Raw genomic sequence first — 57671 nt, 5'->3', positions numbered from 1 at the left:
ACTTTTTTCTGCAGGTGTATGAGTTGTCCCAAAAATATGTCTTCGATGATTCTCGCCCCAATCCTGTAATGAAATGACCACCTGATCCAATGTACTGGTATAATCTGTAGGGAAATATTCAATAATGATAGGATAGCTCTCCGTTACGATCCGTTCAATCAGTCCGTTCTGTTCCAGTTCCTTTAATTCCTTTGCCAGGACTTTTGGTGTCAGCTTTGGAATGCTTTTTCGTATTTCTGTAAAACGTCTGTTTCCTGCATTCACGGAAATGATAATCTGCAATTTCCACTTTCCGCTGATGATGTCCAGGGTGTCCCGAATGGGTCTAAGTGCCAGCAGGCATTCTTTATGATCATGATGTTCTTCCATGTTGCTTTCCTTTAGGTAACTGCTATACTTTGGAATGTGAATTTACAATAATTTTGTCCCTGTCAAAAACAAAAAATTTAGAAATGGCAAATATTTTAAATATCAAAACAAGCATCAGCGGTGAAGATTCGGTAAGCAGCAAACTTTCACAGGCTGTAATTGAACATTTATTGGCAAAAGATAATTTGAGCAAGGTTGTTGTTCGTGACCTGGCTAAGGATATCATTCCACACATGGAACTCGAGCACTTCAATGCCTTCAATATAAGAGACGAAGAAAAAAATGAACAGGAAAGAGAAGTTTCAAGGTTCTCAGATCTGGCGATAAAGGAAATCCAGGAAGCAGATATTATTGTGATTGGTGTTCCGTTTTACAATTTTGGGATTCCTTCAACATTGAAATCATGGATTGATCATATTTCTATTGCAGGGAAAACATTCTCTTACGCCGACGGCACACTCAAAGGTCTTCTTGAAAATAAAAAAGTATACCTGAATTTTGCGGTAGGAGGAGTCTATGATAATGGAATTGTAGAGAATATGGAAAAATATCTGAGGACATTTTTTGAATTTATAGGAATCACCGATGTGGAAGTTTTCAAAACAGAAGGTACAGTGATACCGGAACTTAGGGAAGCAAGCTTTCTGAAAGCTGTAGAAGACATTGAAACAGCCATCACTCAGGCCTGATAAATATGACAGCTACTTATCTGAAAATACAGATAGGTAGCTGTTTAGCTTGTTGTAAAGATGTATGCAGGATTAGCAATTATTTTTTTTCGTAATTAATACGGTTTTAGGATGATCGATAGAGATTAAGGTTCTATTTCCCGATACAGTATCTAAAGAAGTGTTTATAATGGTGGTTAAGACAATACAAGGTGTACAAAAGGGGTACACGGTTAAGATGCTGCAACATCTTTTTTTACATTTTTGCGAGAATATATTTATCTTAAATATTTGTTAGTCATTGTTTTATATTTTTTATAGATAAATTTAAAGACACATTTGCATTACTTTTGTAAACCTTTAATTTTATAGACAATTACAAATCAAATACTTAATAATTCTCGATGTAATTATGATAATTGATACATTTTGCTTGTATCCTCAATTTTTTTATCAAATTATGGATGAAAATAAGGTTTGAATTTAATAACGGATTGTCCAGATTTCTAAATTAAATTTTTTCAATAAATCTTTCTAACAAAGCTAAAATTTTGTTTGACTCAAATTTAAATCAACATTATTCAGTGAATTTTAAATAAATTTCCCTATTATTTTAAATCATCACTATTATAATCCATAGAATAATTAAGAGTTAGAATTACTAGCTTTTCTTCATTTTTTCTATTTGCTGAAATCTGTTCTAAAATATCTTTAATACTAGATAATCTAAGTTGAGGTCAATTTACAATGATGGAAATCATCATTTGTTTTCAACTTATCCATTAAGAAGTCCGAATAAAATATTCTTTAAGCTTATTCATCAGCATCATCTCATGAGTATAGTTGTTACTATTCATTATCTCATTAAATAAATCAAATAACTCTGACCGAGCAAGTGCTATTGATCCCATTCCATATTTATGAAGCTTTCTATTTAATTCACAAATATGCATTGTATAAGATCCCTTTGGTGAAAGATCTATGTAAATATCTCCAATTTTACGAATGTGTTCTTCATAATTGTCAAAATGTGGATGCACAACTAAGAATCTATCTGAAGATCTCGGATATAAAATTAATGTCCTTTTTCCCTTTACAACTTCCTCCAACGTTCCAGCCACTTCTTTGTTATTCTTAATCTCATTGCAGTCAGAACATATAACACATAAATTTTTAGGTTCAAACATAAAATTTAAATATTTGCTTTTAGGAATAATATGCTCGACATGACAATTTTTCACAGACCTTAATGAAATCTCGTTTCTACAATAAAAACATTTCTTTGTTAAGTTTCTGTAATAATTTCGAATAATTTTTCGAATATCTTGGATTTCATCTTCACCCCAATCTGAACTCTTAAGATCAGGCCTAGCTAGAAAATCCAAAACTCTCATTTTTATCTCATGAGTATAAACAATTGGATTATTAATATCAGCCATTTTTTTTAAGTTCTTTAATTAATTGAAATAGGTTTTTTATAGGATCATTATTCTGTAAATTTTTTATTTGAGATTTCAAAAGCTCAAAATTCCTTAAATCTTCATCGTCAAAATGGTTCGTTTTACCTACTTTTGAAATAATAGAAAATGATATCCTAGCTAAGTATTCGTTTTTAAACCCGGGTGCATTAAAAACATTTGCTAATTGAAAATCTACAGAATTATTGGCCATCTCATAACCATTTTTTAATTCCATCTCATCCATTTGTAATATAAAACAGTTCTGTTGTGACAGTCTTGCGATTATTTGTGGGGAATGGGTAGCTATAATAAAATGGCAATTCTTATAGTTTTGGAATGTTTCCATTAAAAGAGTAATATACCTTTCTTGCCACTCTGGATGTAATGAAATTTCTGGTTCGTCAATTACAATTAAGCTGTTATCTTCAATATGACAGGCAATACCTAGAAATGTCGTAAATATACATTGCTGACCTGAGCTCGCTTCATTAATTTTATGAATGCGCTCAGTTTCGAGTTTCATAATTTCCACATCCTTTAATCTTGCAATACCGCACTCAATTAAAAACAATAGATCGTGAATATGCATTTCTGAATGGATATATTCCACATTCATAGTTACGATAGGTAAACGTTTTTCCTTTCTAAAGTCGTATTCAAAAAAAATATTTTTTAACTTTTCAATTTTTTCTGTTTTAAATTGATCTTCGAAAAAATACCTATGAAGTTTACTAGGACCTTTAGATAGATTGCTCAAATCTTGATCTTCCAAAAATTTTTTGACCTGAGTAGAGGTAGTTCCTATTTCAAATGTGATGATGAGCTCTTCCGAATATCCTAAGTACTTTAATACATTTATTACTTCTAAATAATTCCCTTCTTTGCCTAATCGTATATAGAGTAATTCTTTAATAATTTTAGACATAAAACCCAGTGAAATATCAAATGATTTCACATCTCTAATTCCTATATAAGAATAAAAAGTATTAATAATTGGCTCGTAATATTGAGGTTGTATAAGTGGGAATTTATCATAAGGACTTGTTGAAACTGCAATTATTTTTTTTGGTGGTTCAGTACATATAACTTCTCCAGGCTTACTATTTCCGTGTTTTCTGATTAAATTATGAGGAATAAAATTTTCGATAACTCCGTTCAGTAGGCGACTCTTACCACTTCCGTTCTTTCCAACAATTATCGTATAAATATTTTCTGAATTTTTGTAAGTACGGTTATAAAATTTATAGGATTTATGTCCTTTATTATAGCTAATTATCATATTATAGTTTTCCTTTGCATGGTTTATGCTGTTAATATACAAGTATGTATTATCAGTTAAAAATATTCACTAGTTATGATTTCGAACTTGGTATGTATTAAAATGTTGCCTTTAAAATTTTTCCAGTTTTAAACTAGAATTCTAAATTTTAGAATTAAATGGCCATTTTTTACTTTGGTCGTTCCATGAATTAATATTATTAAGCATGCTGAGATAAGTTGGCGGTTGAGAAGCTTCCATCATTGTCTTCCAAGATGGTGAAAAGAGTTGAGTAGTATTTGGCCTTTGAACTGTGCCCAAAGATTCCCAAGTTTTAAAAAGATTGCTCTGAGATCCGTATATTCCACCACCTAATCTTTCATTTGTTTGCCACGAAGACTCCCTATCTCTAACACTTTGATGCTGCCATTCGTCATTATTTGAAATAATTTTTTGTTCTTCTTCGACCATCTCTTTGGTTACTTCAATATTAACTATTTCAAAAGCTTTTGTCAATTTATTAGTTAAAAATATGGAATTTTCTGAGTTAACTCTATCTCTGAACTCTTGTGCTAACCAGTCATTTAAATGTGGTTCTTGTTTAAAAATATATCCATAATCAGAATCTCTTGTTACAATAATAACAGATTTTCCAGAGGTTTTAGCACACTGTATTATCCACTCCCAATTAATAGCATCACCGATTGAGTTATCGCTATCTTTTCTTGGAGGATATCCTAAATCAAATCTTTTTCTAGCCACTTCAGCTATAACAGTGTTTGCTATATTATCGCGGTTAAGATTAAATTCTGATTTATGAGCAAATATCTCTTCAAGTTTTTTGTAAACTTGATCATGCTCCAAAGGATTGGTCAAAATTGATGCAAATTTGTCTTCAAGCTTTGACTGGTATTCGTTTAACTTTTTCTTTGTCTCATTAAAATCCTTAACTTCTTCTTCAACTGTTAAGATATGTGGCAAGCTCAATGAAAAGTTTCTAGTTTTAGTTAATTCAGTATAAGTTTGTCCAAAAACAATTTGTCTGTTTTTTTTAAACTCCATTTCGATTTGAGTTGTAATAATTACAGAGTCTTTGCGTTTAAGTATTTCATCTAATAATTTTATTGACACATCAGAATTTCTAATCCTATAAAAATCTAGAAAAACATTTGTATCTATAAATATAAGGGAGTTAGTAAAATCAGAAACTTTTTCCATTGCACTTTCATTCTGAGTTAAATTATCATCTATTTTTTTGGGTATATTCTCATTCCCAATATTATTATTATTATTATTATTATTATTATTATTATTATTATTCATTTAAATTATGATTTTTTTAAATCTTGATGAATTTTAGCCAAATTAGCTTTCATATCCGCTAATCTTTTCTCTTCTTCTTTTAGTTTGAATTCTTCTTCCAACATCATTACAATAGCATCTAATAAAACTTGAAAGTATGCTAAACACTCATTCTCTGAAAGCTCATGAATGCCTTTGCTTACAATACCGTAAATACTTCTGTGAGAAACTAAAATAGTTGGTAAATGATCTTTTAATATTAAAATTTTATCATCCATTCTGGCTGCTTGATATGCTGCTTCATCCCAACCTTGCAAAATTTTGCTCTTCTGATGTTTACTTTCTATTAAATTTTCAAAAACTCTTCGTAGATAGACATAAGATCCAATACCTACTCCATTAGCCGCTAAGCCGACCGCCTTTTTTATTTCGTGAAGAGAAGGTTTGTCAATAACTTTAGAAAATTTATTAAGTTTCGAAAATTCCAAATCAGCTAATGATGGATATTGTCCTATCTTTACTAGAGATGATTCGTAAATATCTTCTTCAATTTCAATTGATTGTAAAATGAAAAAATATTTGAAAAGTTCTTGTGTTCTCACACAAACTAATTCTATATTATGGAAACCGTTATATTTTTCATAATTTGAAGTGACAGTTCCAAAATGTCTATTTCTTCTAATAATAAAAGATGTATTTTCACCAATTGATGGATTGTAACCCTCTATCTGATATGTATAATGAAAAAAATCGCTTATTAATTCAGAATGTGTTTTGTCAAGCTTGATTTTTTGATATAGTGGTAACGAGAAGAATAAATCTTGAACAGTCATATGGTGTATAGTTATTTTATCAAATATAGCAATAATATTGTTCACCTATCCCAGAAGCTCTGATCCTAAAAATCTTTTCGCTTGTTTCTGTAAAGTTTCAGCTAAGGTTGAGGCAAATTAAATATTTAAAAGCATATGACATATTAGTTGAATATATTGGAACCTTTTATTACTTTATATAAATTAGTTTCTGTGGATGCACATTTAAACCTGTGGCTAACTCTTGAATAGTAGAAATTCTAAGATCCACTTCCTATTTTTCTAATATTGCTATGATCTACATCGCATTTTTGAGCTAACTCTTTATAACTCAAATCAAGCTTTTTCCTTAGCATCTCAACTCTCGTACCAAATGCTATTCTAAATTCTCTGTTTCGCAAAGTCTCCAGACTTTGAGTCAGTAATAAAGCTCCAAAGTTAGAAAGTTTCGAACAGGAACTTTAGTAAACAAAAAAAAAGCCTTAAAAAAGGCTGTTTTATATTTTGAATTCAAGACTCTTAAAAGATGATTGTATCTACTTCCCGATACAAAACTTAGAAAAAATATTCCCCAGCACCTCATCATTCGTCACTTCTCCGGAAATTTCTCCAAGATGTTCCAGGGCGTTTCTCAATTCATACGCCAGTAATTCCGTAGAGATCTGGAAAGAAATAGCTTCTTTTACTTTATGAGCGGCATCCAGAGACTTTTTTAAAGCTTCAAAGTGACGCTGGTTGGTAATAACAACATTATTTTCTTCAGACTTTAACTGCTCAACATACGATGAAAGTTCATTCTTCAGATCCTGAATGTTTTGATTTTCAACTGCTGAGATTTTAATAAAATCAAATTCGTGGGAAATGGCATTTCTGAAAATATCTTCTACCGTTTCGTATTTGGTAGGAGTCACTTCATCAATTTTTGTTGCACAGATAATCAACTTCAGATCTTCTCTCAATAGGGATTGGATCATTTCAATATCTTCCGAGAAATCTTCAGTAGCAGCATCGGCCAGATACACCAAAATATTGGCGTTTTCTACCTTTTCTTTTGCTTTTTTTACTCCGATAGCTTCAATTTCATCCACTGTTTCACGAAGTCCTGCGGTATCAATCAATCGGAAAGCATGTCCTTTAATATGAAGAATTTCCTCAATGGTATCTCTTGTTGTTCCTGCAATATTACTCACAATCGCTCTTTCTTCCTTTAAAAGAGAGTTCAGCAGAGTAGATTTTCCGGCATTGGGTTTTCCAATGATAGCTACGGCGGTTCCGTTTTTAATGGCATTTCCGTATTGGAAACTCTCAATTAGAGAATTTAATTTTAATTCAATTTTATCCAATAATCCACTCAATGCACTTCTGTCTGCAAACTCTACATCTTCTTCAGCAAAATCCAGTTCCAGCTCAATCAGGGAAACAAAATTCAGAAGATCAGTTCTTAATACAGATATTTCGTTGGTGATTCCTCCTTTCAGTTGATTGATGGCTACTTTTCTGGAAGCTTCATTTTCAGAGGCGATGACATCAGCAATAGCTTCCGCCTGGGAAAGGTCAATTCTTCCGTTGATAAAGGCACGAAGGGTAAATTCTCCCGCCTTAGCCATTCTTGATCCGTTTTTAATCAGGGTTTCAAGAATACGTTTTCCGATATGTGGAGACCCGTGAAAAGCAATTTCCACAGAATTTTCAGTGGTGAAACTTTTTGGAGCCAGGAAGATTGACAGCATTACCTCATCAATAGCTTCCTCCTCATCCATAAAATAACCGTAATGAATGGTGTGGGACTTCTGTTTTTCCAGATTTTTGGCCGGAAAACTTTTCTGAACTACAGATAAAGCCTCATTTCCTGAAACTCGGATGATGCCTAAAGCACCTATTCCATTGGCAGTAGCCAGCGCACATATCGTATCGTTATTCATGCTGCAAATTTACGGTTTTTAATGTGAATTTTCATGGAGGTCTGCTATTCAGATTATCTATTGTTGTATTCAGTTAAAAACAGCGGAATTATTTCTATTAAACATAGGATGAAAACACGATTTTAAATATAAAATTTTGAAAAATAATTCTATTGAATATAAACAGAATTGAAAAGGTATAGTTTGCTGTGGTGTAACATTTATAAGTGTTTTTTAATAACACTGGCTGTGATGGATGGTGGTTAAATGTCATATATGAAGTAAAAAATTAAACAGTTGTTTGGTATGTTAATTGTTGTTAGTCGGTCGATGATGTTGAAAACTTAAATATTTTTTATTTAAACAGTAATAATTTGTTAAAGTATTATAAATGTATATGAATAACCTATTTTTTTTAAAGATTAATAAAAAATTATCTTTTTTATTAATGCTTGTCTTCAGTACACTGGCCTATGCGCAGTGTATTCCTTATACCGGGCAGGCGATCACAAGTGGAAACACGTATTGTCTTAACGGAAATCTTAATGTAAGTACCAATATCAGTATCCCGAACGGAGCGACACTTATTATTCAGTCCGGGCAGCTGCATTCCAATAGTATTCAGGTTGATGGAGTATTGGAAATTGCTGACGGAGCAAGTGTTCAGTCTACAGGAACCGTGAAAGTAGGAACTTTCGGATCTCAGAAAAATTCAAAAATTAAACTGGGGACGAAATCTTTTCTATCGCTTGTAGGATCGGTCGTTCAGGAAGATCCCACCTTTGGTGGCTTTTATCCCGGAACAACTTCTGTTATTGAAATGGGAACAAGCAGTGTGGTAGAAATTTGTGGAACATTTACCCAGCAGTCAACAACCTATCCTTCTGTTGAATATGTAGGTATTCCTACCGGGAGAGCGTATTGTATTGCAAAAGCGGATGTAAGCGGTGGAGGAGGAGCTTCCATCATCAGTGATGATAGCCAGATCGTTGCTATTGTTATGGGATCTGTAACAGGATTAGGGATGGGAAATTCCAGTTTTTGTGGACCCAATGCAACCAAAGCAATGTGTCCTTCTCTTTGGCCTGAAGGATTGTCAGAAGATAAATCAAGTTGTGGAAATGCGCCTGTGATTATTGATGAGATCGACGGATTTTGTACAAAACCCGGAATTTCCGGTACACCAGATGGATTTACTAAATTCGGAATTACCATACAGCAGAAAAATAATGTATGGCCTGAGAATATTCCTAATGGATTTTTGGCTATGGAATCAAAAAACAAAGGTTTTGTCATTACCAGAGTTCAGCACGTAAGTCAGACACCACAGCCTGGTGATGCCATCGCAGAACCGAAAGAAGGAATGCTCCTGTATGATATTCAGGATAAATGTGTAAAGCTTTATAACGGCACCGAATGGAAATGTGTACAAAGAAGCTGTAATGATTAACCCGATAAATAGATCGTATGAAAAATATAAAAAATATAGGGATAGCAATAGCTTTGGTTATTTTTAACTCGTTTTTTGCTCAAGTAGCTATTGGTAAACAGGTGATAGACGGAAGCAGTACGGTGTTAGACTTTGATAACGTATCCGGAAATACAAAAGGCTTAATTCTTCCCGCTACCTCAGGATTTCCCACAGGATCTTTGGTAAACGGCACATTCATCTTTGATGTCACAGATAGCAAAGTAAAAGTCTATGAAAATGAGGTCTGGAAATTCTTATCAGATGCCGGAAATTCAAGTGCGGTTATTGTCAACAATTCTGCAGAGTCAGGGAAAGGAGTCATTATGGGAGAGGCAACAAGCTCTGCTGATGGAGTTTTGGTGCTGGAATCTCAAAATAAAGCAATGATTCTTCCTAAAATAACATCACCCCATCTTAATGTGAAAAATCCTTATCCGGGAATGATCTGTTATGATACAGCCAGTAAGACATTGGCAATATTTGATGGATCAGTCTGGAATTACTGGAAATAAGTACAGGCAGAGTAGTCTGTCTTAAAATAATAGAAAGCAGCTGTATTTTTATGCAGTTGCTTTTTTATTTCCCATATTAAACAATCTGGTTACTTTCCTTGATGCTGTTCATCACAAAAATACTTTTGGTCTGACCAATTCCTTCAATTTCTGACAGTTTATTGACAAAAAACTCATGGAACTCATCCATATTGGGAGCAAGAATCTTCAGCATAAAATCAAAATCTCCGCTGATATTGTAAAACTCTACAACTTCCTTCAGTTTGCTCACTTCCTCAATGAATTTTCCCGCTGTTTTTTTATTATGGACATTTAAGGCAATCATACAGATCACCATCATACCCTTATTGACTTTCTTGCGGTCTACAACGGCTGTATATTCTTTAATAATTCCTTGTTTTTCCATACGTTTAATACGTTCATGCGTAGGAGTAGGACTCAGGTTGATTCTTGCCGAAATATCTCGGACGCTCATCTTTGCATCTTTCTGAAGAAGTCTAAGAATGGATAAGTCTTTTTCATCAGGGATATAATTTTCAGTTGCCATTTTGTTCTGTTTTTATAGATTTTACTTGGTGTTTTAGGTATTTTGTTCTTTTTGGTATTTGTTATATTAATTATTGTTCCAAATTTAAGGTTAAATTTTTAAATACGTTCTGTTAATTTTAATTTTGCAGGAAATTTGAAACATGGATACAAGAAAGAATGTAATATTAATTTTAGCATCGGTAGGGACGTTTGTAGAGGCTTTGGATATTGCCATTATTAATTTAACAATTCCTTCTATTCAGCAGCAGTTTCATATTGGTGCAGAAACTGTTCAGTGGTTACAGACCCTTTATGTATTGTTTTTTGGCGGATTTCTGATCATTGGAGGAAAGCTTTCAGACCAGATCGGGAGAAAAAAAATGTTTTTACTGGGAGCTCTGATTTTTATGCTGACATCATTGGGCGCAGGATTGTCTCAAAACTTTGAGGTACTGGCTATCTTCCGTGCTTTACAGGGATTGGGAGCTGCGTTAGTAATGCCATCAGCGCTGTCTATTGTAACCAATACGTTCAGGGGAGAACAGGAGAGAAACCGGGCCATCGGAATTTTCAGTTCATTTGCTGCTATTGGTTCGGGAAGTGGTCTTTCCGTGGGAGGAATTATCAGTACATACCTGAGCTGGCATTGGGTTTTTCTGATCAATGTTCCCGTTCTTTTAATAACCCTTGTGCTGTCTTATTATTATCTGCCTGCAGATGAAAAAAATGAAACCGCTCAGAAAACAGATGTAGTTTCAGGAATATTAATGGTACTTGGATTGTTAAGCCTTACATACGGAACCCATGAATTGGTTCATATTAAAGAACAGCCTTTTCTGGTAGCAGGATCTTTGGTTCTGGCATTAGTACTGCTGGTGATGGTCTATTACCGATTAAAATCTGTGACTGAACCGTTAGTGGATTTGAAACTGTTTAAACATCGGTCTTTAGTCGTTTCCAATGCTGTGTTTTTCACTTTGGGTGCGTTTTTTATCGGATTTTTATTCCTTATTTCACTAATGCTTCAGAAAGATATGGGATATAGCGCTGCTTCTGCAGGATTAATGCTTGTTCCATTCAGTATCATATCCGCTTTAACAGCTAAATTTATTCTGCCTCATGTATCAAAACGCCTGAACTCTTCTCAAATGGGTGTTTTAGGATGGTTGTTTATGCTGGCAGGAGGATTGTCACTGTTGATTTCTGTGTATGCAGGGCACCCATTAACATTGGTTTTGCTGGGAGCTGCATGTATTTCAGGTGTGGGAATGACGTTTTGTTTTACTGCGCTTTCCGTGATGGGAATTCAGGATGTGGAGCCGGAAAATTATGGATTGGCATCAAGTTTGAGCTCTACAAGTTACTTTCTGGGAGCCGGAATCGGACTGTCATTCATGACTTTAATGAGCCAGATTTTTCCCTCAGAATTTTCAGTGGGAAGCCTGAATCTGATTATATTGATCGGTTACGCTTTGCTGGCGCTCGGAATGTTATTCTATTTTATATTGAAAAGCTTAAAATTGAAACAGGCAGAAGTTGCTGTTTCGTAATAATTGGTTTAAAAATACACAAACTATATGAGGAAAGAATCGATGCTTAGGTGTCGGTTCTTTTTTTGTTCTTTTGCCATTCTGTTTCCCTTCACTACCTTTGCGCTTTACTATAACATCATGAAAATACAGATCATCAGCGATCTTCATCAGGAATTTGGAAGTACGGAATTATGTTTTGATCATTCGGATATTGTTGTGCTGGCAGGTGATGTCAATTTAGGAACCAAAGGGATTGAATGGATTAAAAAAGCAATACCCAATAAACCAGTCATCTATGTTTTGGGCAATCATGAATACTATAAAGGTTCCTATCCGAAAACACTCAATAAAATCAGAGAAGCGGCTGTGAATTCCCATGTGCATGTGCTGGAAAATGCATTTGTAGACATTGACGGAATTCGTTTTCATGGGGCTACCTTATGGACTGATTTTTCAATCTTCGGGAATCCTGTTCAGTACGGAATGCTTTGTCAGTCTAAAATGAATGACTATAAAATGATCAGGAAAGATCCTTCCTATTCGAAAATGAGAACATTAGATACCTTTAAAATTCATCAGCTTTCACGACAATGGCTGCAGGAAAGTCTTGAAGATTCAAAAGGACTTAAAAATATAGTCGTTACCCATCATGCTCCCAGTCTCCAATCCGTGCCGGAGCATTATAAAGAAGATCCCGTTACCTCTGCTTATGCATCTGATCTGGAAGATATAATCAAAGAATATCAACCTTTGTACTGGATTCATGGGCATATTCATACACCATGCAGATATAAAATTGAAAAAACAGAAGTTATCTGTAATCCTCATGAGTATATCGATGAAAAATATAACGGTTATGATAAAGAACTGATTATTATTGTTTAGCAAAAAAGTAGTTTTGCCTATTGCCTATTGCCTATTGCCTATTGCCTATTGCCTATTTCATCCTTTCTCCTTAATCACTATCTTCGTATTCTAATACCTTTTCAATGCCTAAAAAATCCCAGCCAAAACCTGATTTTGTTTCGCAGCTCGCTTTTGATGAAGTTCTTCAGCAGGTGGAATTTGATCTTAGAATCAAGGAATTTGTCGTGATGGAAATTGATAAGGTGAACTATATCATACAACCGAATATTCCTTACCGTGCAGATTATTTCTGCATTTTTATGATACAAAAGGGAGACGTTACGTTCAGGTTGGATGATAAGAGTTATGAAGTCTCTAAAGGGGATATTGTTTTTTGCCCAATGCTGGAAACCTTTTGGGTGGATGAAATTTCGGAAGATTATAATGCTAAATATATTTTCTTCTCATTGAATTTTATTTCTGACGCAGGCTTTAATTATAAGTCAAATAATGTTCTGAAAAGCCTTTCATCAGATCCTACTCACATCATCAGAAATGAACCCGATGTGTACAGGAAACTGAATTTTCATCTCGATGAACTTCAGGTTTTAAATGATAAGGAAAAAGACAATTATTATTTCAATGAAATGATCTGGCATCACTTTTCACTGGTGATCTACGAAATTGATAATTATTTCAAAAAAACGGAAAAACTACACGTTGTAACCAATAGGGAAGACGAGTTGACCACCAGCTTCTTTAAGCTTGTTCAGGAGCATTTCAAAGAAGAACATAATGTTCAGTTTTATGCAGATAAACTTTTTATCAGCCGTAAATACCTTACAAAAGTGATTAATAAAACAGTGTTCAAATCTCCAAGAGATATTATTCATCAGGTTTTAGCAGTAGAAGCCAGGCTGTTATTGAGAAATCCCAACCTGAATGTCAATGAGGTAGCATCACAGCTAAGTTTTTCTGATCAGGCTTCTTTTAGCAAATTTTTCAAAAAACATACAGGAAGATCTCCTTTAGAATACAGAAAAGATGATTTGTATTGATAGTCAATGGGTTGTATTTTTAGATGTCTTTTTGCCAAAATTGAATACTATTTTGATTTAAAATATTAAATATTGTCATTTATACTGTCTATGAATGATATTTCTCATGTTTTTAAAAATAAGGAGTCTTTTTGACAAAACAAGGGGTTTTTCGAATAATCCTATTGAATTTTTTTCGTTCGATTTTTGTGCGGAAAATTTAAAAGGACTATTGTTATGCAAAGATTTTTTATTCAAAAATCGACTCTACTTTTCCTCTCGCTGATTGTATTGGCGGGTTGTAAGAAGAATAATCAAAACCAGGGCTATCAGCAGCAGGCACCGGAACTACCCGTGGCAAAAGTAACACAGGGAGACGCTTCTGTTTCCAGAGAATATGCAGCATCTATTGAAGGGGTTTCCAATGTGGAAATAAGACCTCAGGTAACAGGATATTTAAGCAAAATTTTTGTAGATGAAGGTGATTTTGTGAGAGCAGGACAGCCATTGTTCAAAATTGAAGATCAGGTTTTCCGTGAGCAGCTTAAAAGTGCTCAGGCATCTTTAATTACCGCTCAGGCTAATCTTTCAACCTCTAAAATTGATCTGGACAGAAAAAAAGAACTCTTTAGAAACAAAATGGTTTCAGATATTCAGGTGAAAGAAGCTGAAGCAGCTTATAATGCGGCACGTGGAGCAGTAAGCCAATCCACTTCTACCATTGAATCGGCTAAAATCAATTTAAACTTCTCCACCATTAAAGCTCCGGTAAGCGGATTTATCGGAAGATTCAACTATCGTCTGGGAAGTTTAATGACTCCGGGAAATCAGGAACCCATTACCTTATTATCAGATATTCACCAGGTATATACTTACTTCAGCCTGAGCGAAAATGATTTTAATAATTTCCAGAAGCAGTACACAGGAAGCAGTATTGATGAGGTCATTAAAAATACTCCGGCAGTATCATTATTGCTTTCGGGAGGTGAAAAATATGCTGAAACAGGAAAGATTGATGCTGTAGAAGGACAGTTCAATAAAACAACAGGATCCATTACTTTAAGAGCAAAATTCAACAATCCCAACAACCTTTTGAGAAGTGGGAATACAGGTAAAATTATACTGGATCAGTTCTACGGCAATGTTGTTTTACTTCCTATTGCCTCTACCAGAACCATTCAGGATAAAGTTTTTGTATTTACTATTCAGGGAGGAAAAGCCGCAATGCTTCCTATTGAAGTAAACGGAAAAGCAGGCGATAATTTTATTGTAGCGAAAGGGCTTAAAGCAGGCGATGAATATATCACCAGCGGTTTTGACCGATTGCAGCCGGGAACTCCTGTAGTGGCACAAAAGAAAAATGCTCAACAGAAAAAATCCTAAGAAGAAGTCATGTTAAAGAAAATTATAAAAAGACCCGTACTGGCAACGGTTATTTCCGTATTGCTTGTTATTCTGGGGATCGTCGGGATGGTAAGCCTTCCGATTACAAAATTTCCGGACATCGCACCTCCTACCGTTATGGTAACAGCTGCTTATCCGGGAGCTAATGCTGAAACAATTGCCAGGTCAGTAGCACCACCATTGGAAAATGCCATCAATGGAGTGGAAAATATGGACTATATTACTTCTACTGCGAGTAATGACGGGACATTGAGTATTACTGTTATTTTTAAATTAGGAACAGATCCGGATCAGGCCGCCATTAACGTTCAGAACAGAGTGGCACAGGTGACCAATCAGCTTCCTGCAGAGGTAATCCAGGCGGGAATCACCACCGTGAAAAGACAGAACAGTATGATTGCCATGGTTTCTCTGACCAGTAAAGATGGTACGATGAGTGATCTTTTCCTTGAAAACTATGCGAAAATCAACATTGTTCCGGAACTGAAAAGAGTAAAAGGAGTAGGGGATGCCATGGTATATGGAAATAAAGATTACTCCATGCGTATCTGGCTGGATCCGAATAAACTGACTTCCTACAATCTTACACCCTCCGATGTTTCCCGTGCTATTCAGACTCAAAACCTTGAAGCAGCACCCGGAAGATTAGGAGAGAGAAGTAAAGAAGTGATGGAATATGTTCTTCGCTACAAAGGAAAATTTACAGAACCTGAACAGTATGAAAACATTACCATTAAAGCATTGAATGATGGATCTGTCTTGAAGTTAAAAGACATTGCCAAAGTAGAATTTGGAGCCTACAGTTATACAGTATCTTCCAATTATAATAAAAAAGCATCCGTAACGATGGCGATCTTCCAGATGGCAGGATCTAACGCGAATGAAGTGCAGATCGCCCTTCAGGAAAGAATGAAAGAACTGGAAAAATCTTTCCCTGCAGGAATGGATTATGAAATTCCCTATGCTACAAAAGATGCACTGGATCAATCCATAGAGCAGGTTATTCATACATTGATAGAGGCATTTATTCTGGTATTCATAGTAGTGTATATCTTCCTTCAGGATTTCCGCTCCACGTTGATTCCGGCTATAGCAGTTCCGGTATCTATTGTAGGAACATTCTTCTTTATGAAGGTTTTCGGGTTCTCTATTAATATTCTTACGTTGTTTGCTTTGGTGCTCGCCATTGGTATTGTAGTGGATGATGCTATTGTAGTAGTGGAAGCGGTTCATGCTAAAATGGAACATAAAAAGCTCAATCCTAGGGCGGCTACCATGTCAGCAATGAGTGAAATTACAGGAGCCATTGTTTCTATTACATTAATCATGTCTGCTGTATTCGTTCCGGTAGCCTTTATGAGTGGTTCCACGGGATTGTTTTATCAGCAGTTTGCCTTGACATTGGCTATCGCGATTGTGATTTCAGCGATCAATGCCTTGACATTGAGCCCGGCATTATGTGCTTTATTCTTAAAGCAACACCATCCGGGAACGCATGAAAAAATGAATTTCAAAGATCGTTTTTTCGCAGGTTTCAATGCCAGCTTTAATAAACTGACATTCCGTTATGGGAAAGCTGTGCTGTTCCTTTTGAAAAGAAAATGGGTGGCACTTGTTATGATTGTAGCTTTTGGAGGTTTGTTTGCATGGATGTCTATGACAACGCCTAAAGGATTTATTCCGGATGAAGACCAGAGTTTTATCATTGTAACCGCGAACCTTGCTCCGGGAGCATCAAAAGACAGAACCTCGAAAGTAGTCTCCGACACAGAAGACCTTCTGATGAAAAATCCTGCTGTGGATAAAGTGATTTCAGTAGATGGATTGAACTTATTCAGTGGTTCCATGTCATCTTCAGCGGCTTCTATTTTCGTTAAATTAAAAAAAGGAGGTGAGAGAGGACCTGTCAATAATATCAATGATATCATAGGACAAACTCAGGGAATGCTTTCTCAGGATAAAAGAGCTAATTTCCTTGTGATCAACACGCCTACGGTAGACGGTTTCGGAAATACGAGTGGAATGGAGCTTGTGCTTCAGGACCGTACCAACGGAGAACTTCAGAATTTAGGAAATATTTCTTACGGAATGATGGGAGCTTTGATGCAGAGACCTGAAGTGGCGGTAGCATTTACCACTTTCGATGTTACGTATCCGCAGTTTGAAGTGCTTGTAGATGAAGTGAAATCTGCCCAACTGGGAGTCAATGTTTCTGATGTGTTAGGAGTAATGCAGGGATATTATGGAAGTATTCAGGCATCTGATTTCAATAGATTTGGAAAGTATTACAGAGTTCTGGTACAATCTACACCAGAGACAAGACAAGATAAAGAATCCCTGAACGGAATTTTTGTTAAAAATAATTTAGGTCAGATGGTTCCTATCAATACATTGGTAAGCCTGAAACAGGTAACGGGAGCTGAAGTAGTAGACCGTTTCAACCTGTTTAATTCATCCAATTTAACAGTAATGGCAGCTCCGGGATATAGTACCGGACAGGCTATGGCAGCCATTGAAGAAGTGAGCAAGCAGGTACTTCCTCCGGGATATACTTACGATTATAAAGGAATGAGCCGTGAAGAAGCGGGTTCAAGCTCACAATCTGTTATGATCTTCGGATTATGTATCGTGTTTGTATTCTTCCTTTTATCTGCTCAATATGAAAGTTATATCCTTCCATTAGCTGTATTAATTGCCATTCCGGTGGGGCTTTCCGGAGTATTTGTGGGAATTACATTCGCGGAATTATCCAATAATATTTATGTACAGATTGCTCTCGTAATGTTGATTGGGTTGTTAGCAAAAAATGGTATCCTGATCGTGGAATTTGCGATTCAGAGACGTAGAGCAGGGAAAAGTCTTATTGCCTCTGCGGTGGAAGGAGCAAAAGCCCGTTTACGTCCTATTTTGATGACCTCTCTGGCATTTATTACCGGATTGATCCCATTGATCTTTGTGGTTGGACCTTCTGCAATGGGGAACCATTCTATTGGATATGCCGCCATTTCAGGGATGCTTTTCGGAACGATCTTGGGAATTTTCGTAGTTCCTGTTCTTTTCGTAGTGTTTCAGGCCTTGCATGAAAGAATCAACGGAAAAGTAGTAACCGACGCGGATTGGGAATATTAATTCAAATGATTTTAACAATGAAAATTAAAAATATAGCATATATCGCATTCATTTCGGGAACCGCAATCTCCTGTAAAGTTCAGAAATATGAACAGCCTGAAGTAAAAATGCCTGAAGCTTTCCGAAGTGACAGCATTGTAGCGGATTCTCATGAAAATATTGCGAAGATCAGCTACAAAGACTTTTTTAAAGATCCTGTTCTTGTAGGATTGATAGATAAAGCGATCGTGCAAAATAACGATCTTCAGGTCGCCTTAAAACAGATAGAATTTGCATCATTAGCTTACAATCAGAGCAAATGGGCAAATATTCCGACTGTTAGTGCTTCTGCCAATGCCAATATCAACCGTCCTTCAGACAACAGCATGAACGGAATGATGGCCGGACAGTTTATGGGAAAAAGGTATATGGAAGACTATACAACTTCTTTGAGTTTCTCCTGGGAAGCCGATATCTGGGGAAAGATTAAAGGAAGAAAGGAACAGGCTTTAGCAGAATATCTTAAAACACAGGAAGCGGCAAAAGCAGTAAAAACCCAAGTTGTATCTGCTGTAGTACAAGGATATTATAACCTTTTGATGCTGGATACTCAGTTGGAAATTACAAAATCCAATCTTGCTTATGCGGATAATACGCTGAAATTTCTGACCAAACAGCAGGAGCTTGGGCTTACTACAGCATTGGCTGTACAGCAGCAGGAAATTGTGAAAGATCAGATTCTGAAATCAATTCCGGCTATTGAAAGTTCTGTAACAACCCAGGAAAATGCTTTGAGCCTGCTGACAGGGTCTATGCCGGGGAAAATTGAAAGAAGTGCAAGCCTGAATAATGTACAGTCTCCGGACCATATTGCTGCAGGAATTCCTTCAGAATTATTGAGCTACAGACCGGATATCAAAACAGCTGAACTTGAAGTAAGAAAAAATGCAGCAGCCATTCACGTGGCGAAAATGAGCATGTATCCTTCACTGAATATTACGGCGCAGGGAGGTGTGAATGCCTTTCAGATCAGCAAATGGTTCAGTGTTCCGGGATCGCTTTTCGGAATGGTGGCAGGCGCTGTAGCCCAGCCTATTCTGAATGGGAAACAGTTGAAAACACAATATGAACAATCTAAAGTAGTTGCTGATCAGGCTGAACTCAATTTTAAGCAGTCTGTTTTAAAAGCAGTAGGAGAAGTTTCTGATGCACTGATACAAATCCAAAAACTGGAAGAACAGCAGAAAATTGCAGAAGGACTGGCCGTGAAATCGGGTGAGGCAGTGAAGAAGGCTGATCTGTTATTTAAATACAATTCAGCAACTTATGTGGAAGTAATTATGGCACAAACGAATAAACTTCAGGCAGAACTGGAATTGGCTTCTCTGAAAACCCAGAGACTGAATGCTATTACAGCACTTTACCGTTCTGTAGGAGGCGGGTGGCAATAAAGTAAAATTGAATCTGCTTCGTCTGTAAGGATGAAGCAGGTTTTTAATCCATTATCATTATGAAGACAAATATACAAGAGGGGATCATTCTTATTCCGGATTTCAGCGGATTTACCGAATTTGTGTTCAATACAAAATTGTATACAGGCGAGTATATTGTAAGACAGTTATTGTCTACACTGATTGATGTGAACGATCAGTACTTTGAAATTTCCGAGATTGAGGGAGATGCCATTTTATTTTACCGTTATGATGAAAATCCGTCTTATCAGAGTATTTCAAAAATGCTGTGGAAGATGAGAAGTGCCTTCAACAGGAAAATAGAGGAGTTGAGTAAAAGTTTAAGCACTACCATTGATCTGGCTCTCAAGTTTATTGTGCATTATGGATCCTTTTCACAATACAATATTGGAAACTTCAGAAAGCTATATGGAAAAACGATTGTGGAAGCCCATCAGCTTTTGAAAAACGGAATGGCAGAAAAGCCTTCTTATGCACTTTTCAGTAATTCTTTTCTGGAAAGCAGTAAAAATAGAGAGTCTGATTTTAATAAAGAACCCCTTCGTCTGCCTGAAGTGGGGGTTATCCATTATTTTGAAAATGTAAACTAGCGTATATTTTTTAATAGTATTCCTTGTAAATTTGCTATTGCTAGCGGCCCGGGTGAGATCCGGGCTTTTTTTATTGGTGAGCCTTTGGAGAATCTGCGGGTAAAAAACTTATTTTTCTTATAGGGATAGTAAAATATTTATGTAATCTGCAGTGGTTTTACAACTTTTTTTAAGTGAAATTTAAATTACGTATAAAATATTTTTTTAAGATTATTTATTATGGAAGTGATTCGTATTTCGTTGCTTTATTGAAAAATGTGTATTGATTTTTAATTTATGTTTACATTAAATGCTGATATATTGCTGGGAACTAAGTCTTTATTTAATTTTTTTTATTTTTTGATGTAACAAACTTGTGAAGATAGTGGTCTTATAGAAAAACTATAATTTCACATGAAGAGAATATTATTTCCTATAGCAATAGTAACAGGCTCCTTAGTAATGGCCCAGCAGGCTCCAGCTCCGGCTGCCAACGATACTGTAAAAGGAAATGCAAAAGAAATAGAAGCGGTTACTCTGGTGGCCAGAAAACCAACCGTAGAATCTAAAGTAGACAGAACTGTATTTAATGTAGCAAATAGTGCAATTCTGGCAGGAAATACAACATGGGATGTTCTTAGAATGACTCCTTTGGTAAGTATTGATAACAATGATGAGGTAAAAGCCGAGGGACAATTGGTTACGGTATATATCAATGACAGGAAATCTGTTTTTACAGGGAAGGAACTAAAGGAATATCTTAAAACAATTCCTGCTGATAATCTTATGAAAATTGAAGTGATTACCAGCCCGTCTTCCCGTTATGAAACTTCCGGTTCTGTTATCAATATTGTCCTTAAAAAAAGAGATGATGAAGGGCTAAAAGGAAGTATCTCTCTTAACAACAGACAAAGTACCAAAAACTCACAATACACGAATTTCAATCTGAATTATCATAAGAAAAAGTTTACCCAAACCTTTATCGGTGGTTACAATAGCGGAAATTATGTACAAAAGACCCAGACGTGGGATAATCGCTACGAAAAGAATAAGTTGACCCAATTCAATCTGGAAAATTTAATGAGAAATGAAAGTCCTTCTCTTTCTTCTACTTCGGAGTTTGAAATTAATGACAAAAATAATTTCGGACTTGTATTGGAGTATTCTCAGAACAGGAATTTGCTTTCAGCAGAATCTAACGGGATGACCACAAAAGATGGAGATCCCGGTGAATCTTTTCTTCAAAGCCAAAACAACTGGGGATTCAGCCGTAATCTGGGGTCTAATGCTTTCTATAAATACTACGATAAAGAGAAAAATAGAATTTTAGATATTAATTTGGGAACCAATTATTCCAGTGATAATAATGATAATTTAATTGATAAACTCATTGATAAGCAGGGAGTAAAAACAACTCAACAGCTGGGTGTTATGAGTTCCAATCAGATGCGTAATTATTATCTGAAAGTGGATTATACTCAGCCTTTTGGTAAATCAGGCGGTACTATGGAAGTGGGAGGAAAAACGGAATTGAACAACCATATTATTTCCAACAGTCTTTATGGATTCAGCATGAATAATCCCACCCCGGAATTTGCTAATTTATCCAAAAATGACAGGTTCCATTATGAGGATAATCTGAGCTCCTTATATGCCAATTATAGCAAAACATTTTTCGAAAAACTGGAAACTAGAATCGGAATCCGATACGAATATATTGATTATAAAGTAAGACAGGATGTAGCAGGTACGGAAAGAAGAGATTCTTACGGTACTTTTCTTCCCAATTTATTGCTGAAATACAGCTTTTCAGAGAAATTTGATCTGAGCCTTACCTATAACAGAAGTATCTGGAGGCCATGGTATTCTGAGTTTAACCCTTTCCTGATGCCGGAAATTAACGGAACGTATTCCAGAGGAAACCTTTATCTGAATCCCAATCCTAATGACCGGCTTTATATGAAATTCGGAATTCTGAAAAAGTACTTTATTTCTGCAAGATATATGCATACGAATCAGGATTACTGGACGACCTATGTCACAGAAAACGGAAGAACGGTTTCATTACCAGGAAACTTTGACGGAAAGGTTGAGAAATATTATCTTTTTGCGAATACCAATCAGAACTTCCTGAAGAATAAACTGAATGTAAATGCCGGATTTGGATGGTATTATATTAATAATAAGGATTTTAACGAAAAAAACAAATTGGGAGCTAAAGACTATATCAGTTATTGGGGTGCTTCCGCCAATATATCTTATACTAATTTATTCAATAAAAATATTAATATAAGTGCATGGATGGAGCTTGCCAATCAGAATAACGGAAATTCATATGCGAATAATACCAATGTCTTCCATAATATTTCAGTGACTAAAATATTCCCGAAAACCCAGATGGAATTGAGCATGCAGCTGATGAATATTTTTAAAAGACCTTATGGTGATAACACGACTTACAGTCAGGATGGAACTTTCAGAGAGTATTCAAAATGGGACTGGTACGGTGTTTCTCTTACGTTTGTAAAGCGTTTCGGAAACCAGAAGGTAAAAGAAAATACAAAAACCGACGTAGAGAAAAACGGCGGCGGAGGAAAGTAATTCAAAATTTGTTAGATAAAAATAAAAGCAGGTTTCAATTTGGAATCTGCTTTTTATTTTTGGCTAGAAGCTAGAAGCTAGAAGCTAGAAGCTAGAAGCTAGAAGAGGGAAGTAGTGAAAGATAATCTTTATGTTTGTCTTAAAAATCTGCGAAATCTCCTAAATCTGCGAGAAAGAATCTATATGTGAATTTTTTGAACCATTAAGAAAATAGTAAGCTGTTAAGAGGATTAAGGGAATGTTTAAAGACATTTTTTATACAGGTTGCTTCATTCAAATTTATTTGAACCTTAATGTTCCTTAAAAACTTAAACCTCCTTAATGGTTTATAAAAAATCTGTGCAATCACTGTAATCTGTGGGAGAAAAATAATTAGATTTTAACACAAAGTTTTCATATGAAATTCTTACAATTCTAAGGGAGCAAAGATGGAATCAATGGTATTGATTCTTTCTAAGCGTGAGCGTTATTCCTTATGCTTCCTCCGCGACTTTGTCGCCTTTCTTTGCTTCCTCAGATAATAAGATCGAATTTAATAATCTTTGCGTTTAAAACTTTATCCAGCAAAATTTACAGATCAAAATATCGTAATTCGCGATATAAATAAAAAACAGATCCCAATCTGGAATCTGTTTGCATTCTATCAAATAATTATTAAATAGAGTTTAGTACTCTTAACTCTCAGTTTTATTTAAGGGTAAATTTCACTTTCGTCTTAATGGCATCGGAAGAATTTCCAATCAATGCCTCAAAGTCTCCCGGTTCAGCTACCCAATCGTGTTTTTGAGCATCAAAATAACTTAAAGCCGTTTTATCAATGGTAAAAGTAACTTTTTTTTGTTCACCCGGATTCAGATATACTTTTTCAAAACCTTTCAGTTCTTTTGCAGGGCGTGGAACGGATGATTTCAAATCACTGATATAAAGCTGGGCAACTTCAGCACCTGCTTTTTTACCTGTATTTTTAACCGTAACGGTGAAAGTAATGGTACCATCCTGTGATATTGTTGTCTGGTCAGCTTTTGCTTTTCCGAATTCAAAAGTGGTATAGCTCAACCCATGCCCGAAACTGAACAGAGGCTTTATATTCTTAGTATCATGCCAGCGGTAACCTACAAAAATACTCTCGTTGTAAGTAATGTTGATAGGGTTTTTCTGATCTTTACCTTTTCCTGCTGCAAACTCATCCTTTTGTCCAGGATATTCTCCAAGCTGATGGGCTGAATTGTCATCAAGTTTTATAGGGAATGTAAATGGAAGCTTTCCTGATGGGTTGGCATCTCCTGCTAAAACAGCGGCAATAGAGTTTCCTGCTTCAGAACCCAGATACCAAGACTGTAAAACTGTGGGAACTTCTTTAATCCATGGCATAGCTACGGCATTTCCGGAAACAAGAACCACAGTAAGATTTTTATTTGCTTTTGCAAGTGAAGAGATCACCTGATCCTGATTGTAAGGCAAGCCATAGCTTTTTCTGTCGTTTCCTTCACTGTCTTGAAAATCAGCTTTATTCAGTCCGCCAACGAAAATCACATAATCTGATTTTTTCGCCAATTCCACAGCTTCATTCAGTAATTCAGCGGCAGAACGGGTATCTTTTAAATCCTGTCCGGATTTTACGCCATTGTATTCTCCTCCGATGTCACCTACATAACCTCTTGCATATTGTACATCTGCCTGTTTTCCAAATCTGGATTTGATTCCGTCTAAAGGAAGGGTTTCATATTTTACTTTTAAAGATGAAGAACCTCCGCCTACCGTCATTATTTTGATGGCATTTTCTCCGATAACGGCAATCTTTTTAGCCTTATTAATATCAATAGGAAGAACATTTCCCTGATTTTTTAATAAAACAATTCCTTCTTCTCCAATTTCTTTGGCAACCGCTTTATGCTCTTCAGAAGCAATATTTCCGAAAGGCTTGTTGCGGTTCATTGTCGTTTTATAGGCAAGACGAAGAAGTCTTGTTACCTTATCATCAAGTTCCTGGGTACCTACTTTTCCTGCTTTAATCAAATCAAGATAAGGCTTTGCCAGATAATAATTATCATAGGCATTTTTAGTTCCTGCGGAAAGTCCGTTGGTCCACGATCCGAATTCAAGATCAAGTCCGTTATGAATAGCCTGTTCCGTATTGTTTACAGCGCCCCAGTCAGAGACTACAACCCCTTTATAATTCCATTCTTTCTTTAAAATATCATTTAACAGATACTGATTCTGGCTGGCATACTGACCTTTGTACATGTCATAAGCACCCATGATTGTCCAGGAATCACCTTCTGTTACGGCTGCTTTGAAAGGTGGTAGATAAATTTCATAAAGAGCTCTGTCGTCAACATTTACATTGCTTGTATGGCGGAACATTTCCTGGTTGTTCAGGGCGAAATGTTTCACAGAGGTTGCCACGCCGTTAGACTGTACTCCTTTAATGTAAGGTACTACCATCTTTGAAGTCAGATAAGGATCTTCACCCATATATTCAAAATTTCTTCCATTCAGCGGAGTTCTGTAAATATTAACTCCAGGTCCCAGAAGAATATCTTTTTTTCTGTAGCGGGCTTCTTCACCCAAAGCTTTACCATAATTCCATGACATTTTTTTATTCCATGTGGCGGATAAAGCAGTCAGGGCAGGGTAGGCGATAATAGAATCGTTCGTCCATCCGGCCTGATCCCATTCGTCCCACATTACCTCAGGACGTACTCCGTGAGGGCCATCTGTGGTCCAGAATTCAGGAATTCCCAATCTTGGTACACCTGGTGAACTGAATTTCGACTGTGCATGCAGCATGGCCACTTTTTCTTCCAGTGTCATTCTTGATAATGCATCCTGAATACGCTGTTCTACAGGTTTGGATTCATCTAAATAAACGGGGATGGTAGTATTGGTCTGAGCCATATAAGAAGCAGAAATAAAGGTGAGTAAACTTATAATGACGGTTTTCTTTAACATAATGCCTTTCTATTTGATTAAAAACAAAAATAAAGAAAATTTTTTATTATCTCAAATTGAGAAAATAAAATTTTAGCAAATAAAAAACTGCCTGCTTAATGGCGGACAGCTTTTTATTAAATATTGTATTGGTAAATGCGAAAAAACTGAAGAGAAGCATAAGAGTAAAAAGCAATACTCTTAAATCATCTCACTCATCAATCCCATCCTTTCACAGCTCCTCCTTTAAAAATTTCTTTGGCTTTCTTTTCTACTTCAGGAGACTGATAGGCTTTTACAAAGTTTTTTACTTTCTGGCTGTTTTTATTATCCTGTCTGGAAACTACCACATTCACATACGGTGAGTCTTTATCCTCAACAAGGATACCTTGTTTTTCCTGATCCAATCCAGCCTGAGCGGCGAAATTGTTATTGATTATTCCAACCACAACATCTCTGTCCTCCAAAACTCTTGGAATCTGTGCACCTTCAATCTCCATAATTTTCAGATTTTTAGGATTTTCTGTAATGTCAGTCACTTTAGGTAAAAGTCCAACACCTTCTTTTAGTTTCAGCAGACCACTTTTCTGCAGAAGCAGTAAAGAACGTCCTCCGTTGGTAGGATCGTTGGGAATTACAATGGTATTGCCTTCCTGTAGCTGACTGATATTATTAATCTTTTTTGAGTACGCTACAATAGGATAAACAAATGTATTACCTACAGGCACAAGGTTGTAACCTCTCTGTTTTGACTGTTCTGTTAAATAAGGAATATGCTGAAAGGCATTGGCATCAATATCTCCGTTAGTCAATGCTTCATTGGGAACTACATAATCGTTGAAAGGGATAAGCTCCACTTCCAGGTTATATTTATCTTTAGCTACTTTTTTGGCAACTTCGGCAATTTCCTGTTCCGGGCCGTAAGTAATTCCTACGCGGATAAAGTTCGGATCATCTTTTCTTCCCGAACAAGCGCTGAACAGTAATATTCCAGCAGTTAACAAACTAAAGATTTTTATTCTTTTCATTCTATTTTTTATTTTAAATGCTATTGAGGTAAAAGATAAAAGATAAAAGATGAATGAAGGAACTTTCATATACTCCAACCCTCAAACTTGCATCCCTACCCCGAATCCCAACTATCTGTGATCAAATCGCTTTGACAACCTGTCGCCCATAAACTGGATGATGAAAACCAAAAGTACAAGCAGAATCAATACCGTATTCATGATGACAATATCATATCCGATATATCCATACTGGTAGCCCACCTGTCCAAGTCCACCTGCACCTACGGCACCACCCATTGCTGAGTAACCTACAAGGGTAATTAAAGTGATGGTAGCATTATTGATTAATGAAGGAAGTGCTTCAGGCAACAGTACTTTTCTGATAATCTGTAATGGAGAAGCTCCCAAGGCTCTTGCTGTTTCTATAAGACCATGAGGAACTTCAATAAGGCTGTTTTCTACAAGTCTTGCAATAAAAGGAGCTGCACCCACACTTAGTGGAACCAAAGCAGCATTTACTCCAATGGAAGTTCCGGCCAAAATTCTGGTAAAAGGAATCATCCATACAATCAGAATAATGAAGGGAATGGCGCGGAAAATATTAACCAAAATAGAAAGTCCTCTATGATAAGCTACGTTTTCCAGCAGTTGGCCTTTTCTTGTTAAAAATAACAGAATCCCTACCGGAAGACCTAGTACAAATCCAAAAAATCCGGATAAAAATGTCATATAAACCGTTTCCCAGGTTCCTTTTGCCAAAAGGGCAATTACCGTATCACTAAGCATATCCTTTTACTGTATTTTGAATTTTATTTTGGTTGAAATAATAGATCGCCTGTTGGTTTTCTTCAGTTTCACCCTGAAGCTGCAGCAGAAGTTTACCGAAATTGGAATTTCCAAAATACTCTACATCTGCTTTTAACAATTTATAAGGGATTTTATATTGGTTGTACAGCGTTGAAAGAATTTGTTCAACACTGATGTTTTCGTTAAGTTCTATTTCGACCAGCGGAAATAAACCTTCTTTAGGTTCTTTCTGCAGTCTGCTAATGAATTCCTGTGGCAGGGTCATGATATCTGAATTTATAAATTGGCGAATGATCGGGTTTTCTTTATCCGAAATAATCTCGCTTAATGTACCTTTTGTTAATAATTTTCCTTTGTCGATCACGGCTACGTGGTTGCAGACCGCTTTGATCACTTCCATTTCGTGGGTAATTAAAAGGATGGTAATTCCCAGTCTCTGATTGATATCTCTTAAAAGCTGCAGAATAGACTGCGTGGTAGCAGGATCCAGTGCGCTGGTTGCTTCATCACAAAGCAGAAGGTGAGGATCATTGGCCAAAGCCCTAGCAATGGCAACTCTTTGTTTCTGTCCTCCGGAAAGGCTTTTAGGATAATCATTGGCTTTATCTTCAAGTCCTACAATCTTCAGTAATTCATTGACTTTTCTGTTGATTTCGTCCTTGCTGGTATGGTCCAGTTCAAGAGGAAGAGCTACATTATCAAAAACAGTTCTTGAAGAAAGAAGATTGAAATGCTGGAAGATCATTCCGATTTTTTTACGTTCCTCAGCCAGTTGCTTAGAATTGAGTTGGGTAAAATCTTTTCCATTAATAATAATCTGTCCTTCATCAGGTCTTTCCAGTAAATTTACTGTACGGATCAGGGTACTTTTTCCTGCTCCCGAAAAACCGATAATTCCTACAATATCTCCCTTCTCTATATTTAAACTCACCTTATCCAGTGCTTTAAAAGACTGTTTTTTCTGATGAAATGTTTTCGATATGTTTCTGATTTCTATCATTCTGATTTTGTATACTGTTTAAATAGGCTGATATGGTCTGCCTGCTCTGTTAAAAAATCTTCTTACTCTTCTGATTTTGACCTTTGACCGTTTTGAAAGTCTGAAATACTTGGTGACATTCGTTAGAAGTACTCCCAGCAATATAACGAATAAACCGTACAGCTGACCTCCATTGATGCTCTGGTTGGCAATAATCCAGCCTGCAATCACTGTTACAATAGGATTGATGTAGGTATGGGTGCTTACCAAGGCAGCGGGTTTTACGGACAGAAGCCAAATGTACGACAAATAAGCGACTATCGATCCAAAGAAGATCAAAAATAGAACCCCAAACCATGCTGATAACGGAACTGCAGAAACTGAAAAATCAGTCCATTCTTTTCTGAAAAAAGCAATGAGAAAGGAGGCTAATCCTGCTACGATAAGCTGTTGAGCAATATTCATAAATGTAGATTGAGAAGCCGGATTTTTCTTTGAATATAAAGAACCCAATACCCATGCGATGGAGCTTAATCCCAACACTACAAATGCTGTGATGCGTAGATTTCCGTTAGCCACTGCATGGGCTGCACTGGAATGCACACTTCCTTTTAAAAACATCACCAATCCTGCAAATCCAATAGCCAATCCTATAGGAATGAATTTATCCGAAAAATAATATTTCCAGTTTTTTTTGTCGATGGCAATAAACCAGAATGGCCCTGTTGCAATTGAAATAGCCGCCTCAGAAGCCGTTACATATTGTTCTCCCCAGGCTACAAGCCCAGTTCCTCCGGTAAGAATTAGGATACCGGTAATTGCGTTTTTCTTCCAGTTGATCAGAGAATTTGCTTTTTCTCCTTTAGAAAGAAGATATCCTATCATCAGAATTCCCGCAACCAGAAATCGTAATCCTGAAAGAATGAATGGCGGAAAACCTTTTAAGCCAAATGAAATAGCTAAAAACGTAATTCCCCATATCACATAGATGTTTGTAAAAGCCAATGGAATCAACCATTTGTTTTTAGAATTGTTCATTTTTATTTTTTTGATGTTGTTGTGTTCAATAAAAAAGGCTCTACCACGTGGTAAAGCCTTTTTGAAAATATATCTATATAAAAGTAAGGTCAACCACAGTATTCTTGATGTATAGGCATACAGATATCCTTCATCATATTTTCGATGGTATGTTTCTTAATTGTATTATTGTTTGATTTTGTCTTCATTTTGTTTTATTTCCTGAATACGCTTGCAAATATATAATTTAATTTTTATTAGTCTACTAAAAAAGTAGGTATTTTAAATATTAATTTATTGTTAATGATTTAAATTATTGTTTGTTAGTATTTTATGATTTAAATATTCGCTCATTTATTTTAATTTTAAAAATGTTTTTAATGCCTTTTATTTCAAAAAATAGAGGAAATATCATTTATTTTTAATTATTAAAAATGTAATATAAATTGAAATTTATAAGAATTAAATAATTTTTATATTGTCATGGATAAAATAGATAGAAATTTATTCTGGTGCATTTTTATTTTGTAGATTATTTATAAACCTTACTTTATGTATTGCTTGAATTTCCAACAAATCTGTGAATTTTAAATTATTATCAGATCAAATAGACAAGATCATTGGACCTTTCTGATTTATTAAACTAGTTAAATGCACAGGATTTCTGTTCACTGTAATTTAGCATCAAAATTAAAGACATGGACAATAGAATATTAGGTCTGCATCATATTACTGCTATTGCAGACAATGCCAAAAGAAATTTAGATTTTTATACAAAGGTTTTAGGAGTAAGACTTGTGAAAAAAACGGTGAATTTTGATGATCCGGGAACGTATCATTTCTATTTTGGGAATGAAAGCGGAACACCGGGAACCATTCTTACTTTCTTTCCGTGGGAAGGAATAGGAAAAGGAAATAATGGAAGTGGTATGGCTACTCATATTGGATATTCAGTACCCAAAGGAAGTCTTGAATTCTGGAAAGATCATTTACAAAGCTTACATGTAGCTACAGAAGAAGGTGAAATATTTGGAGAAAAGACGATTTCTTTTAAAGATCCGGACGGGCTTCAGTTACAGTTGATAGAACCGCTTAGTGAAGACAACAGAAAAGTATGGACAACAGATAATATCAAAGATGAAAACGCTTTGAAAGGTTTCCATAATGTTACTTTAACCTTAAAAAAAGCAGATCCTACCATCAAAGTTCTGACCGATGTTTTAGGATATGATTTGCAGAAACAGGAAGGAGAAAGATACAGATTGGCAACGGACGCAATTGATACAGCTAATCTTGTAGATATTATTGAAAATGATACCATTCCTGCCGGAAGAAATGCTGCCGGAACCAATCACCATATTGCATTCAGAGTGAAAGATGATACTGTTCTGATGGAATATCGTGAGAAAGCGTTATCAGCTGGTTTGAGTATTACACCGAAGATCAACAGGGATTACTTCTATTCATTATATTTCCGTGAGCCGGGTGGTGTATTGTTTGAAATAGCAACCGATAATCCGGGATTCACCGTAGACGAACCTTTGAATGAATTGGGCAAAAATCTGAAACTTCCCGTTCAATATGAAGGAATGCGTGACAAAATAGAAGGAGTATTGCCGAACTTATCATAGATCATCGGTCAGTACTGATAAAGATGCTAATTTTGAATTAAGATTTTAAACATTAACAATTAAAAGAAGGTAGGTTTATTTTAGGCAATCATAACAGTACGCTTCATCGGATCAATTTGTTGATTCCATTCTTAGCTCACTTAAAATATGCATTACTATTATTAAACCTTTGCGTTAAAATTTATTCACTATTGAATACAAAATAAAAATATAAAAAATGGAAAGAACAGAAATAGTTTTAGAAGGAAGAAAAGGCGAAATTCAACTTTTCTCAGACGATCATAAAGCAGGTAAAATGGATATTTCAGTCATTGGAAAAAAGCTGACTGTTTACCATACCGAAGTAAATCAGGAATATGAAGGAAAAGGTTTTGCAAAAATTTTACTGGAAAGGCTGGTTTCCTATGCAAGAGAAAATGATTTGAAAATTTTACCGTTGTGTCCGTATGTTCACACACAGTTCAAACGTCATCCGGAAGAATATAATGATGTCTGGTTGAAGGAAGAACTGTAGTAAGTTTGAGAGTCGCAGGGTAAGAAGGTTTGAGAGTCTTGAGCTAAAAAACAGAAGTGAAAGACAAACGATGCATAAAGCTATTCTCGAAGTTATCAACCCGAATCCCGTATTCCGAAATCTCGCCTTCCATCATCATAACCAATTAACAATTTCAACACAATGAAACTTATCACAGGACTGCACCATGTTACGGCAATTACCGGCAATGCACAGGAAAATATAGACTTTTACACAGGAGTTTTAGGACTTCGATTAGTCAAAAAAACGGTTAATTTCGATTACTCAGATGTTTATCATTTTTATTTCGGTGACGAATACGGAACACCGGGAACCATTATGACCACTTTTCCCTATGGCAAAGATTTGATTAATGGAAGACATGGTAAAGGAATGCTCAATACCACTGCTTTTTCAGTTTCTTTAGAAGCCCTGGAGTATTGGATGAACCGTCTCGAGCAGTTTAATATTCCTTTCAAACAACCGCAGCAAAGATTTTCTGATGAAGTTTTCATTTATCTTGAAGATTTTGACGGGCTAGGACTGGAGTTGGTTTTTAATGATAAAGATGAAAGAAAAGGATACTACAATGGGTATATTCCTAAAGGTTATGCCATCAAAGGAATTCATCACGTGGAAATCTGGCAGGATGGTTACGAAAGAACAGCTGCTCTTCTGACGACTCAGATGGATCATAAAGTAATTAGAGAAAGCTCTGACAGATTGAGATTGGGAACAGAAAATATGCCGGGAAAATATGTAGATCTGCTGTCTGCTCCTAACGCATTGAAAGGATTGGCAGGAAGAGGTACGGTTCATCATGTGGCTTTTGCTACTCCTGATGCAGCATCTCAGCTGGAAATGGTAAAAAGATTAAATGCATACGGACTGGAACATACAGAAGTGAAAGACAGAAAATACTTTACATCCGTATATTTTAAAGAGCCTGGAGGTGTTTTATTTGAAATTGCAACTTCCGGCCCCGGATTCGATGTAGATGAAGAAGCAGCGTTTTTAGGAGAAGATCTGCAGTTGCCACAACAATTTGAAAAAAGAAGAGAACGTCTGGCAGAAGTTCTTCCCGTAATTAATTATCCAACAGAAAAATTCAGATAGAAACAATGAGTCATATTTTAAATATAAAAACAGCAGGAATACCATTGAATCAGGCAGAAAAAGCTTTGATTATGATTCATGGGCGTGGAGGAAGTGCTCAGGATATTCTGAGTTTATCACAGCATTTAAATGTAAAAGATTATGCCCTGTTAGCGCCACAAGCTCTTAATCACACCTGGTATCCCTTCTCATTTATAGCACCGGTGGAACAAAATGAACCATGGTTATCATCAGCCCTTGAAATGGTTGATGAAACAGTAAAAGCCGCAGTAAAAGCCGGAATTCAACCTGAAAATATATACTTTTTCGGATTTTCTCAGGGAGCCTGCCTTACCCTTGAATTTTTAGCCCGTAATGCGCAGAAATTCGGTGGAGCAGCAGCTATTATCGGCGGGGTGATAGGAGATAAAATTAATAGGGAAAACTATAAAGGCGACTTTGCCGGAACCCCAATTTTTCTGGGAACCAGCAATCCGGATTTTCATGTACCTGTAGAAAGAGTATATGCTACAGCCAATATTTTAAGAGAAATGAATGCTGAGGTAACAGAAAAAGTATATGCTAACTTTGGACATTCTATTAATGAGGAAGAAATTGAAATCGCTAATTCAGTGATATTTAAATAATTTAACCACAAAAGTCACAAAAGATTTGATAAGTAAATATCGAACTCCTGAAAAGAACACTTAAGTTTTATAAAAATCTTTGATTTTTCTCTCATGTGATCTTTATATTGTATGTTATTAAACTTTATAAACATTTTAAAATAAAAACTTTGTGACTTTTGTGGTTAATCTTTATAATTGGGATTTTAAAACAATGACGATTCAATAGAGGTGGGCTTTAGCCCGCCTTACAATAAATAATCAATCCACTGGCTTTAGCCCAAACCTAAATAACCAGAATCTGAAATCTAACTTCTAAAAAACATGCACGAACAACTACTCTTAATATTAGGTCTTTTATTACTGGTCATGCTGCTGGTTATGCTGGCGCAGCGGATTAAAATTGCCTATCCTATCTTTCTGGTTCTTGCCGGATTAGGAATCAGTCTTATTCCGGGGGTACCTGTTTTAAAACTGGATCCAGATATTATATTTTTAATTTTTTTACCTCCTCTTTTATACGAAGCAGCCTGGTATACCTCATGGAATGATTTCTGGAAATGGAAACGTCCCATCAGCCTTTTGGCTTTTGGACTGGTATTTCTGACTTCTCTGGTCGTTGCTTATACTTCACAAATGCTGATTCCGGGTTTTACACTGGCATTAGGTTTTTTATTGGGAGGAATTGTTTCGCCTCCTGATGCAGTTGCCGCTACCACAGTTTTAAAGGGGTTAAAAGTTCCAAAACGTACAATTGCTATACTGGAAGGAGAAAGTTTGATTAATGATGCCTCTTCACTTATTGTTTTCAGATTTGCTCTGGCAGCAGTAATGACAGGTGCTTTTTCAATGCATGAAGCAACAGGACAGTTTTTTCTGGTAGCAGGAATGGGTGTAGTCATAGGAATTGCAGGAGCTCATATTTTCTATGCCATTCACCGTTTTTTACCTACAACACCAGCCATTGATGCGGCTCTTACCGTAATGACTCCTTATATTTTATTTCTCTCAGCGGAACATTTTCACTTTTCAGGAGTGATGGCAGTGGTAAGCGGAGGATTGTTTATGTCTTTCCGTGCTCATGAAATTTTTAAAACAGGAACCACAAGAATTAACATGACAGGAGTCTGGAACACCCTTATTTTTGTGATGAATGCTCTGGTTTTTGTATTAATAGGGCTCGAACTTCCGGATATCATCAATGGATTAGGGGAAGTTTCTTTGATGGAAGGAATCAAATATGGTTTAATTATCAGTTTGATTGTCATTGTCGTACGTTTGTTGTGGATTTATCCTGTGGCTCATCTTCCAAGATGGTTCAGTGAAAAAGCCCGTCGAGATCCAAGTCCGGGATGGAAAAATCCCTTGATTATAGGCTGGGCTGGAATGAGAGGAGTGGTTTCTCTGGCAACAGCCCTTTCAATTCCGGTTATGATGAATACTCAGGCAGAATTCCCGATGAGAAACCTGATCATTTTTATCACATTTGTAGTCATTTTTGTGACCCTGGTATTTCAGGGACTCACCTTGCCTTTAATTATTAAATTGACCAAAATAGGAGAGATTGATGCTATTCTTCCTTCCCACGAACAGCAGGCAGGAATTCAGATGAGGTTGGATAGGCTTGCCGTTCACAAACTTGACCAGGAGTATAATGATGCAGTGAACAACAATAACTTGCTTGAAAATCTTAAAAAAGCGCTGGAAAATGATATCAAACTTCATCAGAATCATTTAAGCTCTATTGAAATGTGTACAAACAGACAAAATGATATGGCAGAATATCACAAAGTAATGCTGGATATATTTGCCCTGCAGAGAAAAGAATTGTTTAAAATGAAACGAGAAAAACTCTTCAGTGATGATGAAATCAGAAAAGCAGAATCCCAACTGGATCTTAATGAACTGAAAATTACAGGGAATAAACATTTGTAGAAGGATTCCGGATGCGAGTTTGTTTGAGAGCCGGAGGATTTGAGAGTATCAGAGTAATTTCATCTATCCGTACACTTTGTCATTCCGTAGGAATCTCCACTTTATTCAAACACTATAAACCTTGAACTTTAAACCTTGAACAAGATGAAAATACTACATTTTTTAGTTATTGGAAAGAATCAGGAAATTCTGGATACTTTAAAAAGAATTATAGAAAATAATGAAGGCTGGACGGCTGAAATACAAAGTGATGAAAATTTCTGCTATGAATATATAAGAGAAAATACGGTGGATATTGTCCTTTTAAGCTCAGGTTTGGAGGATGATTTTGAGAAAAATATCAAAGCATTTTGCGCCGGATTAGATAAAGATGTTAAAGTGATCGACCATTATGGAGGCGGAAGTGGGCTTTTAAAGAATGAAGTTTACAGTCTTTTTCCTAATTTGCAGGGGTAAATGCTACATTATGTTCGAAAATATCATCAAAAATATTACAAGATTTATCTCCATTACTCCCGAAGAAGAAAAAATATTTACAGATCTGCTTGCCTGTCAGTCGTTTCCCAAGAAAACGGTTTTACTCAGAGAAGGAGAAATCTGTCAATTTGAAGGATATATTCACAAAGGATGTGTGAGAATGTACTGTTTGGATGATAACGGCTCCGAAGTTACGCTTCTGTTTGCCATTGAAGACTGGTGGATCAGTGATATTGCTTCATTTCAGGAGCAGAAACCCTCTAAAGTTTATATCGAGACTCTCGAAGATTCTGAAATCTATATGTTGAATCCTGCAACCAAAGAAAAATTACTTCAGGAGATCCCTAAATTTGAAAGAGTTTTCAGAATGCTGGTTCAAAGGAATCTTGCCACTTTACAAAGCAGACTGGTCAATACGATCTCTAAAACTGCTTCAGACAGATACCTTGAATTTATCAAAGTATATCCTTCAATTCCACAAAGAGTAGCACAATATTATATTGCGTCTTATCTCGGCGTTTCAAAAGAATTTGTAAGTACCATCAGAAAACGCCTTGCTTCAAAGGAGAAGTAAATCTTAGTTTTTATACTTGCAGATTGCAGAGATTTGCATGGATTTTATAGGTGTGAATATTCCTGTAAAATTATAGTCACCCATTTTATCGGAGATAAAATCCTTGCGCCTTAAAAATATTTAGCTTAAAAAACAACTTGCGTCTTTGCGTTTTCCAACTATTTTTTTGCTTATCATTCATACAGAGATTCCTGCGGAATGACAAACTGTATGGATAAACTAAGCGTTGTATTTGTCATTCCGTAGGAATCTAAACAAATTTATCCTTTAGGTCTTAAGAGTAAAAAGACTTCTGTATTTTCTCAAAAAACAATCCAATATACTCATACTGCCGGATACAAAAGTATTCGGCATTTTTTTTTGCTGCAAAGTCATTTATTAAACTAGTTAAATGTGCAGGGTTTTTCGGCGCTCTACATTTGTCATATCAAAAACGAACAAATAACAACTGAGATATGGACAGAAAAGATTTTTTAAAAAAAGGATTACTGGGAACAGGAATGTTTGTCGCATCAGCTTCTCTGGCAAGCGCTATGAAAAATGATATCGATGAGATTGAACCATTAGAACCGATCGGATACAATCACCTTCCTAATACAGAATCAAAAATAAAAGAAAATTCTGTAATCCACAGAGCAGACTCAAGAGGGAAAGCTGACCACGGATGGCTGTTGAGCCAGCACACTTTCAGTTTTGCCAACTATCATAATCCTGAAAGAATGCATTTCGGAGTATTGAGAGTCCTGAACGATGACAAAGTGGAAGCAGGCAGAGGTTTTGGAACACATCCTCACGACAATATGGAAATCATCAGTATTCCTTTAGAAGGTGATCTTGAACATAAAGACAGCATGGGAAATACGGCAGTGATCAGAAGTGGAGATATTCAGGTGATGAGCGCAGGAACGGGAATCATGCACAGTGAATTCAACAAAAACAGTGATAAGCTGGTAAAATTCCTTCAAATCTGGATTTATCCTAAAAAAAGAAATGTAACTCCAAGATATGATCAGATCACTTTAGACAAAACAAAAGGTCACAATACATTTCAACAGATTCTTTCTCCCAATGCAGACGATGAAGGAGTATGGATTCATCAGGATGCGTGGATTCATTTGGGAACTTTTGATCAGAACAAAGAAACGCTTTATCAGATCAGAAAAAATGGAAACGGCATTTATGTTTTTATTCTTAAAGGAAGCGCAGAAATAGGTGGAGAAATTTTAGAAGAACGTGATGGATTTGGAGTCTGGGATATTCAGGATATTAATATCAAAGCCATTAAAGAAGGTACGGAAATCCTTGTAATGGAGGTACCAATGACCATGTAAAAGAAAATTAAACAGAAATAGAAACCCTTAAATTTTAAATAATTATGAAAAAATTAATCCTATCATTTGCAGCTGGTTTATTATCATTCACAGCATCAGCTCAAAACCCTGGAAAATCATTATTAAACCCTACCAACCATGCCGTAGTATTGATTGATCATGAAGGCCAAATGGCTTTTGCAACAAAGAGCATCAGCATGGAAGAACTGAGAAATAATGTAGCACTGGTAGCCGGAGGATCAAAAATATTTAATGTTCCTACAGTGGTAACAACGGTGGCAGAAAAATCATTCAGCGGACCTGTTTTCCCTGAAATTTCAGAAGTATATCCTGAAGCAACAAGCGGCTATATAGACAGAACGACAATGAATACCTGGGAAGATACTAACGCTCACAAAGCCATCACAGGAAAAAATAAAAAGAAACTGGTTTTTGCAGGATTATGGACAAGTGTATGTATTGTAGGCCCTGTATTATCAGCTATTGATGAAGGGTATGATGTATATGTGGTAACAGATGCTTCAGGGGATATCTCCAAAGAAGCGCATGATCAGTCAATCACCCGTATGGTTCAGGCAGGAGCACACCCAATTACTTCTGTTCAGTATGTGTTGGAGCTGCAGAGAGACTGGGCAAGAAAAGAAACGTACAAACCAGTTAATGATCTGATGAAAAAACACGGAGGAGCTTACGGTATAGGAATTCAGTATGCTCAGGAAATGTTAAAACATTAATGATGTCTGTTTTCGGCAGGCTGAAAGCCTGCCGAAACCTTCAACCTTAAATATTGAAATAATGAAATTACTGAATACACTTATCTTTTCTGCGGTTTTAGGAACAGGAATACTCCATGCTCAGAAAGCAGACATGATCATTACCAATGGGAAAATTACCACAATGGATGATAAAAATCCTGAAGTACAGGCTGTAGCTATAAAAGATCATAAAATCTTACAAACCGGAACAAACGCCCAGATTTTAAAATTAAAAAGCAGCAATACAAAAGTCATTGATGCCAAAGGAAACAGAGTGATTCCAGGTTTGTTTGACAGCCATTTGCATGTGATCCGTGGAGGCAGATTTTACAATACAGAACTTCGCTGGGATGGTGTGAAATCTTTAAAAAGAGCGCTGGAAATGCTGAAAGAACAGGCGCAGAGAACCCCAAAAGGTCAATGGGTAAGAGTGATCGGAGGCTGGAATGAATATCAGTTTGAAGAAAAACGACTTCCCACACTGGCTGAAATTAATGAAGCCACAGGAGATGTTCCCACATTCATCATGTATCTTTATGGAAAAGCATGGTTAAACAAAGCAGGATTACAAGAACTGAACATCAACGGAGATACTCCAAATCCAGCACAGGGACTTATTGAAAAAGACAACAATGGAGATCCTACAGGATTATTGGTTGCAGAGCCTAACGCTTTCATCCTTTATTCAACATTGGCCAAATTACCGGAGTTGAAAGAAGAAGAAAAAATAAACTCAACCCTTCAATATATGACGGAACTGAACAGATTAGGGGTAACGGCTGTAATGGATGCAGGAGGAGGATTCCAAAATTTTCCTGACGATTATGGAACAACAGATCAGCTGAACAAAGAAGGAAAAATTACCGTTCGCTTACCTTACTATTTATTTGCTCAAAAAAAAGGGTCTGAACTTGCAGATTATACCAAATGGATAGGAATGGTAGAGATTGATGATCATGGCCACAATGATTTTAATGAAATAGATTACCATGTGAACGGAGGTGGTGAAAACCTGGTTTCTGATGGTGCCGATTTTGAAAACTTCCTTTTTCCAAGACCAGAACTTCCCGCTACCATGGAAAAAAATATGAAAGAGGTTGTAAGTCTTCTGGTAAAAAATAAATGGCCTTTCAGAATTCATGCTACCTATAATGAAAGCATCACAAGATTTTTAAATGTCATTGAGGAAGTCAACAAAGAAACTCCTTTGAACGGATTAGTCTGGTTTATTGATCACGCAGAAACCGTTACTGAAGACAATATGAAAAGAATCAAAGCTTTGGGCGGAGGGATTGCAGTACAGCACAGAATGGCGTATCAAGGGGAAAGTTTCATCCACAGATATGGTAAAAAGCCGGCTTTAGCTTCTCCTCCCGTGAAAAAAATGCTTGACATGGGAATTCCCGTAGGATTGGGAACAGACGGAACAAGAGTCGCAAGCTACAATCCATGGGTGGCTTTATACTGGATCACAACAGGAAAAACCATCGGAGGAACTCAGGTGATGGGAAAAGAAAATACGCTGGACAGAAAAACAGCCTTATCCCTTTCTACTTATGGCGGTTATGAATTAATAAAAGACTATCAGAAAGGAAAAATACAAAAGGGATATTTTGCAGACCTTACCATTTTGGATAAAGACTATTTTGAGGTTAAGGATGAAGAAATTAAAAATATTACTTCAAAACTAACCATCGTAGACGGAAAAGTAGTGTACGGAGATGAAACCTACAAAACAGCCGCACCAGCACCGCTTCCTGTCATTCCGGAATGGTCACCCGTAAAATATTACGGAGGCTATCAGACAAAATAATTTTTTAAATCACAAAGGTTTCTAATCAATTAATTATCAACCAATATTCCAACTGAAGGGATGAAAATTTCCCTCCTTTGGAGGGGTGGTGAAAATTCGAAGAATTTTTGACAGGGTGGTTTTACCCATAAAAGTCTTCAATAGTAAAACAGTTACAACAATCATGAAAAAAATAATCCATATCATCACAAACACCAATCCGGGAGGAAAACTGATCAATATTGCACTTTTAGTTTTCAGAGTCTTACTTTCTGTAGAATTAATCGTAGCCCACGGATTAAAAAAAATAGGAGTAGGTGTTTCAGAAGCCGAGCAGGTTCCGAACCCGTTGCATCTTCCTGAAGCATTCAACAACCTTTTTGCGGATGCTGCCAATCTCGTATTTCCGGTATTTGTAATCTTTGGATTTTTCACAAGAATTGCTGTGTTACCAATCTTGGCTGTAACCCTTACAGGATATTTTATTCTCCATTGGAATGATGCATTACTGGTAAAAGATACTCCGTTTATGTACAGTTTGTGTTACCTGTTTTTATTATGGATGGGTTCAGGAAAATATTCAGTGGATTATTATTTAACAAAGAAATCATCATGAAAAAACTGATTGCCATTGTACTGTTACTGCAGATTTTTATTCCACTTCAGCTTTCTGCTCAGTTTAAGTTGATGAGGTTTGATGAAGAATATGCGGCATACAAAGACTCTGCAAAAACTTTTTATAACTCCATAAAATACATCCCGATTGCAGAAAACAATAACCAATATCTGTCATTGGGAGGAGAAGCAAGACTGGAATTTGTAGATTTTAATAATGAAGATTGGGGAAGAATGGACATTGGAAGTAATCCTTTTCTGATTCAAAGATACAATGTACATGCAGATCTGCATCTGGGCTCACGGGTAAGAATTTTCGGGCAGGTGAGAAGTGCATGGGAAAATGGAAGGAAAAATGGACCAAGACCGATTGATGAGGACCATCTGAATATTCAGAACCTCTTCATTGATGTCGATATCCTGAAAAATGATAAAGAAAAACTGACCGTACGGGCAGGAAGACAGGAATTGGACTATGGAAGCGGAAGATTGATCTCCGTAAGAGAAGGTCCGAATTTAAGACTCTATTTTGATGGATTAAAATTCATGTACAAAAGAGGAAATTTCAGATCTGATGCCTTTATGATGGCTGCCAGTGAAATCAGTCCCGGAGCATTGGATAATACATCTTCAAAATCAGTCAACCTTTGGGGAAGTTACAACACATGGATTATTCCCAAAAGCGGAAATCTGGAGCTGTATTATCTGGGGATTCACAGAAAAGATGTACGCTTTGAAGACGGACTTTCAGACGAAAACAGACATACTTTTGGCGGAAGATTCTGGAAATATGGCGGTGGCTTTATCTACAACTTTGAAGCAGCCTATCAGTTTGGTAATTTTAATAAAGGAAATATCAGCGCATGGACGGCTTCCGCAGACATCGGATATATGTTTGAAAATGTAAAAGGAAAACCAACCATCAATCTTAGAAATGATTATATCTCAGGCGACAGCAATAAAGGAGACGGAACATTAGGAACATTCAATCCTCTGTATCCGAAAGGTGGATATTTTGGATTTAATCCTCAGATCGGACCTGTAAACTTAATTGATATTCACCCCTATGCAACTATAGATTTAGGTAAAAAAATAACGGTGCAGGCAGACGTAGTTTTCAACTGGAGATATTCTACCCAAGACGGAATTTACAGACCCAGCGGAACATTAAACCTACCATCTTCAAACTCAAAAAAGAAATACATCGGAACGGCTTTCTTGGGAAGTTTTAATTATAAAATCAATTCATTTTTAACCTTTAATACAGGAATACAGTATTTCAACACCGGGGCTTTCATCAACGATGTCATCGATAACCCCAAAGACGGACTCTTTATCAACTCCAGAATTGTATTTAAGTTTTAAAAAAATATAGGGAATTTGAAAATTTGAAAATGAGATAATTTGAAAATTAATTGAACAATTATCCCAGATCAATGCACCTCTGCATCACAGAAACTACCTTTGAAAAAACAAAAAATACCCGGAGCGAAGCGACTTGCGCCTAAAAAAATAAAACATCAGCAAAAACTTCGCGCCTTTGCGTTATCCAACAAAAACACACACAACCCGCAACAAAAATAACCAGCAACTAACAACAAAAAAATCTCATGAAAAATACAGTAAAACAATCACTGGTAATTGCAACATTAGCATTCTCAACATTAAATTTTGCACAAACAACCACTACAGCACCTGCAAAAACAACAGCCATCGGAACATCCAAAACCTGGGGAACTGTAGACGGCATCTCCATGGTAGGATTGGTACAGGGACCTTCTTCAGCAGATGCCCAGCTTCAGGTAGCCTGTGTTTTCGAATATACAGAAGGTGACATCTTCAATGCTCAGGCATTACCTGCTAAATTGAACGGACTGGTTCACCTGGATGAAGCTTTAAAAGGAGAACTAACCAATATCAGAAAGGCTGGACAGTTTCAGGGACATTCTTTGGAAACCCTTTTAATTACACCTCCTGCAGGATCGATGTCTGCAAAGAAATTATTGCTGATCGGTTTAGGTGACCGCAACAAGTTCACACCAGATTTAATGACTTCCGTAGGAGAAGTAGCTGCCCGCGAAGCTATGAGATTAGGTGTTACCAATTTTGCCTTTGCCAGCGATCTGAAAGATGCCGGAATAGACTCTCCAACCGCTTTGGTAGCCGGAAATGTAGTAAGAGGAATTGTGCACGCCAACCGTTCTGAAAATTACCTGAAAGAACACAAATTATCCACCACCAAAAAATTAGAAAAAGTATACCTTCTGGCTGGCCCTGCCTTTTTTGAAACCGCAGGTGGAGGAATTGCTGATGCCATTTCAGAAGCTCAAAAGAAATAATGAACCTAGTTTCATTACATTGTTGATTTAGCCTCCTTTTTTAAGGGGGCTTTTTAGTCTATTTATTAACTATCTTTGTCAAACTAATAACTATAAAATCTATTACAGTTTTAGATATACTTTTTTATAAATAAATATTTTAAGCTTGTATTTTTTCAAATTATGAACATAAATAATCTAATATTAATTTTTCTAATATTAATTTTAATCATCATTCTATTAATAATTTTAAATATTAAAGGTTTGGTTGAAAATGTAAATGAATCAATTAAGAAAAACTGGACCTTTATTGGAGTTTTGTTAGGAATCTCATTTATATTTATTTCTTTATTTTCTCCGTACTTCTTAACAAATATTTTAAGTGGAAAAGAATTAAATCCTAATGAGATAGGTGATACAATTGGTGGAACAATGGGACCTTTTGTTGGTATAGCTGGTGTAATTTTTACTTTTCTTGCTTTTTATATGCAAAAATTAGCAAATGATGAGATTAAAAATCAATTTATAATTCAAAAATTTGAAAGTCAGTTTTATGAGATGTTAAAACTACATAAGGAAAATGTTAATGAAGTAAAATATATTGAGGAAAATGATAAAACTTTTACGGGTAGAAGAGCATTTGAGGAATTGTATTCAGAATTAAAACACATATATAAACATATAGAGAGGTTATCTCGAGATAATTTAGATAATAATAGTATTTTAAAAAAATCTTATTTAATATTTTTCTTTGGTATTAGATCAAAACAAAATCAATTAAATTGTCAATATAAAAACGGTCTAGATATAGAAGGAACAATTACTGCAGATGATAATATTTATTTATTTTTTACTCAAAATAAGCCCATGAATATATCATACTGTTCTGGTCATTCAAATTATTTAGCTCATATTTATCGACACTTATATTTGACAGTGAAGTTTGTGGCTGATGAAGATGAAAAGATTATAAGTTATAAGGAGAAAAGAAAATATCTTAGAATTTTAAGAGCACAATTATCCAATTTTGAACAGGCACTATTATTTTATAATTGGAAAGCAGGGTTTGGTGAAAAATGGGAACAGAATGATAAAAGTAAAGTAAATAATTTTTTTACTGATTATAGAATGATTCATAATTTGAATAATGAAATGCTATTTGATAATACTATTCTAGAAGATGTTGAAGAATTTAAAAGAAGTTTAAAAAAAGAAAGTGGAAAAGAGAATGATCCATTATTTGAGTTTCAAGATTAATGTTTGTCTTATATTGAAAATACCTAATACTTATTTGAATAATCAATTGCCCCAAGATTTGAATGTAAAAATTATTAGATTAAATTTAGTTATTAGAAAAAACATATTATGTTGGAATTTGTATGGATTAGCTAAAGTCAAAAAAAATCCCGATTTTTGCACTCCTTCAATAAACCCGAGTTCATGAAATTATGTATTGCCGAGAAACCCAGTGTTGCCAGAGATATCGCCAAAGTATTGGGCGCTACCACGCCTAAACAAGGCTATATGGAAGGAAACGGCTATTGCGTGACATGGACGTTCGGACACCTTTGTACCTTGAAAGAACCTCATGACTACGGCCCACAGTTCAAATCATGGAACCTCTTTTCACTACCCATTATTCCCAATAGTTTTGGAATCAAGTTGATCCCGAATAAAGGCGTTGAAAATCAGTTTAAAGTGATTGAAAGATTGGTCGAAGAATGTGATGAGGTCATCAACTGCGGGGATGCCGGGCAGGAGGGAGAACTCATCCAGCGTTGGGTATTGCAGAAAGCGAAATGCAACAAACCTATCCAGCGTTTATGGATATCTTCATTGACGGAAGATGCTATTAAAGAAGGGTTTGCCAGCTTAAAACCTGCGGAAGATTATAAAAATCTGTATCTGGCCGGAAATGCCAGAGCTATCGGAGACTGGCTGTTGGGAATCAATGCTACCAGGCTTTTTACTAAGAAATTTGGAGGAAATAAAGCCGTTCTTTCTATTGGAAGGGTACAGACTCCTACATTGGCCATGCTGGTGCAGCGTCAGAAAGAAATTGATGCTTTTACCACAGAAGAGTATTGGGAACTGAAAACCAAATATCGTGACGTTCTTTTCAATGCAGCGATTGACCGTTTAAAAACGTTGGAACGTGCTGAGAAAGGACTGGAATATCTTAAAGTCAATCCATTTGAGATCGTTTCTTTCGAAATTAAAGAAGGGAAAGAAAAAAATCCACGACTTTTCGACCTGACCGGACTTCAGGTAGAAGCCAATAAAAAATACGGTTATTCAGCAGAAAATACCCTGAATTATATCCAAAGTCTTTATGAAAAGAAGCACGTAACCTATCCACGTGTTGATACCACCTATCTATCCGAGAGTTTATATCCGAAAATAACAGGGATTCTTCAGAAAATGTATCCTTATCAGGAGCTGATTGCTCCGTTACTGGAAGCTCCGATTCCAAAATCAAAGGCTGTTTTCGATGATACAAAAGTAACCGATCACCATGCGATCATTCCTACGGAAATTCCACCTTCTCAAAATCTGAGCAGGGAAGAAAAACTGATTTATGATCTGATTGCCAAACGTTTCATTGCCGTTTTCTATCCGGAATGTAAAATTTCAAATACATTGGTGGAAGGAAAAGTAGGAACGATTCCTTTTAAAACCAGTGGAAGACAGGTGCTTGAAGCAGGATGGAGAGCTGTTTATGCCAAAGAGCCTAAGGAAGAAACTGCTGATAAGGACAAAGAAGAAGAACAAACCATTCCTGAATTTATCGTAGGAGAAACCGGACCGCACGATCCTATGATTCACCAGGGAAAAACAACACCTCCAAAGCCTTATACCGAAGCAACCTTGCTGAGAGCCATGGAAACTGCCGGAAAACAGGTAGAAGATGAAGAGTTGCGTGAAATGCTGAAGAACAACGGAATCGGAAGACCATCCACCCGTGCCAACATCATTGAAACCCTTTTCAAAAGAAAATACATCGAGAAAAAAAGAAAAAACCTCATCGCTACCCAAACCGGAATTCAGTTGATTGACACCATCGAAGATGAGCTGTTAAAAAGTCCGGAACTGACTGGTGAATGGGAATCCAAACTTCGTAAAATTGAAAAAGGAGAGTATGAAGCCAACATGTTCAAAGAAGAACTGATTCAGATGGTTACCGAACTTACTGAAAAAGTGGTATATGGGAAAGGAAAAGTGATTACCCTTCAGGAAGAAGAAAAAGAAGAAGTAAAGGAAAAGAAAAAAAGAGAACCTGCACAGAAAAAAGAACTTCAGTCCTGGGAAGAAACGAAATGCCCGAAATGCAAAGAACACAACCTGATCAAAGGAAAAACAGCAGTAGGATGTTCTGATTTTAAAAACTGTGGATTCAAAATTACCTTTGAAATTTTTGGTAAAAAATTGTCTGATAAACAGCTTTTAGACCTTGTATTAAAAGGGAAAACTTCAAAATTGAAAGGCTTTACCACACATCCGGAAAATCTTGCAGAAGGTGTTTTAACTTTGAGTGATGATTTTCAGGTGCAACTTGGTTAATCAATAGTAAGTCTCACCTAAACATTATCCAACCATCTTAATTCACGATTTAGAAAAATCAGGTTAAATAGCATTGTTGAGTGGAGAATACGGGATTCGAAACCGCAACCTTTTGACTGCCAGTCAAACGCAATAGCTTTTGTATACACAACTCATATTGGAAAGAGAGAGCATTTTTCAAAGATAATGAAATGATGGCTAGGATTTTATACAAATAGATAATCCAGTTTTTGTCATTATCACATTTTATCGGAGATAAAATCTTTGCGCCTTAAAAACATACAATTTGGAAAACAACTTGCGCCTTTGCGTTTTCCAACAATCTTCCGGCTTTTCATTTATACAGAGATTCCTACGGAATGACAAACTGTACGGATAAACTAAGCGTTGTATTTGTCATTCCATAGGAATCCAGCCCTACCTTCTATGCTTTTACCATCTTTATCACAATACAAATATCTTACTGAAGACGTGAAATTTCACTATTTTCTTTTTTCTGCTTCATAAACTGAAAGATTGATCCAATCACAAAAAGCAGGAAAACAACAAGAAGCGTCTGGCCAATTACCGGATAAAGATAATATCATAATGGTTAGAACTTCATATAGATAAATAATCCAGTTTTTGACATTATCACATTTTATCGGAGATAAAATCTTTGCGCCTTAAAAACATACAATTTGGAAAACAACTTGCGCCTTTGCGTTTTCCAACAATCTTCCGGCTTTTCATTTATACAGAGATTCCTACGGAATGACAAACTGTACGGATAAACTAAGCGTTGTATTTGTCATTCCATAGGAATCCAGCCCTACCTTCTATGCTTTTACCATCTTTATCACAATACAAATGCCCTACTGAAGACGTGTAATCTCACCATTCTCTTTTTTCTGCTTCATAAACTGAAAGATTGATCCAACCACAAAAAGCAGGAAAACAACAAGAAGTGTCTGGCCAATTACCGGATCTTTGATATCTTTAGCCAAAGGATGCCCAATGGGAACCCTCGTAAAGGTCTCATTAATTGTGGGAACCAGTGATAAGAAAAAACTGAATGACAGCAAAAAATTCTCAAAATATCTTGCTTTCCCGACATGCTTTTTATTGGAGAAAAGGAAATACGCAATGGATATCAGCACAATGATAAATAAGGAAAATACATGCCCTGCATTGAAACCTCCTGCCTTAGAAATTCCCAGAGCTGAAAGTGATGTAATGACGGTTGCATACAAGTATATTTTTCCGGACCGCTGAGCGAGATTGATTTTACCATATTTAATAAACCCTGTGATGGCCCCTGCAAGGGCAGCTATACCGATAATGGTATGAAAAATTCCTAAACCTGATAGATTCATATTGATCGTATTTTAAATTGATACATTTTCAGTGGTAATGACAGGTATATTTCTGTTCCCTGTAACTGATGGTACAAATTTGCGATAGATAGGCAGAAATGATTTTGTGATTTAGTTCAAGAATTTGAGATTTTGGTCCAGAAAGAAACATTCCTTATGGAAATAAGAAATAGCGGTGGTATTACCTAAAAATCTCCTCAATTATTTCCCCTTTTGTTCCTGGCGGTAATTTGAAGGAGTGACACGATATTTATCACTGAAGTTTTTTGTAAAAGTAGCCAGATCATTGAATCCACATTCGAATGCAATATCAGTAATCCGTTCATCTGATACTAAAAGCAGTTCGGCCGCTTTTTCCAGCTTTTTGTTTCTTATATAGTTGGCGGGCGTATCATTATATAACTTGTTGAATTCTCTTTTGAAGGATGATAGGCTCAGATTGCTTTGCTCCGCAAGTTGTTCAATGGTGAGCTGTGAAAATAAATTAGCCTCAATGATCTGCTTGAAAGAATAAGTTGTGGGAGAAAACAGTTGTGACAGGATCAGCTGAATAGCTTTAGCATTCTGGGATTGAGCCAGCAACAACATAATTTCTTTTAATTTAAGAATTAATATATCTTCATTAACGAGGTAAGGATTTTCAAAATAGAAGAGCAGTCCTTCTACATATTTTTGAATCAGAAAATCATTATTTATTTTCTCATTGGATTGGTTCGAGACCATATTTGCAGGTTTTTGCAGCAATACAGGCAGCTCTCTGTCATAGATTCTTTTCAGAATATCCGGATAGAAAGTAACGATGACGATTTCACAATGCTCCTCCGATTCTGAGTTTTGAATATACTTTCCGGAGCTGATACAATTAAGAAACAGCGAATAATTAGCCGAAATAGTAAACTCCTGTTCTGCTGTTTTATATTGAAATTCTCCTTTAATAACATACAGAAAACAAGCCTGCTCAGAAACCGGGAAATCAGATCTGAATGGCGCTTTAAGATCAATCTTCTGTAATAAAGGTTTTCCAAACAGTTCGTGTTTTTTGTAATCATTCAGCATAATGAAGGAATTTCTTTTTTGAATTCAATACTATGAAAAGTTAAACAATTTGCTCTGTAAAAACGAGTCAACAACAAATATACACAGTCATTCTCTGAAAAGCTTAATTTACACAGGTTAGATTCCTACGGAATGACAAACTATGTGAATAAACTAAGCGGTATACTTGTCATTCCGTAGGAATCCAGCCTTATGTTTTCACAGTCTTTTATATAAATATTCCAAGAGAAGAAGTGAGAATTCATAGGTTACCGGAATAACCTCTCATACCAGCCTCCAACATCACTTTTAATCTCTTCATGATGCTTACATAAAATAACTGCCAGTTCCAGTTCTGATCTATCCGATTTATAAGGATTCAAAGTAAGAAACCCAAAGAAATTTCCGTCCTGATCCAGAATTGCCGGAGGATAAGAAGCATAGGAATTCCATGGAGAATAGGCGCTGTAGGTACTCCCATAATTTCCATATGGATTCCAGATGGATTTTGAACTGAAGACATTTCCGTAATCGCTGAACTTATTCCAGATCGAATTTTTATCAAAATTATCACAGTTTAGGCATCCCAGATACTGATCCTGATCTGCACCGCCATACAAATGTAATGTCTGTGCCTGAAACCAGAATCCTGCCAGTAAACCTAAAAGTTGTAAAAACCTTTTTAAACCCATCATAAAGCTTTCCTGCAAATCTAACCTTTTGAACTGAAAAATTTTGATTATTGCTGAACAAAACGACACACAACAAAACGTTACAGGTTTTCAATACCTATAAGGTTTAAATATTCATATAGAGATCAAAGAGCAGCATAAGTTTATATCAGTTCCCTCAAAGCTTCCTGCCACTGGAAATTTTTAATCTTTAAATTCTTTAATCTTTAAATCAATTTCTACCTTTACATTCAAATTCAAAAGTAATGACACCAGAGAAAAGAAAACTCATCACAGACAGCTTCAACCGTTCGGAAACCTTGAAATTCTACAAAGCAGAACTGCTGGGAGTAGAAACCGATTTTATATCCATGAAGATTCCTAAAATGGAAATGATGACCAGAAAAGCAGGAATGTTTAACGGAGCAATGATCGCTTCTTTGGTTGATGTTTCTTCAGGATATGCCGCTGTGAGCCATTATCCGGAAGATTGCTATGTAGTGACCGTTGAGTTGAAAGTGAATTATCTTCGTCCTGCGATGGGTGATGCTTTGGTTTCAAAATCTTACGTTATCAAAGGTGGAGGTAAAATTGTTGTTGTGAGAACGGAAATTTATGTTCAGACTGAAGGTTCGGACTCGGAAAGTCATGTAGCAACCTCATTAGTCACCATGATGAAAATAAAATAAGACATTACGGGAAATAAAAGACAAAATATTCCTTAAATAAAGGGTTTCAAAGAATTCTTTTTTCTGGAATGGAATGGCTTTTGCTCCTTACACTGCATAAACATTAAAAAATAACTCAATGAACTTAATTATCCGATTATTTGTAACAGCAATTGTAGCTTATCTTTTAACAAAAATTTTACCGGGAGTACATTTTGAAGGATTTTCTTCAGCGATCATCTTTGCGATTGTACTTGGGGTTCTTAACATATTTGTAAAGCCTATTTTAAGTCTGTTCGGCCTTCCGTTAACGATCCTTACCTTAGGGTTCTTTGCCCTTGTAATTAATGCAGGGATTATCCTGATTGCAGATTATTTCATAGACAGCATGGTGGTAGATGGTTTCTGGTGGGCATTTATATTCAGTATATTATTGTCAATCGTAACCTCTCTGGCGAACTCAATGTTCTCAGATGGAGAGTAATTAAAATCATAACAGATCAAAATAAAAATCCGCTCATTGAGCGGATTTTTCTATTTTTTAATAAACTTCAGCAATACCAGATCTCCCTTTAAATCTTTCAGTTTTAGAAAATAATTTCCTGCAATAAGTTGATGAATAGAAATTTTTTTTACAAACTGATTTTTTACAACCATTCTTCCATTTCCATCTATGATCTCATATTCCTGAAAGTTCCGGTCGGTATTTACTTTTAAAATATCTGAAACCGGATTTGGGTAAACTTTGATTAAAACATTGTTGCTTTTTGACTGCATTTCATGACTCGCTAAAAATAAGCATGATGGCGGAGTTGTTATTACTCCGTCTGTAAAATCATAATATAAAGTGCTTCCCATCGGAATTAAATTCGTAGTGATTGCTTGTGGAAAGTTTTCAAAGAGAAAACAATTATTAAAACTTACCTGAGCACTTTCAAAATTTCTGGTAATCTTGTACCAGGATTCACATCCTGCCGGCTGCATTGCTATTCCGGGCCACAAAGTATCAATAACTTGTCCGTCAATGGAATTTGGAGCTACCATATCGATCATTATACAGCTTCCGGCTGTCCATGCAGAAGGAGCTTTAAAATAAATAACAGCTTCAGGTATATTTCCTGTATAGTATTTTTTACTGATGATGGTAGAGGTATTTCCCTGTCCGTTAACAAGAAAAGCCTTGATTTCTTTATTCTGATCAATAAGAACCTGTACGTTGTTGGTTGCTGAGCTGGAAGTTAGTGTCGGTGTGCTTCCGTCCGTAGTATAATAAATAGTTCCGTTGCCTGAAAGAGTAGCCTGATATGGATTATAATAATGAGTGCCAACGGGACTTATCGTCAGCTGTGAAAAAAAGAAACAAGACACAAAAATTGAAGAAAAAAGGAGAAATTTTTTCATGTAAAATGGGTATTAGTTTAGTTTTTCTAAAATTAATAAAAATTCGTCTACCCATTAATTATTTATTTTCAATATTAGGAAACTTAAATGTTAATTTTTTCGTCCATTTTTATTTTAAATATTAACTTTGGCAATCTTTGAATTTAATAAAAGGATTTTATTAAATCTCTGCGATTTCATAGATCCGTTAAAAAATGAATATCAACATATGAAACTTAAGTACAGTCTGCTGGCTTTGGCAGCTCCGCTTTTAATGAATGCACAACAAGTAATGACGCCTGAAATTCTTTGGACTTTGAAAAAAGTTGGGGTACAGGCAGTTTCACCAGATCAGGGTTCCCTTATCTATAAAGTAGGGCAGGTAGATCTGAAAACAGAGAAAACGAAAAATGAGAACTATTTTCTGAATGTTCTTAATCATCAGTCTTCTAAAATTGATTTCGGTAAAAAAGCCCTTATTCAATGGGATAAAAACGGAATTTATGCTCAGGAAGGAGATAAAATCTATCTTTCTAAAGATGCCGGAAAAACCTGGACAGAATTTTATACGATTGGTGAGGCTGATAACGTTGTAATTTCTCCGGATGGGAAGAAAATTGCTTTCAGCAAGCAGGTATTGGTAGAAAAAGTGATGGGGAAAGATAAATTCAGTGATACTCCTAAAACTACTGCTCAGGTTTACACAGATCTGAACCACAGACACTGGGATTATTTCAATGAAGGAAAATATAACCATGTATTTGTAGTGAATACTGCTGATAAAGTAGAAGGAGCAAAAGATCTTTTGGAAGGAAAAACCTGGGATTCTCCTCAGAGACCTTTTGGAGGTGCTGAAGATTTTATCTGGAGCCCGGATTCTGCACAGCTTTTATATGTTACAAAGCCTAAAAGCGGAAAAGAGTACGCTACAAGTACCAATACAGATATCTTTGCTTACGATTTAGCTTCAGGTATCACCAAAAACCTTACAGAATCAAACAAAGGATATGATCTTAATCCAAAATTCAGCCCGGATGGAAAATCTTTGATCTGGCAGAGCATGGCCAGAGATGGATATGAAGCAGATAAAAATGATGTGAAAATTCTGGACTGGAAGTCTGGGAAGACCACGAATCTTACTTCTGGCTGGGACGAAAGTGTTTCCGGAGATGTACTTTGGGGAGCAGATTCAAAAACAATCTACTTTACGGCTGCATTCAGAGGAACAAAACAACTTTTCTCACTGGATTCCAAATCAGCAAAAGTACAGCAGATTACCAAAGGAGATTTTGACGTTAATGAAATCTTTACAGATAATAAATCTTCACTTTTAGTAGGAAGAACAGATGTAAACCATGCCACAGAATTGTTCTCTGTAAACGTTAAAAACGGAGAAATGAAGCAGGTGACTGAAGCTAATAAAGATACTTATGCTAAGCTAGCTCAAGGGAAATCTGAACTTAAAATGGTGAAAACCTCAGATGGAAAGGAAATGGGAGTTTGGTTCCACTATCCACCGAACTTTGATCCTAATAAAAAATATCCAACATTGGTGTATTGTCAGGGAGGACCACAATCTGCATTGACGCAATATTTCAGCGTAAGATGGAACTTTGCTTTAATGACAGCTAATGATTATATCGTGGTAGCACCAAACAGAAGAGGAATGCCAGGATGGGGAACAAAATGGAATGAAGATATTTCAAAAGATTGGGGTGGACAGCCGATGAGAGATTATCTGGCAGCAACAGATTTTGCGAAAACTTTACCTTATGTAGACGGTGACAGAGTAGCGGCTGTAGGAGCAAGCTACGGAGGATACAGTGTATTTATGCTGGCAGGAATCCATGAAAACAGATTCAAGACCTTCATCGCTCATGACGGATTATTTGATATGAAGTCATGGTATCTGACTACGGAAGAACTTTGGTTTGCAAACTGGGATCTTGGTTCTCCATGGGAGAAACCGCTTCCAAAAGCGTATACAGAATTCAACCCAAGCAATTTTGTAGAAAAATGGAATAAGCCTATCATGATCGTTCAGGGAGGAATTGATTTCCGTGTTCCTTATGAGCAGGGTCAGGAAGCTTTCCAGGCAGCAAAATTAAGAGGATTGAAATCTAAACTGGTTTACTTCCCGAATGAAAACCACTGGGTACTTCATCCACAAAACGGATTGGTATGGCAGAGAGAATTCTTTGATTGGCTGAAGGAAACTTTATAAGATCAATAAAAATAAATATCAATAGGAGCGGGCTTTAGCCCGCTTTTTTTATGAAAAATATCCAATGGCTTTAGCCAAAATCTAAATAACCTGAGTTGTTTAAGGGAATTAAATTCAGGTTGTTGGAAGCAGGAAGTGGCTGTTAATCTTAATATTTATAGAGGGTACCATACATTAATGATATCACTGTTTTAAAAGATGAAAATAGGGACAACCCGTTTTCATAACCTCAATAACTTTCTTGTTCAAACTCCCAGCTTCCAGCCAGATTAAAATAATTTAAATCTCTATATTTGAATATGCAAAACCGTATTTCTTCATTTCCACCCATCATTGATTCTCAGTCTGATATTATAATTTTAGGATCAATTCCCGGGGTGAAATCATTGGAAAAGCAGCAATATTATGCTCATCCTCAAAACAAATTCTGGAAAATCATTTTTGAATTGCTGAACGAAGAATTTACTCATGATTATACTCAAAGAATTGAAACGATAAAGAAACATCGTATTGCTCTTTGGGATGTCATTGATTCCTGTGAGAGAAAAGGAAGTCTTGATTCCGAAATCAAAAATGAAGAAGCGAATCAGATTGCTGAACTGTTGGAAGAACATCCGAATGTTAAAGCTATTTTTTGCAATGGAGGAAAATCCTACAAAAATTTACAGAAAGTGCTTGGAAAAAATTATAAACGACCCATCTTTCTATTGCCTTCTACAAGTCCACTCCACACTGTTTCCTTTGAAAAGAAACTGGAAGAATGGAAAAGAATTCTGGAGTTTTTGGGATGAATTTCGTGATTCGGGTTAGAGGGTTTGAGAGTGGGAGAGTTTGAGTTGTAAGAGCATAAATTCCTACGGAATGACAAACGGAACGCTTTATCTATCCGTACACTTTGTCACTCCGTAGGAGTCTCAGCATTGTACGTAATTTTTTTGGTGACGAATCTTGGATTTTAAGATAAGTTGCGGGATTCGGGGGTAATGAGTTTGAGAGTGGGAGAGTTTGAGTTGTAAGAGCATAGATTCCTACGGAATGACAAACGGAACGCTTTATCTATCCGTACACTTTGTCATTCCGTAGGAATCTGTTTTTACTTTATTATTCTCAAACCCTCCCACTCTCAAACTCCCAAATATTCTCTCAATCCTTTCAACAGCTCCAGTTGGTTTTTAGTCCGGTCTAAATTATGCTCAGGGTATTTCGTAGAATAATAAACACTTCCATTCAGATAATCGGTTAAAAAACGAAGCTCCTGAATATAAATAGCGACTTGTGCAGCATAATCAAGGTTGTCAGATTCTGTGGAAGTCAGTTTTTCCTTGAGATAGAATAAAAAACCTTTTTTTACAGCCTCATACATTTCAGGATTGAAATTGTTTTGGGCACTTCCGTCATCTTCATGTGTTGTATTGGTGTAGGACTGGATCATCGTTCCAAAATCATACAAAATAGTAGAAATCATCATGGTATCCAGATCGATTACAGCTAACGGACTGTGATTTTGATCAAAGAGAATGTTACTGATTTTTACATCTGCATGAATGATTCTTTTGGGGATCTGATTGTTTTTTTCCATCTCAATCCATTGATCAGGCAAGGACAGAAGCTGGTTGGTGATTTCTATTTCAGCCTTTGCTTTTTCTCTTAAATGAGGGGCTGCATTTTTTAGTGAACTTTTATAATCTGCAACTCTCTTCTCAAAATTGAGGAAGTTAGGAAGGGCATCTTCAAGAGCGGGTAATTGTTCAGTATTAACAACGGTAAGGAAATAACTGAAGGTTTTAGCTGCTTCAAAAGCCGTTGGCAAAGAAGGAGCGGTAAGAAAAGTAACACTATTTTCTATGAAACTTAGCATGCGCCATGGCTGGCCATTTGTATCCTCTAACAGAAGTTTCTGGGTAAGAGAAGGGATAGGCTCAATAATTTGAAACTGATAATTATTTGATCTGAGAATTTCATTAATCATTAAATGATTATTGACGATCACATCAGGCTGTTTGAACACATGATTGTTAATTTTTTGCAGGATAAACTTCTTTCCCTGATCCTTATCTTCCAGAAGGTAAGTTGTGTTGATCAATCCATCAGTAATAGGAGAGAGTTCATAATTATCCGTGCCGATAAATTCAATAACAATATCATTTAGCTCCATAAATCTTCCGGGTATCTGTTGTTGTTGATCTCTGAAGTCAGAAAATCTATAATTTCCTTTTTATCATCAGCATAGGTAACTCCCATCCATTGAGAAGGAGAGGCTTTTACCTTTACTTTTACTCTGTTTTCATCCATCATTCTCTGTACGGCAGAAGGAATATAAAACTCCTGACTCGGTAAGGGATCAGATTCGATGAAATCATAGAAATAAGCCTCCAGATAGCAGAAAATATGAGGATGGAAAATAAAAAAGTTCATGGATACTAAGGTGTCAGGAACCAATTTTATATTTTCTCCGTTTTCAATGTAAACGATGGAGTTGTTTATTCTTTGAATAGATGTTTGTTCCACTACTTTAATCAGATTATTTTCTGAATCCAGCGTACATATTCCTCTGGCTACAGCTCCGTTTCCACTCAATGTTGTACCTACAGGATAAGCAATCATTCCCAACTGGGTATCTGAAATATGATGATGGTTAATTTCATGAGCCGCCAGCTGATAGGCTTCTTTTCCATAAAAATCATCTGCATTGATCATCACGAAAGGCTCCTGTATCGAATATTTGGCACAAAGAACAGCATGAGCAGTTCCCCATGGTTTTTCTCGGTCAGGATAATCAAAACCTTCCAATGAAATAGGAATGCTGTCTATTTCCTGATATACCCAATGCAGTTCAAAATTTTTACTCTTTGAAATGGCATTGAGTCTTTCCATATAATTTTGAGGAATAAGCTTGTTGACGATAATGACTACTTTCTGGAAACCAGCCTCCAATGCGTCAAAGATAGAATACTCCAAAATCGGCGAACCGTTACCGAGTACTCCATCTATCTGTTTGAGACCTTTATATCTGCTGCCTAATCCGCCTGCTAATATGAGTAATGTTTTCTTAGAACTCATCGGTCATTCCAAATACAGGTTTACGGGTTTTCCATTTTCCATTGGTAAAATCAGGAATATCAACTACCTGACCACCTTTGGCAATAGACTCTTCACTCAATGGGGTAATTGAATACCATAACGCAAGATCATACACATCCATCGGGAATTCTATATTTCGTTTGATACATTCAATAAACGTATTCATGACAAAAAAGTCCATTCCGCCATGTCCTGCTCCGGCAGCAACATTTTCAAATTTCTTCCACATCGGATGATCATATTCTTTCATCCATTTTTCCGTATTGTCCCAACGATGGGTATGGTTCATTGTTTTTTCAAAATAGATATGTCCCTGGTTGAAATCTCCCCATCCGAAATCCTGCCACAATCCTTCAGTTCCCTGAACTCTGAAACCAAGATCATAAGGTCTCTGTAAACTTGTATCATGCGTAAGAAGGATGGTTTCTCCGTTGGCACA

49 protein-coding genes (2 of these 49 running past the window's edge) are annotated in these 57671 nt (G+C 36.1%); 30 read left to right on the top strand and 19 right to left on the bottom strand.

Translation table 11 applies throughout. The features are described 5' to 3' along the window. Positions 1–369: the 5' portion of a winged helix-turn-helix transcriptional regulator gene (locus CQ022_RS07820; RefSeq protein WP_105680878.1), read on the bottom strand. The gene continues 51 nt to the left of window position 1, outside the view; the window shows 369 of its 420 coding nt (coding positions 1–369); the start codon lies at positions 367–369; its stop codon lies off the left edge, out of view. An 83-nt stretch (positions 370–452) separates the two neighbouring features. On the opposite strand from CQ022_RS07820, the gene CQ022_RS07815 reads away from it, so the two are divergent. Then, the gene (locus CQ022_RS07815; protein WP_105680877.1) at positions 453–1058 is read left to right on the top strand and encodes an FMN-dependent NADH-azoreductase; all 606 of its coding nucleotides are present in this window, start codon (positions 453–455) and stop codon (positions 1056–1058) included. A 761-nt stretch (positions 1059–1819) separates the two neighbouring features. On the opposite strand, the gene CQ022_RS07810 is transcribed toward CQ022_RS07815, so the two are convergent. From CQ022_RS07810 to mnmE, 5 genes are all read right to left on the bottom strand, one after another. Beyond that, a complete protein-coding gene (locus CQ022_RS07810) occupies positions 1820–2476 on the bottom strand; it encodes an HNH endonuclease (RefSeq protein WP_105680876.1) in 657 nt (218 codons plus the stop codon). After that, positions 2469–3776: an AAA family ATPase gene (locus CQ022_RS07805; RefSeq protein WP_123864402.1), complete on the bottom strand. Its 1308-nt coding sequence runs from the start codon at positions 3774–3776 to the stop codon at positions 2469–2471. The genes CQ022_RS07810 and CQ022_RS07805 overlap by 8 nt, the downstream gene beginning before the upstream one ends. Positions 3777–3917: 141 nt before the next feature. Further along, a complete protein-coding gene (locus tag CQ022_RS07800) occupies positions 3918–5078 on the bottom strand; it encodes a PIN domain-containing protein (RefSeq protein ID WP_105680874.1) in 1161 nt (386 codons plus the stop codon). A gap of 5 nt (positions 5079–5083) precedes the next feature. Then, entirely contained in the window at positions 5084–5890 is an 807-nt protein-coding gene (locus CQ022_RS07795) for a hypothetical protein (protein WP_105680873.1), read from the bottom strand. Between the two features lie 515 nt (positions 5891–6405). Next, positions 6406–7791 (bottom strand): tRNA uridine-5-carboxymethylaminomethyl(34) synthesis GTPase MnmE, encoded by a 1386-nt coding sequence (gene mnmE / locus CQ022_RS07790; RefSeq protein ID WP_105680872.1) that lies wholly within the window; start codon positions 7789–7791, stop codon positions 6406–6408. A gap of 376 nt (positions 7792–8167) precedes the next feature. On the opposite strand from mnmE, the gene CQ022_RS07785 reads away from it, so the two are divergent. Together CQ022_RS07785 and CQ022_RS07780 are read left to right on the top strand one after the other, a co-directional pair. Beyond that, positions 8168–9220 (top strand): hypothetical protein, encoded by a 1053-nt coding sequence (locus CQ022_RS07785; protein WP_105680871.1) that lies wholly within the window; start codon positions 8168–8170, stop codon positions 9218–9220. A 17-nt stretch (positions 9221–9237) separates the two neighbouring features. Further along, complete coding sequence (locus tag CQ022_RS07780; protein WP_105680870.1) at positions 9238–9753, top strand: hypothetical protein; 516 nt, start codon at positions 9238–9240, stop codon at positions 9751–9753. 76 nt (positions 9754–9829) lie between these two features. Here CQ022_RS07780 and CQ022_RS07775 read toward each other — a convergent pair whose 3' ends face one another. After that, on the bottom strand, positions 9830–10300 hold the full coding sequence (locus tag CQ022_RS07775) for an Lrp/AsnC family transcriptional regulator (protein ID WP_105680869.1): 471 nt from the start codon (positions 10298–10300) through the stop codon (positions 9830–9832). Between the two features lie 142 nt (positions 10301–10442). Between CQ022_RS07775 and CQ022_RS07770 the strand changes: the two genes are divergently transcribed. The 8 genes from CQ022_RS07770 (at position 10443) to CQ022_RS07735 (ending at position 22850) form a co-directional block, all read left to right on the top strand. Beyond that, a complete protein-coding gene (locus tag CQ022_RS07770) occupies positions 10443–11831 on the top strand; it encodes an MFS transporter (RefSeq protein ID WP_105680868.1) in 1389 nt (462 codons plus the stop codon). A 120-nt stretch (positions 11832–11951) separates the two neighbouring features. Then, entirely contained in the window at positions 11952–12698 is a 747-nt protein-coding gene (locus CQ022_RS07765; RefSeq protein WP_105680867.1) for a metallophosphoesterase, read from the top strand. A gap of 104 nt (positions 12699–12802) precedes the next feature. Further along, complete coding sequence (locus tag CQ022_RS07760; RefSeq protein ID WP_105680866.1) at positions 12803–13717, top strand: helix-turn-helix domain-containing protein; 915 nt, start codon at positions 12803–12805, stop codon at positions 13715–13717. Positions 13718–13933: 216 nt separating this feature from the next. Continuing rightward, positions 13934–15079: an efflux RND transporter periplasmic adaptor subunit gene (locus CQ022_RS07755; RefSeq protein ID WP_105680865.1), complete on the top strand. Its 1146-nt coding sequence runs from the start codon at positions 13934–13936 to the stop codon at positions 15077–15079. A gap of 9 nt (positions 15080–15088) precedes the next feature. Then, the gene (locus CQ022_RS07750; RefSeq protein WP_105680864.1) at positions 15089–18229 is read left to right on the top strand and encodes an efflux RND transporter permease subunit; all 3141 of its coding nucleotides are present in this window, start codon (positions 15089–15091) and stop codon (positions 18227–18229) included. Positions 18230–18246: 17 nt separating this feature from the next. Beyond that, entirely contained in the window at positions 18247–19659 is a 1413-nt protein-coding gene (locus CQ022_RS07745) for an efflux transporter outer membrane subunit (RefSeq protein WP_228421488.1), read from the top strand. 59 nt (positions 19660–19718) lie between these two features. Further along, positions 19719–20270, top strand: a complete 552-nt coding sequence (locus CQ022_RS07740; RefSeq protein WP_105680862.1) for a DUF2652 domain-containing protein — start codon at positions 19719–19721, stop codon at positions 20268–20270. A 393-nt stretch (positions 20271–20663) separates the two neighbouring features. Beyond that, on the top strand, positions 20664–22850 hold the full coding sequence (locus CQ022_RS07735) for an outer membrane beta-barrel protein (protein WP_105680861.1): 2187 nt from the start codon (positions 20664–20666) through the stop codon (positions 22848–22850). Between the two features lie 687 nt (positions 22851–23537). Here the strand turns inward: CQ022_RS07735 and CQ022_RS07730 are convergent. The 5 genes from CQ022_RS07730 to CQ022_RS07710 all read right to left on the bottom strand — a co-directional run bounded on the left by CQ022_RS07730 (position 23538) and on the right by CQ022_RS07710 (position 29615). Next, the gene (locus tag CQ022_RS07730) at positions 23538–25748 is read right to left on the bottom strand and encodes a glycoside hydrolase family 3 C-terminal domain-containing protein (RefSeq protein ID WP_410492624.1); all 2211 of its coding nucleotides are present in this window, start codon (positions 25746–25748) and stop codon (positions 23538–23540) included. 251 nt (positions 25749–25999) lie between these two features. Beyond that, complete coding sequence (metQ, locus tag CQ022_RS07725) at positions 26000–26809, bottom strand: methionine ABC transporter substrate-binding lipoprotein MetQ (protein ID WP_105681789.1); 810 nt, start codon at positions 26807–26809, stop codon at positions 26000–26002. Positions 26810–26920: 111 nt separating this feature from the next. After that, positions 26921–27577: a methionine ABC transporter permease MetI gene (gene metI / locus CQ022_RS07720; RefSeq protein ID WP_105680859.1), complete on the bottom strand. Its 657-nt coding sequence runs from the start codon at positions 27575–27577 to the stop codon at positions 26921–26923. Continuing rightward, positions 27570–28598 carry a methionine ABC transporter ATP-binding protein gene (locus tag CQ022_RS07715; RefSeq protein ID WP_105680858.1) on the bottom strand — a complete coding sequence of 343 codons (1029 nt, stop codon included), beginning with the start codon at positions 28596–28598 and terminating at the stop codon, positions 27570–27572. Before CQ022_RS07715 ends, metI begins: the two co-directional genes overlap by 8 nt. Before the next feature lie 18 nt (positions 28599–28616). Next, on the bottom strand, positions 28617–29615 hold the full coding sequence (locus CQ022_RS07710) for an EamA family transporter (RefSeq protein WP_105680857.1): 999 nt from the start codon (positions 29613–29615) through the stop codon (positions 28617–28619). A 677-nt stretch (positions 29616–30292) separates the two neighbouring features. Here CQ022_RS07710 and CQ022_RS07705 point away from each other — a divergent pair. The 15 genes from CQ022_RS07705 (at position 30293) to CQ022_RS07635 (ending at position 46818) form a co-directional block, all read left to right on the top strand. Further along, a complete protein-coding gene (locus CQ022_RS07705) occupies positions 30293–31225 on the top strand; it encodes a ring-cleaving dioxygenase (protein ID WP_105680856.1) in 933 nt (310 codons plus the stop codon). A gap of 217 nt (positions 31226–31442) precedes the next feature. Continuing rightward, entirely contained in the window at positions 31443–31739 is a 297-nt protein-coding gene (locus CQ022_RS07700) for a GNAT family N-acetyltransferase (RefSeq protein ID WP_105680855.1), read from the top strand. 162 nt (positions 31740–31901) lie between these two features. Continuing rightward, the gene (locus tag CQ022_RS07695; protein ID WP_105680854.1) at positions 31902–32855 is read left to right on the top strand and encodes a VOC family protein; all 954 of its coding nucleotides are present in this window, start codon (positions 31902–31904) and stop codon (positions 32853–32855) included. A 5-nt stretch (positions 32856–32860) separates the two neighbouring features. Then, entirely contained in the window at positions 32861–33481 is a 621-nt protein-coding gene (locus tag CQ022_RS07690; protein ID WP_105680853.1) for an alpha/beta hydrolase, read from the top strand. Between the two features lie 303 nt (positions 33482–33784). After that, positions 33785–35395: a Na+/H+ antiporter gene (locus tag CQ022_RS07685; protein ID WP_105680852.1), complete on the top strand. Its 1611-nt coding sequence runs from the start codon at positions 33785–33787 to the stop codon at positions 35393–35395. Positions 35396–35539: 144 nt separating this feature from the next. Beyond that, positions 35540–35851, top strand: a complete 312-nt coding sequence (locus CQ022_RS07680) for a hypothetical protein (protein WP_105680851.1) — start codon at positions 35540–35542, stop codon at positions 35849–35851. A gap of 10 nt (positions 35852–35861) precedes the next feature. Beyond that, positions 35862–36446, top strand: a complete 585-nt coding sequence (locus CQ022_RS07675; protein WP_105680850.1) for a Crp/Fnr family transcriptional regulator — start codon at positions 35862–35864, stop codon at positions 36444–36446. Between the two features lie 455 nt (positions 36447–36901). After that, positions 36902–37777, top strand: coding sequence for a pirin family protein (locus CQ022_RS07670; protein WP_105680849.1), 876 nt, complete (start codon positions 36902–36904; stop codon positions 37775–37777). 44 nt (positions 37778–37821) lie between these two features. Next, the gene (locus CQ022_RS07665; protein WP_105680848.1) at positions 37822–38511 is read left to right on the top strand and encodes a hydrolase; all 690 of its coding nucleotides are present in this window, start codon (positions 37822–37824) and stop codon (positions 38509–38511) included. A gap of 61 nt (positions 38512–38572) precedes the next feature. Further along, complete coding sequence (locus CQ022_RS07660; protein WP_105680847.1) at positions 38573–40345, top strand: amidohydrolase; 1773 nt, start codon at positions 38573–38575, stop codon at positions 40343–40345. Positions 40346–40508: 163 nt separating this feature from the next. Then, complete coding sequence (locus CQ022_RS07655) at positions 40509–40940, top strand: DoxX family protein (RefSeq protein WP_105680846.1); 432 nt, start codon at positions 40509–40511, stop codon at positions 40938–40940. Continuing rightward, positions 40937–42304 carry an alginate export family protein gene (locus CQ022_RS07650; protein ID WP_105681788.1) on the top strand — a complete coding sequence of 456 codons (1368 nt, stop codon included), beginning with the start codon at positions 40937–40939 and terminating at the stop codon, positions 42302–42304. Before CQ022_RS07655 ends, CQ022_RS07650 begins: the two co-directional genes overlap by 4 nt. A 245-nt stretch (positions 42305–42549) precedes the next feature. Further along, a complete protein-coding gene (locus tag CQ022_RS07645) occupies positions 42550–43278 on the top strand; it encodes a M17 family peptidase N-terminal domain-containing protein (protein ID WP_105680845.1) in 729 nt (242 codons plus the stop codon). A 162-nt stretch (positions 43279–43440) separates the two neighbouring features. Beyond that, entirely contained in the window at positions 43441–44514 is a 1074-nt protein-coding gene (locus CQ022_RS07640; RefSeq protein WP_079242417.1) for a putative phage abortive infection protein, read from the top strand. Positions 44515–44697: 183 nt separating this feature from the next. Beyond that, a complete protein-coding gene (locus CQ022_RS07635; RefSeq protein WP_105680844.1) occupies positions 44698–46818 on the top strand; it encodes a type IA DNA topoisomerase in 2121 nt (706 codons plus the stop codon). 854 nt (positions 46819–47672) lie between these two features. Here the strand turns inward: CQ022_RS07635 and CQ022_RS07630 are convergent. From CQ022_RS07630 to CQ022_RS07620, 3 genes are all read right to left on the bottom strand, one after another. Beyond that, the gene (locus CQ022_RS07630) at positions 47673–48173 is read right to left on the bottom strand and encodes a hypothetical protein (RefSeq protein WP_105680843.1); all 501 of its coding nucleotides are present in this window, start codon (positions 48171–48173) and stop codon (positions 47673–47675) included. Between the two features lie 201 nt (positions 48174–48374). Beyond that, the gene (locus CQ022_RS07625) at positions 48375–49229 is read right to left on the bottom strand and encodes a helix-turn-helix domain-containing protein (protein ID WP_105680842.1); all 855 of its coding nucleotides are present in this window, start codon (positions 49227–49229) and stop codon (positions 48375–48377) included. Positions 49230–49477: 248 nt separating this feature from the next. Then, complete coding sequence (locus CQ022_RS07620; RefSeq protein ID WP_228421487.1) at positions 49478–49903, bottom strand: hypothetical protein; 426 nt, start codon at positions 49901–49903, stop codon at positions 49478–49480. A 242-nt stretch (positions 49904–50145) separates the two neighbouring features. Here CQ022_RS07620 and CQ022_RS07615 point away from each other — a divergent pair, with 242 nt between their 5' ends. Both CQ022_RS07615 and CQ022_RS07610 read left to right on the top strand, forming a co-directional pair. Further along, entirely contained in the window at positions 50146–50568 is a 423-nt protein-coding gene (locus CQ022_RS07615; protein ID WP_079242415.1) for a PaaI family thioesterase, read from the top strand. A 118-nt stretch (positions 50569–50686) separates the two neighbouring features. Continuing rightward, positions 50687–51031 (top strand): phage holin family protein, encoded by a 345-nt coding sequence (locus CQ022_RS07610; RefSeq protein WP_105680840.1) that lies wholly within the window; start codon positions 50687–50689, stop codon positions 51029–51031. 50 nt (positions 51032–51081) lie between these two features. Here the strand turns inward: CQ022_RS07610 and CQ022_RS07605 are convergent, their stop codons facing one another. Further along, positions 51082–51948 carry an FN3 associated domain-containing protein gene (locus CQ022_RS07605; protein WP_105680839.1) on the bottom strand — a complete coding sequence of 289 codons (867 nt, stop codon included), beginning with the start codon at positions 51946–51948 and terminating at the stop codon, positions 51082–51084. A 208-nt stretch (positions 51949–52156) separates the two neighbouring features. Between CQ022_RS07605 and CQ022_RS07600 the strand changes: the two genes are divergently transcribed. Continuing rightward, entirely contained in the window at positions 52157–54151 is a 1995-nt protein-coding gene (locus CQ022_RS07600; RefSeq protein WP_105681787.1) for a S9 family peptidase, read from the top strand. Between the two features lie 299 nt (positions 54152–54450). Further along, complete coding sequence (locus tag CQ022_RS07595; RefSeq protein ID WP_105680838.1) at positions 54451–54942, top strand: DNA-deoxyinosine glycosylase; 492 nt, start codon at positions 54451–54453, stop codon at positions 54940–54942. Positions 54943–55274: 332 nt separating this feature from the next. Here the strand turns inward: CQ022_RS07595 and CQ022_RS07590 are convergent, their stop codons facing one another. The 3 genes in view from CQ022_RS07590 to CQ022_RS07580 are tightly spaced (each overlapping or abutting the next) and all read right to left on the bottom strand, a layout consistent with a single transcriptional unit that may run on beyond the window. Further along, a complete protein-coding gene (locus CQ022_RS07590; RefSeq protein WP_105680837.1) occupies positions 55275–56306 on the bottom strand; it encodes a phosphotransferase enzyme family protein in 1032 nt (343 codons plus the stop codon). Then, positions 56297–57211 (bottom strand): sugar phosphate nucleotidyltransferase, encoded by a 915-nt coding sequence (locus tag CQ022_RS07585; protein WP_105680836.1) that lies wholly within the window; start codon positions 57209–57211, stop codon positions 56297–56299. The genes CQ022_RS07590 and CQ022_RS07585 overlap by 10 nt, the downstream gene beginning before the upstream one ends. Beyond that, positions 57201–57671: the end of a Gfo/Idh/MocA family protein gene (locus tag CQ022_RS07580; RefSeq protein ID WP_105680835.1), read on the bottom strand. It continues 927 nt past the right edge of the window; the window shows 471 of its 1398 coding nt (coding positions 928–1398); its start codon lies beyond the right edge, outside the window; its stop codon occupies positions 57201–57203. The genes CQ022_RS07585 and CQ022_RS07580 overlap by 11 nt, the downstream gene beginning before the upstream one ends.

The organism is Chryseobacterium culicis (assembly GCF_002979755.1).
GTDB lineage: Bacteria > Bacteroidota > Bacteroidia > Flavobacteriales > Weeksellaceae > Chryseobacterium > Chryseobacterium culicis_A.
Note: the sequence above shows the minus strand (reverse complement) of the source record. Positions and strands in the feature narration are given on the sequence as shown.

Excerpts from the sequence above, each read along its gene's own strand:
- CQ022_RS07815 (WP_105680877.1), top strand. The coding sequence starts at position 453 with ATGGCAAATATTTTAAATATCAAAACAAGCATCAGCGGTGAAGATTCG.
- CQ022_RS07810 (WP_105680876.1), bottom strand. The coding sequence starts at position 2,476 with ATGGCTGATATTAATAATCCAATTGTTTATACTCATGAGATAAAAATG.
- CQ022_RS07805 (WP_123864402.1), bottom strand. The coding sequence starts at position 3,776 with ATGATAATTAGCTATAATAAAGGACATAAATCCTATAAATTTTATAAC.
- CQ022_RS07800 (WP_105680874.1), bottom strand. The coding sequence starts at position 5,078 with ATGAATAATAATAATAATAATAATAATAATAATAATAATAATAATATT.
- CQ022_RS07795 (WP_105680873.1), bottom strand. The coding sequence starts at position 5,890 with ATGACTGTTCAAGATTTATTCTTCTCGTTACCACTATATCAAAAAATC.
- mnmE (WP_105680872.1), bottom strand. The coding sequence starts at position 7,791 with ATGAATAACGATACGATATGTGCGCTGGCTACTGCCAATGGAATAGGT.
- CQ022_RS07785 (WP_105680871.1), top strand. The coding sequence starts at position 8,168 with ATGAATAACCTATTTTTTTTAAAGATTAATAAAAAATTATCTTTTTTA.
- CQ022_RS07780 (WP_105680870.1), top strand. The coding sequence starts at position 9,238 with ATGAAAAATATAAAAAATATAGGGATAGCAATAGCTTTGGTTATTTTT.
- CQ022_RS07775 (WP_105680869.1), bottom strand. The coding sequence starts at position 10,300 with ATGGCAACTGAAAATTATATCCCTGATGAAAAAGACTTATCCATTCTT.
- CQ022_RS07770 (WP_105680868.1), top strand. The coding sequence starts at position 10,443 with ATGGATACAAGAAAGAATGTAATATTAATTTTAGCATCGGTAGGGACG.
- CQ022_RS07765 (WP_105680867.1), top strand. The coding sequence starts at position 11,952 with ATGAAAATACAGATCATCAGCGATCTTCATCAGGAATTTGGAAGTACG.
- CQ022_RS07760 (WP_105680866.1), top strand. The coding sequence starts at position 12,803 with ATGCCTAAAAAATCCCAGCCAAAACCTGATTTTGTTTCGCAGCTCGCT.
- CQ022_RS07755 (WP_105680865.1), top strand. The coding sequence starts at position 13,934 with ATGCAAAGATTTTTTATTCAAAAATCGACTCTACTTTTCCTCTCGCTG.
- CQ022_RS07750 (WP_105680864.1), top strand. The coding sequence starts at position 15,089 with ATGTTAAAGAAAATTATAAAAAGACCCGTACTGGCAACGGTTATTTCC.
- CQ022_RS07745 (WP_228421488.1), top strand. The coding sequence starts at position 18,247 with ATGAAAATTAAAAATATAGCATATATCGCATTCATTTCGGGAACCGCA.
- CQ022_RS07740 (WP_105680862.1), top strand. The coding sequence starts at position 19,719 with ATGAAGACAAATATACAAGAGGGGATCATTCTTATTCCGGATTTCAGC.
- CQ022_RS07735 (WP_105680861.1), top strand. The coding sequence starts at position 20,664 with ATGAAGAGAATATTATTTCCTATAGCAATAGTAACAGGCTCCTTAGTA.
- CQ022_RS07730 (WP_410492624.1), bottom strand. The coding sequence starts at position 25,748 with ATGGCTCAGACCAATACTACCATCCCCGTTTATTTAGATGAATCCAAA.
- metQ (WP_105681789.1), bottom strand. The coding sequence starts at position 26,809 with ATGAAAAGAATAAAAATCTTTAGTTTGTTAACTGCTGGAATATTACTG.
- metI (WP_105680859.1), bottom strand. The coding sequence starts at position 27,577 with ATGCTTAGTGATACGGTAATTGCCCTTTTGGCAAAAGGAACCTGGGAA.
- CQ022_RS07715 (WP_105680858.1), bottom strand. The coding sequence starts at position 28,598 with ATGATAGAAATCAGAAACATATCGAAAACATTTCATCAGAAAAAACAG.
- CQ022_RS07710 (WP_105680857.1), bottom strand. The coding sequence starts at position 29,615 with ATGAACAATTCTAAAAACAAATGGTTGATTCCATTGGCTTTTACAAAC.
- CQ022_RS07705 (WP_105680856.1), top strand. The coding sequence starts at position 30,293 with ATGGACAATAGAATATTAGGTCTGCATCATATTACTGCTATTGCAGAC.
- CQ022_RS07700 (WP_105680855.1), top strand. The coding sequence starts at position 31,443 with ATGGAAAGAACAGAAATAGTTTTAGAAGGAAGAAAAGGCGAAATTCAA.
- CQ022_RS07695 (WP_105680854.1), top strand. The coding sequence starts at position 31,902 with ATGAAACTTATCACAGGACTGCACCATGTTACGGCAATTACCGGCAAT.
- CQ022_RS07690 (WP_105680853.1), top strand. The coding sequence starts at position 32,861 with ATGAGTCATATTTTAAATATAAAAACAGCAGGAATACCATTGAATCAG.
- CQ022_RS07685 (WP_105680852.1), top strand. The coding sequence starts at position 33,785 with ATGCACGAACAACTACTCTTAATATTAGGTCTTTTATTACTGGTCATG.
- CQ022_RS07680 (WP_105680851.1), top strand. The coding sequence starts at position 35,540 with ATGAAAATACTACATTTTTTAGTTATTGGAAAGAATCAGGAAATTCTG.
- CQ022_RS07675 (WP_105680850.1), top strand. The coding sequence starts at position 35,862 with ATGTTCGAAAATATCATCAAAAATATTACAAGATTTATCTCCATTACT.
- CQ022_RS07670 (WP_105680849.1), top strand. The coding sequence starts at position 36,902 with ATGGACAGAAAAGATTTTTTAAAAAAAGGATTACTGGGAACAGGAATG.
- CQ022_RS07665 (WP_105680848.1), top strand. The coding sequence starts at position 37,822 with ATGAAAAAATTAATCCTATCATTTGCAGCTGGTTTATTATCATTCACA.
- CQ022_RS07660 (WP_105680847.1), top strand. The coding sequence starts at position 38,573 with ATGAAATTACTGAATACACTTATCTTTTCTGCGGTTTTAGGAACAGGA.
- CQ022_RS07655 (WP_105680846.1), top strand. The coding sequence starts at position 40,509 with ATGAAAAAAATAATCCATATCATCACAAACACCAATCCGGGAGGAAAA.
- CQ022_RS07650 (WP_105681788.1), top strand. The coding sequence starts at position 40,937 with ATGAAAAAACTGATTGCCATTGTACTGTTACTGCAGATTTTTATTCCA.
- CQ022_RS07645 (WP_105680845.1), top strand. The coding sequence starts at position 42,550 with ATGAAAAATACAGTAAAACAATCACTGGTAATTGCAACATTAGCATTC.
- CQ022_RS07640 (WP_079242417.1), top strand. The coding sequence starts at position 43,441 with ATGAACATAAATAATCTAATATTAATTTTTCTAATATTAATTTTAATC.
- CQ022_RS07635 (WP_105680844.1), top strand. The coding sequence starts at position 44,698 with ATGAAATTATGTATTGCCGAGAAACCCAGTGTTGCCAGAGATATCGCC.
- CQ022_RS07630 (WP_105680843.1), bottom strand. The coding sequence starts at position 48,173 with ATGAATCTATCAGGTTTAGGAATTTTTCATACCATTATCGGTATAGCT.
- CQ022_RS07625 (WP_105680842.1), bottom strand. The coding sequence starts at position 49,229 with ATGCTGAATGATTACAAAAAACACGAACTGTTTGGAAAACCTTTATTA.
- CQ022_RS07620 (WP_228421487.1), bottom strand. The coding sequence starts at position 49,903 with ATGATGGGTTTAAAAAGGTTTTTACAACTTTTAGGTTTACTGGCAGGA.
- CQ022_RS07615 (WP_079242415.1), top strand. The coding sequence starts at position 50,146 with ATGACACCAGAGAAAAGAAAACTCATCACAGACAGCTTCAACCGTTCG.
- CQ022_RS07610 (WP_105680840.1), top strand. The coding sequence starts at position 50,687 with ATGAACTTAATTATCCGATTATTTGTAACAGCAATTGTAGCTTATCTT.
- CQ022_RS07605 (WP_105680839.1), bottom strand. The coding sequence starts at position 51,948 with ATGAAAAAATTTCTCCTTTTTTCTTCAATTTTTGTGTCTTGTTTCTTT.
- CQ022_RS07600 (WP_105681787.1), top strand. The coding sequence starts at position 52,157 with ATGAAACTTAAGTACAGTCTGCTGGCTTTGGCAGCTCCGCTTTTAATG.
- CQ022_RS07595 (WP_105680838.1), top strand. The coding sequence starts at position 54,451 with ATGCAAAACCGTATTTCTTCATTTCCACCCATCATTGATTCTCAGTCT.
- CQ022_RS07590 (WP_105680837.1), bottom strand. The coding sequence starts at position 56,306 with ATGGAGCTAAATGATATTGTTATTGAATTTATCGGCACGGATAATTAT.
- CQ022_RS07585 (WP_105680836.1), bottom strand. The coding sequence starts at position 57,211 with ATGAGTTCTAAGAAAACATTACTCATATTAGCAGGCGGATTAGGCAGC.